Annotated in this window: 54 protein-coding genes (2 of these 54 running past the window's edge); 30 read left to right on the plus strand and 24 right to left on the minus strand. The window is 61.0% G+C overall.

From position 1 onward, the window contains the following. From A4A58_RS17860 to A4A58_RS17895, 8 genes are all read right to left on the minus strand, one after another. Window positions 1-428 carry the 5' end (the start) of an alpha/beta hydrolase gene (locus A4A58_RS17860; protein ID WP_068735315.1) on the minus strand. Its footprint begins 727 nt before the window's first position, so the window shows 428 of its 1,155 coding nt (coding positions 1-428); it begins with the start codon at window positions 426-428; the stop codon falls past the left edge of the window. Window positions 429-504: 76 nt separating this feature from the next. Further along, window positions 505-1,743, minus strand: a complete 1,239-nt coding sequence (locus tag A4A58_RS17865; protein WP_068735317.1) for a class I SAM-dependent RNA methyltransferase — start codon at window positions 1,741-1,743, stop codon at window positions 505-507. Then, window positions 1,736-2,491, minus strand: a complete 756-nt coding sequence (locus A4A58_RS17870; RefSeq protein WP_068734535.1) for a TlyA family RNA methyltransferase — start codon at window positions 2,489-2,491, stop codon at window positions 1,736-1,738. The genes A4A58_RS17865 and A4A58_RS17870 overlap by 8 nt, the downstream gene beginning before the upstream one ends. A 2-nt stretch (window positions 2,492-2,493) precedes the next feature. Beyond that, window positions 2,494-3,036 carry a nucleoside 2-deoxyribosyltransferase gene (locus tag A4A58_RS17875; protein ID WP_068734537.1) on the minus strand — a complete coding sequence of 181 codons (543 nt, stop codon included), beginning with the start codon at window positions 3,034-3,036 and terminating at the stop codon, window positions 2,494-2,496. Between the two features lie 141 nt (window positions 3,037-3,177). Beyond that, window positions 3,178-5,103 (minus strand): 1-deoxy-D-xylulose-5-phosphate synthase, encoded by a 1,926-nt coding sequence (gene dxs / locus A4A58_RS17880; RefSeq protein ID WP_068734539.1) that lies wholly within the window; start codon window positions 5,101-5,103, stop codon window positions 3,178-3,180. Between the two features lie 343 nt (window positions 5,104-5,446). Continuing rightward, entirely contained in the window at window positions 5,447-6,754 is a 1,308-nt protein-coding gene (locus A4A58_RS17885; RefSeq protein WP_139069875.1) for an alpha/beta hydrolase, read from the minus strand. A 101-nt stretch (window positions 6,755-6,855) separates the two neighbouring features. After that, window positions 6,856-7,107 (minus strand): exodeoxyribonuclease VII small subunit, encoded by a 252-nt coding sequence (locus A4A58_RS17890; RefSeq protein WP_068734542.1) that lies wholly within the window; start codon window positions 7,105-7,107, stop codon window positions 6,856-6,858. 92 nt (window positions 7,108-7,199) lie between these two features. Continuing rightward, a complete protein-coding gene (locus A4A58_RS17895; protein ID WP_068734546.1) occupies window positions 7,200-8,135 on the minus strand; it encodes a histone deacetylase family protein in 936 nt (311 codons plus the stop codon). Between the two features lie 88 nt (window positions 8,136-8,223). Between A4A58_RS17895 and A4A58_RS30360 the strand changes: the two genes are divergently transcribed. Further along, entirely contained in the window at window positions 8,224-8,568 is a 345-nt protein-coding gene (locus A4A58_RS30360) for a hypothetical protein (RefSeq protein WP_139069876.1), read from the plus strand. 964 nt (window positions 8,569-9,532) lie between these two features. Here the strand turns inward: A4A58_RS30360 and A4A58_RS17900 are convergent. The 3 genes from A4A58_RS17900 to A4A58_RS17910 form a co-directional block, all read right to left on the minus strand. Further along, window positions 9,533-11,173: a bifunctional metallophosphatase/5'-nucleotidase gene (locus A4A58_RS17900; RefSeq protein WP_068734549.1), complete on the minus strand. Its 1,641-nt coding sequence runs from the start codon at window positions 11,171-11,173 to the stop codon at window positions 9,533-9,535. A 336-nt stretch (window positions 11,174-11,509) separates the two neighbouring features. Continuing rightward, window positions 11,510-12,274, minus strand: coding sequence for a crotonase/enoyl-CoA hydratase family protein (locus tag A4A58_RS17905; RefSeq protein WP_068734551.1), 765 nt, complete (start codon window positions 12,272-12,274; stop codon window positions 11,510-11,512). A 107-nt stretch (window positions 12,275-12,381) separates the two neighbouring features. Then, a complete protein-coding gene (locus A4A58_RS17910) occupies window positions 12,382-14,163 on the minus strand; it encodes an acyl-CoA dehydrogenase (RefSeq protein WP_068734553.1) in 1,782 nt (593 codons plus the stop codon). Between the two features lie 217 nt (window positions 14,164-14,380). On the opposite strand from A4A58_RS17910, the gene A4A58_RS17915 reads away from it, so the two are divergent. Continuing rightward, entirely contained in the window at window positions 14,381-14,764 is a 384-nt protein-coding gene (locus A4A58_RS17915; RefSeq protein WP_068734555.1) for a YkvA family protein, read from the plus strand. 13 nt (window positions 14,765-14,777) lie between these two features. Here the strand turns inward: A4A58_RS17915 and A4A58_RS17920 are convergent, their stop codons facing one another. Both A4A58_RS17920 and A4A58_RS17925 read right to left on the minus strand, forming a co-directional pair. Then, window positions 14,778-17,195, minus strand: coding sequence for a TonB-dependent receptor (locus tag A4A58_RS17920; RefSeq protein ID WP_068734557.1), 2,418 nt, complete (start codon window positions 17,193-17,195; stop codon window positions 14,778-14,780). A 106-nt stretch (window positions 17,196-17,301) separates the two neighbouring features. Continuing rightward, window positions 17,302-18,723 carry a histidine kinase gene (locus A4A58_RS17925; protein WP_081421970.1) on the minus strand — a complete coding sequence of 474 codons (1,422 nt, stop codon included), beginning with the start codon at window positions 18,721-18,723 and terminating at the stop codon, window positions 17,302-17,304. Between the two features lie 206 nt (window positions 18,724-18,929). On the opposite strand from A4A58_RS17925, the gene A4A58_RS17930 reads away from it, so the two are divergent. Both A4A58_RS17930 and fghA read left to right on the plus strand, forming a co-directional pair. Continuing rightward, the gene (locus A4A58_RS17930; protein WP_068734560.1) at window positions 18,930-19,550 is read left to right on the plus strand and encodes a response regulator transcription factor; all 621 of its coding nucleotides are present in this window, start codon (window positions 18,930-18,932) and stop codon (window positions 19,548-19,550) included. A gap of 71 nt (window positions 19,551-19,621) precedes the next feature. Beyond that, window positions 19,622-20,467 carry an S-formylglutathione hydrolase gene (fghA, locus tag A4A58_RS17935; protein WP_068734564.1) on the plus strand — a complete coding sequence of 282 codons (846 nt, stop codon included), beginning with the start codon at window positions 19,622-19,624 and terminating at the stop codon, window positions 20,465-20,467. A 13-nt stretch (window positions 20,468-20,480) separates the two neighbouring features. On the opposite strand, the gene A4A58_RS17940 is transcribed toward fghA, so the two are convergent. Beyond that, entirely contained in the window at window positions 20,481-20,993 is a 513-nt protein-coding gene (locus A4A58_RS17940; RefSeq protein WP_433993635.1) for a DUF3280 domain-containing protein, read from the minus strand. 130 nt (window positions 20,994-21,123) lie between these two features. On the opposite strand from A4A58_RS17940, the gene A4A58_RS17945 reads away from it, so the two are divergent. From A4A58_RS17945 to A4A58_RS17965, 5 genes are read left to right on the plus strand one after another with little or no spacing between them, the layout of a single operon-like run. Then, window positions 21,124-22,305 carry an ABC transporter substrate-binding protein gene (locus A4A58_RS17945; RefSeq protein WP_068734566.1) on the plus strand — a complete coding sequence of 394 codons (1,182 nt, stop codon included), beginning with the start codon at window positions 21,124-21,126 and terminating at the stop codon, window positions 22,303-22,305. Beyond that, a complete protein-coding gene (locus A4A58_RS17950) occupies window positions 22,305-23,294 on the plus strand; it encodes a YVTN family beta-propeller repeat protein (RefSeq protein ID WP_349509578.1) in 990 nt (329 codons plus the stop codon). Before A4A58_RS17945 ends, A4A58_RS17950 begins: the two co-directional genes overlap by 1 nt. Next, window positions 23,291-24,112 carry an ABC transporter ATP-binding protein gene (locus tag A4A58_RS17955; RefSeq protein WP_081421934.1) on the plus strand — a complete coding sequence of 274 codons (822 nt, stop codon included), beginning with the start codon at window positions 23,291-23,293 and terminating at the stop codon, window positions 24,110-24,112. The genes A4A58_RS17950 and A4A58_RS17955 overlap by 4 nt, the downstream gene beginning before the upstream one ends. Then, the gene (locus tag A4A58_RS17960) at window positions 24,109-24,957 is read left to right on the plus strand and encodes an ABC transporter permease (RefSeq protein ID WP_068734568.1); all 849 of its coding nucleotides are present in this window, start codon (window positions 24,109-24,111) and stop codon (window positions 24,955-24,957) included. The genes A4A58_RS17955 and A4A58_RS17960 overlap by 4 nt, the downstream gene beginning before the upstream one ends. Then, the gene (locus A4A58_RS17965) at window positions 24,954-25,562 is read left to right on the plus strand and encodes a hypothetical protein (protein ID WP_068734570.1); all 609 of its coding nucleotides are present in this window, start codon (window positions 24,954-24,956) and stop codon (window positions 25,560-25,562) included. The genes A4A58_RS17960 and A4A58_RS17965 overlap by 4 nt, the downstream gene beginning before the upstream one ends. 39 nt (window positions 25,563-25,601) lie before the next feature. Here the strand turns inward: A4A58_RS17965 and A4A58_RS17970 are convergent, their stop codons facing one another. The 3 genes from A4A58_RS17970 to A4A58_RS17980 form a co-directional block, all read right to left on the minus strand. Beyond that, complete coding sequence (locus A4A58_RS17970) at window positions 25,602-26,957, minus strand: serine hydrolase domain-containing protein (protein ID WP_068734572.1); 1,356 nt, start codon at window positions 26,955-26,957, stop codon at window positions 25,602-25,604. Between the two features lie 64 nt (window positions 26,958-27,021). Continuing rightward, window positions 27,022-27,576 (minus strand): PQQ-dependent catabolism-associated CXXCW motif protein, encoded by a 555-nt coding sequence (locus A4A58_RS17975; RefSeq protein WP_068734574.1) that lies wholly within the window; start codon window positions 27,574-27,576, stop codon window positions 27,022-27,024. Between the two features lie 2 nt (window positions 27,577-27,578). Then, a complete protein-coding gene (locus tag A4A58_RS17980; protein WP_081421935.1) occupies window positions 27,579-28,475 on the minus strand; it encodes a substrate-binding domain-containing protein in 897 nt (298 codons plus the stop codon). A 156-nt stretch (window positions 28,476-28,631) separates the two neighbouring features. Here A4A58_RS17980 and A4A58_RS17985 point away from each other — a divergent pair, with 156 nt between their 5' ends. After that, the gene (locus A4A58_RS17985) at window positions 28,632-29,558 is read left to right on the plus strand and encodes a quinoprotein relay system zinc metallohydrolase 2 (protein ID WP_068735327.1); all 927 of its coding nucleotides are present in this window, start codon (window positions 28,632-28,634) and stop codon (window positions 29,556-29,558) included. Between the two features lie 55 nt (window positions 29,559-29,613). Then, window positions 29,614-30,444: a quinoprotein dehydrogenase-associated SoxYZ-like carrier gene (locus tag A4A58_RS17990; RefSeq protein WP_081421936.1), complete on the plus strand. Its 831-nt coding sequence runs from the start codon at window positions 29,614-29,616 to the stop codon at window positions 30,442-30,444. 32 nt (window positions 30,445-30,476) lie between these two features. On the opposite strand, the gene A4A58_RS17995 is transcribed toward A4A58_RS17990, so the two are convergent. Next, on the minus strand, window positions 30,477-30,818 hold the full coding sequence (locus A4A58_RS17995) for a hypothetical protein (RefSeq protein ID WP_068734576.1): 342 nt from the start codon (window positions 30,816-30,818) through the stop codon (window positions 30,477-30,479). Window positions 30,819-30,921: 103 nt separating this feature from the next. On the opposite strand from A4A58_RS17995, the gene A4A58_RS18000 reads away from it, so the two are divergent. Then, window positions 30,922-31,278, plus strand: coding sequence for a hypothetical protein (locus A4A58_RS18000; RefSeq protein WP_068734578.1), 357 nt, complete (start codon window positions 30,922-30,924; stop codon window positions 31,276-31,278). 3 nt (window positions 31,279-31,281) lie between these two features. Here the strand turns inward: A4A58_RS18000 and A4A58_RS18005 are convergent, their stop codons facing one another. After that, window positions 31,282-31,491 carry a hypothetical protein gene (locus tag A4A58_RS18005; protein ID WP_068734580.1) on the minus strand — a complete coding sequence of 70 codons (210 nt, stop codon included), beginning with the start codon at window positions 31,489-31,491 and terminating at the stop codon, window positions 31,282-31,284. Window positions 31,492-31,570: 79 nt separating this feature from the next. Then, entirely contained in the window at window positions 31,571-32,443 is an 873-nt protein-coding gene (locus A4A58_RS18010) for a hypothetical protein (protein WP_068734585.1), read from the minus strand. 174 nt (window positions 32,444-32,617) lie between these two features. Here A4A58_RS18010 and A4A58_RS18015 point away from each other — a divergent pair, with 174 nt between their 5' ends. Continuing rightward, entirely contained in the window at window positions 32,618-32,926 is a 309-nt protein-coding gene (locus A4A58_RS18015; protein ID WP_068734587.1) for an EthD family reductase, read from the plus strand. An 87-nt stretch (window positions 32,927-33,013) separates the two neighbouring features. Here A4A58_RS18015 and pqqA read toward each other — a convergent pair whose 3' ends face one another. Next, complete coding sequence (pqqA, locus tag A4A58_RS29705) at window positions 33,014-33,094, minus strand: pyrroloquinoline quinone precursor peptide PqqA (RefSeq protein ID WP_081421972.1); 81 nt, start codon at window positions 33,092-33,094, stop codon at window positions 33,014-33,016. 120 nt (window positions 33,095-33,214) lie between these two features. Further along, the gene (locus A4A58_RS18020) at window positions 33,215-34,192 is read right to left on the minus strand and encodes a helix-turn-helix domain-containing protein (protein WP_068734589.1); all 978 of its coding nucleotides are present in this window, start codon (window positions 34,190-34,192) and stop codon (window positions 33,215-33,217) included. A gap of 445 nt (window positions 34,193-34,637) precedes the next feature. Between A4A58_RS18020 and xoxF5 the strand changes: the two genes are divergently transcribed. From xoxF5 to A4A58_RS18075, 11 genes are all read left to right on the plus strand, one after another. Next, on the plus strand, window positions 34,638-36,443 hold the full coding sequence (gene xoxF5 / locus A4A58_RS18025) for a lanthanide-dependent methanol dehydrogenase XoxF5 (RefSeq protein ID WP_068734592.1): 1,806 nt from the start codon (window positions 34,638-34,640) through the stop codon (window positions 36,441-36,443). A gap of 107 nt (window positions 36,444-36,550) precedes the next feature. Beyond that, a complete protein-coding gene (locus A4A58_RS18030; protein WP_068735332.1) occupies window positions 36,551-37,042 on the plus strand; it encodes a c-type cytochrome, methanol metabolism-related in 492 nt (163 codons plus the stop codon). Window positions 37,043-37,143: 101 nt separating this feature from the next. Further along, window positions 37,144-38,253, plus strand: coding sequence for an S-(hydroxymethyl)glutathione dehydrogenase/class III alcohol dehydrogenase (locus tag A4A58_RS18035; protein ID WP_068734594.1), 1,110 nt, complete (start codon window positions 37,144-37,146; stop codon window positions 38,251-38,253). A gap of 76 nt (window positions 38,254-38,329) precedes the next feature. Then, complete coding sequence (gene gfa / locus A4A58_RS18040) at window positions 38,330-38,893, plus strand: S-(hydroxymethyl)glutathione synthase (RefSeq protein ID WP_068734596.1); 564 nt, start codon at window positions 38,330-38,332, stop codon at window positions 38,891-38,893. A gap of 802 nt (window positions 38,894-39,695) precedes the next feature. After that, complete coding sequence (locus A4A58_RS18045) at window positions 39,696-40,778, plus strand: ABC transporter ATP-binding protein (protein WP_068734597.1); 1,083 nt, start codon at window positions 39,696-39,698, stop codon at window positions 40,776-40,778. Window positions 40,779-40,832: 54 nt separating this feature from the next. Beyond that, entirely contained in the window at window positions 40,833-41,897 is a 1,065-nt protein-coding gene (locus A4A58_RS18050) for an ABC transporter substrate-binding protein (RefSeq protein ID WP_068734598.1), read from the plus strand. Between the two features lie 56 nt (window positions 41,898-41,953). Continuing rightward, window positions 41,954-43,288, plus strand: coding sequence for an LLM class flavin-dependent oxidoreductase (locus A4A58_RS18055; RefSeq protein WP_086937078.1), 1,335 nt, complete (start codon window positions 41,954-41,956; stop codon window positions 43,286-43,288). Window positions 43,289-43,576: 288 nt separating this feature from the next. Then, window positions 43,577-45,076: an ABC transporter permease subunit gene (locus tag A4A58_RS18060; RefSeq protein WP_204378184.1), complete on the plus strand. Its 1,500-nt coding sequence runs from the start codon at window positions 43,577-43,579 to the stop codon at window positions 45,074-45,076. A gap of 137 nt (window positions 45,077-45,213) precedes the next feature. Continuing rightward, window positions 45,214-46,167 carry a LysR family transcriptional regulator gene (locus tag A4A58_RS18065; protein ID WP_068734601.1) on the plus strand — a complete coding sequence of 318 codons (954 nt, stop codon included), beginning with the start codon at window positions 45,214-45,216 and terminating at the stop codon, window positions 46,165-46,167. 340 nt (window positions 46,168-46,507) lie between these two features. Then, a complete protein-coding gene (locus A4A58_RS18070; RefSeq protein WP_068734603.1) occupies window positions 46,508-47,254 on the plus strand; it encodes a class II aldolase and adducin N-terminal domain-containing protein in 747 nt (248 codons plus the stop codon). A gap of 165 nt (window positions 47,255-47,419) precedes the next feature. After that, entirely contained in the window at window positions 47,420-48,697 is a 1,278-nt protein-coding gene (locus A4A58_RS18075) for a flavin-containing monooxygenase (protein ID WP_068734605.1), read from the plus strand. 218 nt (window positions 48,698-48,915) lie between these two features. Here A4A58_RS18075 and A4A58_RS18080 read toward each other — a convergent pair whose 3' ends face one another. Then, a complete protein-coding gene (locus tag A4A58_RS18080) occupies window positions 48,916-49,449 on the minus strand; it encodes a flavin reductase family protein (RefSeq protein ID WP_244499797.1) in 534 nt (177 codons plus the stop codon). A gap of 612 nt (window positions 49,450-50,061) precedes the next feature. Here A4A58_RS18080 and A4A58_RS18085 point away from each other — a divergent pair. From A4A58_RS18085 to A4A58_RS18105, 5 genes are all read left to right on the plus strand, one after another. Then, window positions 50,062-50,928: an ABC transporter substrate-binding protein gene (locus A4A58_RS18085; protein ID WP_068735336.1), complete on the plus strand. Its 867-nt coding sequence runs from the start codon at window positions 50,062-50,064 to the stop codon at window positions 50,926-50,928. A gap of 51 nt (window positions 50,929-50,979) precedes the next feature. After that, complete coding sequence (locus A4A58_RS18090) at window positions 50,980-52,590, plus strand: amino acid ABC transporter permease/ATP-binding protein (protein ID WP_068734608.1); 1,611 nt, start codon at window positions 50,980-50,982, stop codon at window positions 52,588-52,590. A 45-nt stretch (window positions 52,591-52,635) separates the two neighbouring features. Then, the gene (locus A4A58_RS18095; RefSeq protein WP_068735338.1) at window positions 52,636-53,877 is read left to right on the plus strand and encodes an acetamidase/formamidase family protein; all 1,242 of its coding nucleotides are present in this window, start codon (window positions 52,636-52,638) and stop codon (window positions 53,875-53,877) included. Window positions 53,878-54,005: 128 nt separating this feature from the next. Then, on the plus strand, window positions 54,006-56,366 hold the full coding sequence (locus tag A4A58_RS18100) for an acetamidase/formamidase family protein (RefSeq protein WP_068734610.1): 2,361 nt from the start codon (window positions 54,006-54,008) through the stop codon (window positions 56,364-56,366). A gap of 18 nt (window positions 56,367-56,384) precedes the next feature. Further along, on the plus strand, window positions 56,385-56,771 hold the full coding sequence (locus A4A58_RS18105; protein ID WP_068734612.1) for a RidA family protein: 387 nt from the start codon (window positions 56,385-56,387) through the stop codon (window positions 56,769-56,771). Between the two features lie 25 nt (window positions 56,772-56,796). Here the strand turns inward: A4A58_RS18105 and A4A58_RS18110 are convergent, their stop codons facing one another. Further along, window positions 56,797-57,291 (minus strand): MarR family winged helix-turn-helix transcriptional regulator, encoded by a 495-nt coding sequence (locus tag A4A58_RS18110; RefSeq protein WP_081421939.1) that lies wholly within the window; start codon window positions 57,289-57,291, stop codon window positions 56,797-56,799. A 116-nt stretch (window positions 57,292-57,407) separates the two neighbouring features. On the opposite strand from A4A58_RS18110, the gene A4A58_RS18115 reads away from it, so the two are divergent. Next, window positions 57,408-57,477: the beginning of a substrate-binding domain-containing protein gene (locus tag A4A58_RS18115; RefSeq protein ID WP_068734615.1), read on the plus strand. 1,112 nt of this gene lie beyond the right edge of the window; 70 of the gene's 1,182 nt are visible here — the first part of the coding sequence; its start codon is at window positions 57,408-57,410; the stop codon falls past the right edge of the window.

Below are 57,477 nucleotides of genomic sequence, written 5' to 3' on the forward strand. Positions count from 1 at the left end.
GCGCTCATCAGCACGATGGATTTGAAGACATCCGGCCGCACCAGCGCGCACCAGGCCGCAACCGAGCTGCCGTAGTCATGTCCGACCACCGCATCGACATGGCGATAGCCGAAGGCTGCGACCAGCCCGACCGCATCACGCACGAGGTTGAGCAGATTGAAGGGACGCAGATCGCCATCATAATCGGCGCTCCATCCGGTAGTGCGGCCATAGCCGCGCTGATCGGGCGCAATGACGTGATAGCCGGCCGCGGCCAGCTGCGGCATCACCTTGCGCCAGCTAAAGGCCAGTTCGGGGAAGCCGTGCACGAGGAGGACGCAGGGCCGGCCCTTGGTTTCGAAGCCGGCCTCCAGCACATGAACGCGCAAACCGTTGACGTCCTCGACAAAGCGCGAGCGAATTCCAGCCGGCAGAATGTTGGGGTCGATGGGTGTCACGTCGCCTCCATGCTGCACTTGTGCGGCAGCGTGAGTGCACTCCAGCGCAAGCACCGTGAAAAGACAACTAGCGTTTGAAGCGGGCCACCAATTCGATATGGGGCGTATGCCGGAATTGGTCCACGGGTGTGACGCTGTCGAGCTTGTAGCCGCCATCGATCAGGATTTTTGCATCGCGTGCGAAGGTCTGGACGTTGCACGACACGGCGACGACGACGGGAATCTTGCTTGCCGCGAGCCGTTCGACTTGTGCCTGCGCGCCCTGGCGCGGCGGATCGAACACGACAGCGTCGAAGTCGCGCAATTCCTGCGGCACCAGTGGACGGCGAAACAGGTCGCGCATCTCCGCCTTGATTGGTTTCAGGCCCTTGGTGTCCTTGATGGCCTGCTGCAGCGATGTGATCGCGCCACTGTCGCTGTCGAGCGCGGTGACCTTGGATTTGGTTGCAAGCCGGAGCGCGAAGGGGCCGATGCCGCAGAAAAGATCAGCGATGTTTTTCGCGCCTTTGCAGAGCTGGAGCACAAGCGCCGCCAATGTCTCTTCACCGGCCGCGGTGGCCTGCAGGAATGAGCCTGGCGGTAACGTGACCTGTGCGCTGCCCATCGTCACGACCGGCGGCACGCGCATCAGCACGAGTTCGCCATGGCGTGTCAGCCGCGCGAGTTTGTGCGCTTCAGCGATGCGCGACAGCGCCGTGATGATCGCGGTCGGCAATGGCCCGGTGCCGCGGACGTCGATATCTAGTCCGTTACTGGCCGCTGTCACCTGAATGTCCAGCGGCTTGCTGACCGGCTTCAACACCTCGGCCAGCGCGCGCGCTGCATCGAGCGCGCCATCCAGTGCAGGATCCAGGATCGGGCACGCGTCGATGGCGATGATCGCGTGGCTCGCCGATGCCGCGAAGCCGACACGCAGTCCGCCATCGCTGCCACGCCGGGCATGCAGCGTCACGCGGCGGCGGCCGGCACCATGAGCATCGACGATCGGATCGACCGGGCAGGTGATCTTCGCCTGCGCCAGCGTGTCGATCACGATCTGGCGCTTCCAGGTCTGATAGGGATCGGGCTGCCAGTGCTGGATGGCGCAGCCGCCACAGCGCGTGAAGTAGGTGCAGAACGGATCAATTCGTTCCGGGCTGCCGGTGTCGATCTGCAGCAGTCGTCGACGCTCCGGATGCTCGTCGTCGCGTTCCGTGTCGACGACCTCATGCGCCAGCGTGTAGGGCACGAACAGCGACGCGCCGTCTGCAAAGCTGACGCCGTCGCCGCGTTGGCCGACATGATCGATGGTCAGGCGTTCAGCCACGCCGGGCACCCATGAAGAATTCGATATTGCCGTCACCGCCGGTAATCGACGACGGGAAGACCTCGATATCGGTGCAGCCGAGCGTCCTGGCAAAATCCGTGATGTCGTCGCAGATGGCCTGATGCACGGCGGCGTTCTTGATGATGCCGCGCTTGGATTGCTTCCGGTCGGCTTCGAATTGCGGCTTGATCAGCGCCAGCAGACTCATCGGCGCCGCAGCGAGTGACAGGGCGACAGGCAGCACGGCCTTCAGCGAAATGAAGCTGACATCGATCACGACCACATCCGGGCGGGCCGGCAGACGCTTGTTCTCATAGCTGCGGATATCCGTCTCTTCCATGGAGATGATTTTCGGATGGCCATGCAGTGATGGATGGAGCTGGCTGTGCCCGACATCGATGGAGAAGACCATGCTGGCGCCGTTGGCGAGCAGCACTTCTGTAAAACCGCCGGTGGAAGCGCCGACGTCGAGGCAGACGTGGTCCTCGATCTCGATCGGATATAGCTCGAGCGCACCTGCGAGCTTGACGCCGCCGCGTGAGACCCAGGGATGCGCCGGTTCAGCCTCGATCGCGGCGTCGAGAGGCAACGGCTCGGACACTTTGGCGACCGCTTTGCCGTTGGCCTTCACAAGCCCTGCTTCGATGGCGGCTTGCGCACGTGCGCGGCTTTCGAAAATGCCGCGTTCGACGAGAAGCGTATCGGCGCGTTTGCGCGGCGCAGTTGCAATGTTCTGAGTTTTTGTCATGGTCAGTACGATGCAGCAAGTTTCAAACAGGCTTCGAAGCTCGTCAGATCCTGCCAGAGATCTTGGGGTGCTTCGCGGGGGAAGATCATGGGCGCGCCATAGAGATCGAGCGCGTGGATCATCATCAGATTGTCGGCGAGGCCGAAATTCTCAACGGTGAGCCCATCCGCATCCACCAGATGTCCGTCCCGATCGGTGACCTCGGTCATGCGGCGGACGCGGTCGAGATAAAGCGCAGGGTCGTTGCAATAGCCGAAGCAGAGCTTGCCGTGGCCCGCCATATAGCCGAGCTCGAACACCGTACCAGCGTCGGCGCTGGGACCGCGGAACGGCGTGAGATTAGCGATGATGATGTCGCAATGATTCATCATCGCTTCGTTGCCGTGGAAAATCTGGCGCGAGGCGTCGCCGGCATTGATGTCGATGGCGTTATCGAGCGGGAAGAAACCGCGGGCGCCGTGGCGCTTGCAGAGCGCGACCTTCTGCCGGCCGATCTCGGTGGCATTGGGCAGGAACACGTCGGGGCCTGCGAGATAGATATTCATGAAGTCCCCGTCGTCATGGTGAGCTGCGCCGACATTGACGAGCCAATTCAGACGAGAACGAGGCAATCCGGCTGTTCCCGCCGAATTGCCTCGTCGTATTCTCTTCGCAATTGCAAACGCGATGTCGCGTTCAACGACAGATCAAGCGAGCTTGACCGTCTCGGCCTTGAAATCTTTGCCGAGGGTCTCGAACACCTTCTTGACGATGCCCTTGGAGTCCAGACCCGCCTGGGCATACATCGCCGCCGGCGTGTCGTGGTCCTGGAACATGTCGGGCAGCACCAGCGAGCGCATGCGCAGACCGCCGTCGAGCATGCCGTTGTCGGAGAGCAGCTGCATCACATGCGAGCCGAATCCGCCAATCGAACCTTCTTCGACGGTCAGAAGGATCTCGTGATCGCGGGCGAGCTTCATGATCATGTCGGTGTCGAGCGGCTTCATGAAGCGCGCGTCGGCAATCGTGGTCGACAGGCCGTGGGCGGCGAGTTCGTCGGCGGCCTTCTCACACTCGGCAAGGCGCGTGCCGAACGACAGAAGAGCAACCTTGCTGCCTTCGCGGACGATACGGCCCTTGCCGATTTCCAGGGGAATGCCGACTTCCGGCATCTCGACGCCGCGGCCTTCGCCGCGGGGATAACGCAGGGCGCTCGGTGAATCGTTGATGGCGACCTGGGTTGCGACCATGTGCACCAGTTCGGCCTCGTCGGAGGCGGCCATGATGACCATGTTCGGCAGACAGCCGAGATAGGCATTGTCGAATGAGCCCGCATGGGTCGCACCATCCGCACCGACCAGTCCGGCGCGATCGATGGCGAAACGCACGGGCAGGTTCTGGATCGCCACGTCGTGGACGATCTGGTCGTAGCCGCGCTGCAGGAAGGTCGAGTAGATCGCGCAGAACGGCTTGTAGCCTTCGGTCGCAAGACCGGCGGCAAAGGTCACTGCGTGCTGCTCCGCGATGCCGACGTCGAAGGTGCGGTTCGGGAACGCCTTGTTGAAGATGTCGACGCCTGTACCCGACGGCATGGCCGCGGTGATGGCGACGATCTTGTCGTCCTTCTCGGCTTCCTTGACGAGGCTCTGGCCGAACACGTTCTGATAGGCTGGGGCGTTGGGCTTGGACTTCGACTGGGTGCCGGTGGCGACGTCGAATTTGACGACCGCATGATATTTGTCAGCGGCGGCTTCGGCCGGACCGTAGCCCTTGCCCTTCTGGGTCACGACGTGAAGCAGGATCGGGCCGGTCTCCATGTCGCGGACGTTCTGCAGCACGGGCAGCAGGTGATCGAGGTTATGACCGTCGATCGGGCCGACATAATAGAAGCCGAGTTCTTCGAACAGCGTGCCGCCGTTGACCATGAAGCCGCGCGAATATTCTTCGACGCGCTCGGCACGGTCGGCGATCAGCTTCGGCAGATGCTTGCCGAGCTGCTTGGCGGCATCGCGCAGCGAGCGGTAGGTCTTGCCCGAATACATGCGCGACAGATAGGCCGACATGGCGCCGACCGGCGGCGCGATCGACATGTCATTGTCGTTGAGGATGACGATGAGGCGGGAATTCATCGCGCCGGCGTTGTTCATGGCTTCATAAGCCATGCCGGCCGACATCGAACCGTCACCGATCACGGCGATAACGTTGTTCTTGCCGCCGGAGAGGTCGCGGGCAACCGCCATGCCGAGGCCGGCGGAGATCGAGGTCGAGGAATGTGCGGCGCCGAACGGATCGTATTCGCTCTCGCTGCGCTTGGTGAAGCCGGACAGGCCACCGGCGGTGCGGAGCGTACGGATGCGGTCGCGGCGACCGGTGAGGATCTTGTGCGGATAGGCCTGATGGCCGACGTCCCAGATGATGCGGTCGCGCGGCGTATCGAAGACGTAGTGGAGGGCGGTGGTCAGTTCGACAACGCCGAGACCGGCGCCGAAGTGGCCGCCGGTGACGGACACCGCATCGATGGTCTCCTGACGAAGCTCGTCGGCAACCTGACGAACCCGCTCGATCTTCAGCTTCCGGAGATCTGCCGGAGTCTTGATGGTATCGAGCAGCGGTGTCTTACTAAAATCGGTCACGGCACTATTCCAATTTTACATGTCCGGGACTGCGTCTGGCATCGGAGCCGTCGCGTTTCCGCGCGCCCACCGGACAACCGCAGCCTCCAGAACCGGGAAGCCTGTTTCGAGGCCTTATAATGGGCTTCGATTTTTCAGTGTGATATCTAACATGCTTGGCGGCGACTTCATCTGATCATTTTTGCCAGATGAATGAAGCGCTTATCTACGTTAACGGCCGGCGTTTCAGCCTGCTCGTCAGCGCATAGTCCTAGTCCCTTTACACCAAAGCGATGGCCAAAGCCAACCGCCGTGCCTGCGGGGGTGGCAGCACAATGGCGCTATGGACATTCGCGCGGTGTGCCTAGCCGATGCGCCGGGCGACCGGTTCCGTCTCATGGGAACCCGTGTGGGTGGGGCTCTTGGCGCCCAAATCGAGCTTTTTCCATGCGTTTTCGCGGGTGGTGGGGGGGCCATCGACCAACGCCAAAGTTGTAGCCGGCTGACTGACACGCCCCCTGAGAGGCACAGGTCCGCAAACGATCATGAAGAAATCGTAGGCATGCGGCCGCTCATTGGCCATGACGAACTGGAAGTGCACCCGGAAGAACTTCCAGCGGAACCGGTTGTAATGTTCCGGGCGGATGATTTCGCGGAACCGGACGGGGACGATGGTTGGATTCCGCCGGGCCGGGCCAGCGTCGATCCCGTGACCGGCGATTGGATCGAACGGGAAGAAGTTCATGACGTCCTTGCGGGATTGGCAGTCGATCCAGTCGATGGAAGGCTCCACGGCCAGCAGCCGCAAATTGTCGCGAAAGCCTTGCGCGACTCTATGGAAGCCGACGATCGGCATATTGCCGCCGAGCGTCAGCAGCACGACACGAGGGCCGTGGCTGCCGAGTTCCGGATCGAGCTTCAGCGCACGGGCGAGGATTTCGGAGCCAAGGAACGACCCGGAGCTGTGACCGACCAGCACGATTTCCTGCGCTTTGGTAGACTTGGCGACCTGGACCAGATGCTGCGCGAAGCGGTCGATCCGGGCGTCCCAGTCCGGCCGGTTGCCGTGGGAAAACTGCCAGGTGAAGATCGTGTCGGCCATCAGATAGAGCAGATAGGTGTGCTTTTCGGTGTATTTCAGCAACGTGCCGAGCACGGCCACAAACACCGCCACAGCGCCGCAGCCCACCAGAAATCCGTGTATTCCAAGCGCCTGCAGCCCTAACACGAACAGCCAGGCGATGCCCGCCGACCAGATCGCTCCGTTGAGCAGCAGGACGTGGGGCCAGCTGATGAAGGTGGCGAAGCGCCAATGCGCCTTCCAGAACCGGCCCATCGTGCCGGAGAAGACGAGGCCCCAATAGATGGCGATGGCGTGGATGAGCGTGCGCCAGATCGGCACGGCCAGATCGCGCTGGATCATATCTTCCCAGCGCAGGAAGTCGTAATCGGTCGTGGTCTGCCAGCCGTCGCCGGAGGTTTCGATGCGCCAGGAGGCCGATTCATGCGCGAATTCGCCGTCCGTATGGCCCTTCGGCCGGCTGACCGAGGTCGTCAGACCATAAAGGCGGCCGAACTTGCGCAGTTCGGTCCGAAACATGCGGTAATACTGCGAGAGTCCCCGCGGATCGTATCCCTGCACATAGATGACATGACGGTGCTGGACGCGCACGCTGGTTCCCCGGACTGACGGCGGACTATAAACAGGCCGCGCCATGCGCCAAGCGCTAATTCGGCCGCGGGGTGGTGCGAGGTCTCAGCCCGCGCGATTTCCTACTGGACGTCCAGCGGTTCGGTGCCGATCGCTTTGCCGTTCGAATCCGTGGTGATTTTGTCCACGCGCGCTTCGGCCTGACGCAGCAATTCGTCGCAGCGCCGTTTCAGCGCCTCGCCACGCTCATAGATGGCGACCGACTCTTCCAGCGGCACCTTGCCGTCTTCGAGGCGCTTCACGATCGATTCCAGTTCTTCGATCGCGGTCTCAAACGTCAGCTTCTTGACGTCAGCATGGGTGTTCTCGGCCATTCGGTTTCCCGTGTGCGCATTTTGGAAGGACGGAGTCAAAGATATGTTTGAGGGCGTATTGTGGCGGGTACGTTTTGCGACCTGCGCCCCTTTCAGCGCGATGCCCCCATCAGCGCAGAAACATGGGCTGCGGCCGATTCTTTCAAGCCCTGCAGATCATAACCACCCTCGAGTACCGAGACAATGCGGCCACCGGCGGTGCTGTCGGCGAGATCCATCAGCTTGCGCGTCACCCAGCCGAAATCCTCGGCGTCCAGATTGAGCGACGCGAGCGGATCGCGGCGATGCGCATCGAAGCCTGCGGAGATGATCAGCAGTTCCGGTGCGAATTTCTGCAATTGCGGGAGGATGAGATTGTCGAAGGCAGAGCGAAATTTTGCACTGCCGTCGCCGTCATGCAGCGGTGCATTGACGACCGTGTCGTGCTCACCGCGCTCCTGGGATGCGCCGGTGCCGGGAAACAGAGGCATCTGATGTGTCGAGCAATACATCACCGTAGGGTCGGCCCAGAAAATGTCCTGCGTGCCATTGCCATGGTGGACGTCGAAATCCACGACGGCCGCACGGGTAATGCCGTAGGTGCGCTGCGCATACCGCGCTGCAATCGCGGCCTGATCGAAAAAGCAGAAGCCCATCGGTTTGTTGTGCTCGGCGTGATGGCCGGGCGGGCGCGTCGCGACAAAGGCATTGCTGTGCTCGCCTTTCATGACTGCGTCGGTCGCCGCGATTGCGCCGCCGACGCCGCGCATCACGGCTTCCCAGGTGCCGGGGGACATCGACGTGTCGCCGTCGAGATAGACGAGGCCGCTACTCGGCGCAACGTGGCGCAATTCGTCGATGTAGTGATTGTCATGGCACAGGCTGACCACTTCGAGATCGCCCTTCGGCGCTTCGCTCCGCACCAGCGCGTTGAAACGGTCTTCGCTGAGTGCCTGCGCCACCGCGCGCATACGGTCGGGGCGTTCGGGATGACCGGGCGGGGTGAGGTGATCGAGCGAGGCCGGATGGCTCAGGAGAAGTGTCGTCATGCAAATGGTCCGCAAGCGTGGGGTGCGCTGGTATGATGGGACGATAACCTAGCTGGTCGGGTCAGGTTCCGATAGAGGGACATCGCCGGTGCAGTTCTCGCGCACGACCGATTCACGGCGATTCATCGATGCGGCGCGACTGCGCAGAATTGAAACGCGCATGAAGCGTCGGCGGCTATCAATAGGGACAACAGCATTCTTCAGAGATGGTACACGTATCAATGCCGTCCGAATTCTGCAGCTGCGCGCGCATATGTGCAGGCGACGGTTGAAAGTGGAGGCCGTTGAATTTCATGACGATCATGGACGGATCGGCAAGTGCATGTTGAATATGGCGGCGCTCTTTCTTTCCCTCCCTCAAGCGGCGGAGCCGCGCCGTGGGGAGGGTGGATCGACCGCATCAGCGGTCGAGACGGGTGGGGTGTTGCAATAGGCGACGCTCTCACGTGGGGCACCCCACCCCGGCCTCCACTTCAGCGACGCTGCGCATCGCCTCGTTCGGCCGACCCTCCCCACTGCGCGGCTTCGCCGCTTGAGGGAGGGATATCGCGAACGCCTGCGCGTCTCAGCGTCTTCAACCGTCAAACAGCCACTGCTCTTCAGACATGCGTCATCGCCCCCATTGTTTGCGGCGCGGGGGCGCCGTCGTCTCTTGCATTCCTAGCCCCTTGTGAGAGGGCGTGCGGAACGCCAGGTGCCCGTTGCACCCTTGGGCCTGATGCCGACGCGGTCTTCCGCAAGAGTAATGCATCAGGACTTTCGGAGGCGCCGAGCGATTGCCCGACGTTCCGCATACGGTGTTTTTTCGGTTGCTTGCGCTTCGCCATGGCGAACGATCCGATCACCAAAATTACAGTCCCAAGGCGAAGGGACAGGGTGCCTCAAGCGAGTAAGCCGAACGCGTTTTGACTTGGTCGTCCGTCGCGTGATCTGCAGGTTTCTTCCACCCGAAGGCAAACCGTGCCGCCTGTCCCAGTGGTATCCTGACCACAGACGATCCGGCCTGCCCGAAGACAGCCGTCACCCATGAACCGCGTAACGCCGCATCTTCGGCGTCCACCGCATCCCACCCCGCGAACGTGACGATCGCGATCGCCCCTCTCGGTGGGTCAGGACAAAGAGGAATATAAACCTGATGGGGATGTTGTCAACGAGAGATAGGAAAAAATGTTCGGGCGCTGTCTTGCCGCCCCAAACTGTCATTCCGGGGCGCGGCCGGCACTTGCCGGACGCGAACCTCAGCCACTCCACTTGGAGTGGCAGGGAATCCCGACCTGTTCAGTGCAGAACACTTCGAGATTCCGGGCTCATGCCGGCCCGCTGCGCGGTCCGTCCCGCCCCGGAATGACGAGCCATGATGATTCCGGAATGACAGCTTAGGGCAGACAGTCGTTCCGCTAATCCACCCGCGCAATCCGCCCCAGCGGCATCGGCGACACCGGGCTGTTGGCCTTCATGTAAGCGTTCAGCGCATCGACATCATAGACGCCGACCAGCGGCTGCTGGCCCTCTTTCAATACCGTGAAGCCATCGCCGCCGACGGCCAGAAAGCCGTTCACGGTGACGCGATAGTTGGCCGTGAGATCGATCACCTTGCCATCCAGCATCATGCGCCCGGGTGGAACGCGCTGGCCGGCGGCTGCGCTGTTATCCCAGGCGTAGCTGAAGCCTTTCGAGACCTGCAGGATGCGCGGCCGGCTCGGGGTGTTCCATTGCTGCTCGAGCATCGCCTTGATCTGCGCACCTGTGAGCGTCAGCGTCACCAGCTGGTTGCGGAACGGCTGTGCTGCGAAAACGTCGCCATAGGTCACGCTGCCGTCAGCGGACCTCACGATGTCGGCGCGGATGCCGCCGGGATTGGTGAAGGCGATCACGGCGGCGCCGAGATTGCCGGCCGATGTCGCAGCGAGATGTGCGTCGGCGATGATATCGCCAAGTGGGCTTTCGCCGGTCGTCATGTCGGGCATGCGCGACAGCGTTGCGGTGACCGATCCGGCGGGGCGACGGGCAATCGGCGCGGCTACCTTGTCATAGGCGGCGAGCAAGGCGGTCTGCGCGGGATCGGCGGGATAGGTCGCCGTGCGCACGATGACATTGTCGGCCTTGGCGCTGATGACATCGCGCGTTGTACGGTCGAGCTTGAGGTCGATGGTGGTGACCAGCGTGCCATATTTGTCGCCCGAGGTGACGAGCCGTCCGTCGATCTGGCACGTATAGGCGCGGTGGGTGTGACCACTGACCACGACATCGACCGCCTTATCGAACTTCTTCACAATATCGACGATTGGTCCGGAAATGCCCGGGCATTCATTGTAGTCGCCGGTGGGGAAGCCACCTTCATGGATCAGCACCACGATGGCCTCGACGCCTTTGGCCTTCAGTTCGGGCACCAGTGCGTTGACGGTGTCTGCCTCGTCCCTGAATTCGAGACCGGCAATGCCGGGCGGCGCGACGAGGCCGGGCGTACCTTTCAGCGTCAGCCCGATGAAGGCGACGGGAATGCCGTCGAATGTCTTGATCTGATAGGACGGCAGCAGCGGTTTGCCGGTCTTGGTATCGATGGTCGAGGCGGCGAGATAGTTGAACGTCGCGCCAGCAAACGGATGCGGGCCCTGACAGCCGTCGACGGGATGGCAGCCGCCGGTCTGCATGCGTAGCAGCTCCTCGCGGCCTTCATCGAATTCGTGATTGCCGACCGAGGCGATCTCAAGGCCCATCATCGACAGTGCTTCGATGGTCGGTTCGTCATGAAACAGCGCGGAGAGAAACGGGCTGGCGCCGATCAGGTCGCCGGCGGCCACGAACACGCTGTTCGTCTTGTCGGCGCGGAGCTGCTTCACCAGCGTCGCCATATGCTCGGCACCGCCGGCGGGCACGGTGATCTTCTTCGTCCTGTCGGCGGGATCGTCGATGGTGATGCCGCCGGGGGCAGGGCGCAGATTGCCGTGGAAGTCGTTGATGGCGAGGACGGTGACGTCGACCGAAGGGGGGGATTGAGCGTAAACACTCGTTGAGCCCAGTAAGCAGGCTGCGATCATTGCACGTGCGGCTGTCCTAACCTCTCCCCGCCCTTTGCGGGGAGAGGTCGACGGGCGAAGCGCAGCGAAGCCGGTCGGGTGAGGGGCAGGGCACGATGTCAGCAATTCCGGAAGATCCCTCGGGTCGGATGTCCGCAACTTTCGCTGCGATAAGTAGTCATTCATGCCGTTGTCGTTTGACGTGACAGCGACACGATAGCTCACAATTGCGTTGACGACAGTGCCATGCCCCTCACCCGACCTTCATGCGCTGCGCGCCTGAACGTCGACCTCTCCCCGCCTAGCGAAGCTGCGCTTCGCACGGGAACGGGGAGAGGTTAAGAAAGCGCAGAATCATCACCCCTTCTTGCGCGCGAAGAACGCCTTGAAAGCCGCAATCGCCTCCTGCGACTTCATGCGTTCGCCGAACAGATGGCTTTCCTGATCGATGCGCCGCGTGAGATCCTCGGGCGGGAGTTTCAGCAGCCGGCGCGAGATCGCCACGGCTTCGGCGGGCAGGGCGCAGATTTCGCGGGCGACCTTGCGCGCCTCGACTTCGGTATGGCCGGGCGCAACGACTTCATTGACGAAGCCGGCGGCCTTGCCGTCCTCCGCATCCATGGCGCGGCCCATCACCAGCGCCGCGAAGGCGCGCTGATGGCCCATGGTGCGCGGAAACAGCAGGCTGGATGCGCCTTCCGGCACCAGGCCGAGATGGATGAAGGGCGTCTTGAAGGTTGCCGTGGTCGAGGCCAGCACATAATCGCAGTGAAACAGCATCGTGGTGCCGATGCCGATGGCGATGCCGTCGACAGCCGCGATGATCGGCTTGGTATTTTGGGCCAGCGAATAGAGAAACTTGATGGCATTGGAGGAACGGAATTCGGGGGCTTTCGGTTCGGTGCCGTCTTTCAGAAAATCCTGCAGGTCATTGCCCGCGGTGAAGGCGCCGGAGCCGCCGGTGATGATCATGCAGCGGATATCGGGATTGTTCTGCGCGGTGTCGATCGCATCCGACATGGCGCGATACATGTCCTGCGTCAGCGCGTTCTTCTTTTCCGGCCGGCGCAGCGTGATCACGCGCGTGGCCTCTTCGTCGGTCACGATCAGATGTTCGGTCATGTCAATTCCCTGGCATAGCCCATAGCGCCCCGCAAAAAGCGCGGTTGGCGCGTTTCCTCCGCCGGATATTACATCAATCCGCTGCGGCCGATATGGTGGGCGATGGCTTATGCCAGCAAAACGGCATCGGCCGACATCACGGATTCACTGGAGTCCATCACGGTGCGCTCAAGAGAACCCGCCTGCACCGCAACATTCTCGGCGAAGAACCGCGCCACCGTGACATAACGCGTCGCATCGCTGCCGCCGTCGATGTCGCGCGCTGCAAGCGCCTCGTTGGCCAGCATGCAGCCGCCGAGCGCGGAGCCGAACAGCCGCAGATAGGGCGTGGCGCCGGACAGTGCGTCGTTCGGCGCCGAGGCCAGCTTCTCCAGCAGCCACTTGCTCGAACGCTCCAGCGAGCCGAGTGCGTCGCGGAGTTTTGCGCCGGTGGTGCCGAAGGCGGGATCGTTGGATGCCTCGACGCGCGACACGATGCCGCCAAGTTCGTCAAGCAGCGCCCACACGGCTTCGCCGCCTGATGCCGCGAGTTTTCGCGTGACGAGATCGATCGACTGGATACCGTTGGTGCCTTCATAGATCGCCGTGATGCGCGCATCGCGGTAGTGCTGCGCCGCGCCGGTCTCCTCGATAAAGCCCATACCGCCATGGATCTGCACACCCAATGACGTCACTTCATTGCCGATATCGGTCGAGAAGGCCTTGGCGATCGGCGTCAGCAATGCGCCGCGCGCGGCCGCTTCGGTGCGCACCTTGGCGTCGGGCGAACGCGCGGAGATATCGAGCGCCACGGCGGTGGCGTAGCAGATCGTGCGCGCAGCCGCGGTCATGACGCGCATTTGCATCAGCATGCGCTTGACGTCGGGATGCACGATGATCGGATCCATGCCGGCCGTCTTGCTGCCGATGCCGCGGCCCTGCTTGCGTTCCTGCGCGAAGGCCAGTGCCTGCTGATAGGCGCGGTCGGCGATGCCGACGCCTTCAAGGCCGACGCCGAGCCGGGCCTGGTTCATCATCGTGAACATGCACAGCATGCCGCGGTTCTCTTCGCCGATCAGGTAGCCGATCGCGCCGCCCTTGTCGCCCATGGTCATGGTGCAGGTGGGGGAGGCGTGCATGCCGAGCTTGTGCTCGACGCCGGAGGCATGGATGTCGTTACGCTCGCCGAGCGAGCCATCGGCATTGACCAGAAATTTCGGAATCAGGAACAGCGAGATGCCCTTGGTGCCAGCGGGTGCATCGGGCAATCGCGCAAGCACGAAATGCACGATGTTGTCGGTCATGTCGTGATCGCCATAGGTGATGAAGATCTTGGTGCCGGAGATGCGATAGCTGCCATCGGCCTGGCGCTCGGCGCGCGAGCGCAGCGCGCCGACATCGGAGCCGGCCTGCGGCTCGGTGAGCTGCATGGTGCCGGTCCATTCGCCGGTGACCAGCTTCTCCAGATAGATCTTTTTCAGCTCGTCGCTGCCATGGGCATCGAGTGCTTCGATGGCGGAGAGTGTCAGTAGCGGGCAGAGGCCGAAAGCGATGTTCGACGCGCTCCAGATCTCGGTGCAGGCGGCATTGATCGCCAGCGGCAGGCCCTGGCCGCCGAAGGCCTCGGGGCCGGAGACGCCGTTCCAGCCGGCGGCGGTCCAGCGCGCGTAGGCATCGGGCCAGCCGGGGGCGGTGGTGACCTTGTTGTCGGCAAGCTTGATACCGTTCTTGTCGCCTACGGTATTGAGCGGCGCCAACACGTCACTGGCAAAGCGGCCGGCTTCTTCGAGCACGGCAGCGGTCATGTCGGCGTCGAAATCGCCGTAATGGCCGGCTTTCAGGGCCGCCTGCAGGCCGGCGCCATGATTCAGGGCCAGCAGCATGTCGTTGATCGGTGCTCGGTAGGTCATGGCATCTCGCTCCCAGAAATTCTTTGGGTACACTTTTCAGCTTTCCGCCGTCTTCCCACGAAACGGGCGGCCCCTCAACACGCCAAAGGGCGCATCCGGGGCCCGCTGTGGCTGGGGTGGGAAGCTTCGAACCTTCGTATGAGGAAGCGAAATCCGCCAACTTCTCCAGCATTATCAATGGCTATCCTGAAGGTGACTTGTGCGATACGAGACATTCATGTTGACGCGGATCAAAGGCTGGGCACGACACATCAAGACGGACACGCATGCCGTCTATCTCGCCGCGCGCGATCCGCGGGTGCCATGGTTTGCGAAAGTTCTCGCTATCGCTGTCGCCGCCTATGCGCTGTCGCCGATCGATCTCATTCCGGACTTCGTCCCGATCCTCGGCTATCTCGACGACCTGATCATCGTGCCGCTGGGTATCTGGCTCGTGGTGGCGCTGGTCCCGGGCGAGGTGATGGCCGAGTACCGGATCAAGGCGCGGGAGGCTGCAGAACGCCCGACCAGCAGGTCGGGCATGATCGCCATCATCGTATTGTGGCTCGCTAGCGCACTCCTGATCGGGTGGCTCGGCTATCGCTACTGGATGCGGACCTGATCGCCCACACCCGTCAGAACCTGACTTTCACACCCGCATAGAAGGCACGCGGCCGCGCCGGGCTGACCGAACGTGCGTCTGTGAACTGAGCGCCGCCATTGGCAAAATTCGGCACCGAGTCGGTCTCGAAGAACGTCCCGTATGTCGAATAGCGTCGGTCGAGGATGTTGTCGACGCGGGCGAAGACCTGCACGGATTTGTCGATCTGATACGACGCGTGGGCATTGAACACGGTATAGGCTTCAAGTTTCGGCGCCTGGTTGGAATCGTCGCCGACGAAATACTGGCTGCTGACGAACAGCGCATCAGCCCCGACCTTGAAGGCATCAGTCAGCGCATAATCGAACCCGGCCTTGACGCGGTGACGCGGGATCGCCGGGATCTGGTTGCCAGGCAGGATCTGGACGTTGCCGTCGTCATCCTTGAACGGGCTGTTCGATCCGATCGCGAGCGGATCGAGGAAGCGCGCATCGACGAAGGCATAGCTGGCGTAGAGCTGCAGGGTCGGCGCGCGCAGTGTGATTTCTGCCTCGATGCCCTGCCGGCGCGTCGAGCCGACGTTCTGGAAATAGCCGTAGCCTTGCAGCACCGGGCTCGGGATCGCGAGAATGTCATCGGTGTTGGTGGCGCGGAAGGCGCCGAGCTTCCAGCCCAGCGTGCCGACATTCAGCTCTTTGGTGCCACGCAGGCCAGCTTCTATCGTATGCGAAACCACCTGCTTGAGCGGCGGGTCGGAAATCAGGAAGGCACCGACGATGCAGGGATTGGCGGGGTCGGCACAGCCGAGTTCCAGCGGGGTCGGCGCGCGGTTTGCTTCCGAATAGCCGGCATAGGCGGTCAGTTCGGGCGTGATCTTGTAGGTACCGCCGATGATCGGATTGAAACGGTTGAAAGTGTGGTCACCGTTGAGCGCGGTGCCGATCTGATCCTCGAGCACGATCTGCGCCGTGTTGAAGCGACCGCCGCCGGTGATCGAAAATGCATTGGTCACATCGAACGTATCGAGCGCGTAAATGCCGCCATAGCGATTGGTGGTACGCAACGACACCGGGCCGATCGCGATCGGATCGCCGGACTGACCGAGGGAAATCCCGCTGCCGGTGACGACGTAATCCGGGCCGATCGTGCCGAGTTCGGCGCTGGCCGTGAAGTGACTGGCGCTGGACGAATAGCTGGCGCCCACGACAAAGCGGTTGTTATGGCCGAACAGCTGATCGGTATTGGTCGCCTGCAGGGAGCCGCCCACCGTGGTCGAGCGCGTCGAGGTACGATCATTCTCGCCAAGAACGGCGCCGGGCGCGAAGGGATTGGCAATTTGCGCGCCGTTGAGGCCGTTGGCCGGCGTGTCGTCATTGCCGAAGCACAAGAGGGTCGGATCTTCGCAGGGCTGGGTGCCGGTCGGATTGCCATCCTGGGTCTTGTTCCGGAAGAATCTCAGATGCGCCGCCGCCTCCACCGTCCAGGTCGGCGTCGCCTCGACCTTTCCAGTGAAATTGAGATAGCCGACCCGGTTATTCGAGGTTTGCGGCGTCGTATAGGTGGCGCCATAATTCTGCTGCAGCAGTTCGACCGGAACGGTCGCCGAGGCGCCAAACTTGTTGTTGGCGACGCCCATATTGAGGTGAAGCTCGCTGCTATCGCTGCGATAGCCAACATCGCCATAGAAGCGTCGGACGTCCGATGTCGCGAAGTTGCGGAAGCCCTTGTCATGCAGGCCTTCGAGCGCGCCATAGACGGCGAAGCCCTCGACCTGCTTGCCCCATTGCGCCGACCCCTGGATGCGGCCGAACGAGCCGCCCATCGTGCTGAGCTCGGCTCCCTGATAGTTGAAACCGTCCTTCATCTGGATGTTGACCGCGCCGCCCAGCGCGTTGAGGCCGAAAGCGGGATTATTGGTGACCACGCTGACCGAGCGGATCGCCGCGGTCGGGATCAGGTCCCAATTGACGGTGTCGCCGAATGCCTCGTTGATACGCACGCCATTCTGATAGACCGCGAGCCCCTGCGGCGTACCAGCCACCGGCGACGCCACGAAGCCGCGAAATTGCAGATCGGGCTGGAAGGGATTGCCCGCGACTTCGTTGATCAGAATGCCGGGCACTTGCTGCTGCAGCGCATCAGTGACGTTCAGGGAATTGGCACGTTCGATCGCGCGGGCATCGACATAATTGATACTCGCCGTGACCTTGTCGACGTCGATGCCGGAACGCGACGTCGGCGTGGTCGGATAGACGTAGACCGTACGCGGCCGCTCGGCGACCCGCTGGGTGGCCTGACGCCGGGGGCCGCGTTTGCTGGCGGTGGCAGGGGCGGACACCACCACCGGAGGCAGCACCTGCGGCTCTCCAGGCGGACTTTGTGCAAAAACCGTTTCGGAAACCGGTAGAAGACCCGTCGACAGCGAAGCTACGACCAGCACTCTTACGCGCATCTGTTTCACCCCATTCCGCGTCGGCGCTCTGATGGCACCGTTCGGTAGCGTGATACTAGCGAGTATGAGAGGCTGCGCTATCTGCAAATGTCGAAATCCGTCTCAGTTATTTTCCCGATAAAGTCGGGACAAATTCCCGATCGCGCGTAACAGGCGCATTTGGCAGCGGCTCCGTCACGGGAATGATGGCCTCGACAGTCACACCGTCCACATCAGATCTGACCGTGAGCGTCCCGCCCAGGGCCCAGACCCGCTCTCTCATGCCGACCAGACCAAAGCCGCCATTGCGATCAGGATCGAGGCCGCGGCCATTGTCACGCACGCGGACCAGTACATTGTCATATTCAGGCTTCGTCGCCGTTCCCATCACCGGTTCGATCACCACGCTCACGGCAGAGGCTTGCGCGTGGCGGAACACATTGGTGAGTGCCTCCTGAACGACACGATAGGCGGTGAGCTCGGCGACCTCACCAAGGGGAGCAAGCGTCGGCGATATCAGGCTCTCGATCATGACCTCGGGATGGGATTCGCGCCAGAGACGCAGCAAGACCGCAACGGCACCGGACAAGCCGAGATCCGTCAGCCCGACCGGTCGCAATCGCTCAAGAATGCGGCGATTGAACTGCTGCAGGACATCGACCTGCGCCAGAATGGCAGTGCCATGCTTCGACAAGGCACCTGTGCCCGACGGATCGTGATCGGCGAGACGCATCACCGCGCCTGCATGAGCGCGCAGGGCGAACAGATACGGCCCGAACTCATCATGCAGTTCGCGTGCGATATCCTTGCGCTCGATATCCTGCAGCGAGACGGCCCGTTGGGCCAGACGCCGCCGGTCCTCGAGCACATCGCCCAATGTCGCAGCGAGATGATTGAGCCGAATGCAGAGGGCGGCGAGTTCCGGTGCTCCCGTCGGGGCGACGCGTGCCTGATAGTTCCCCGCTTCGATATCGACCATGGCCTGCGACAATGCATCGAGCGGCGCCAGCGCCCGCCTGACGACCAGGCTCGTGACGACGAACAGCACCATTGCAACGATCAGACTGAGTGTCAGCTGGGTGACGATGCCATCCCATATCTCCCGCATCTCGTCATCGGGATGCGAGGTGATCAGCAGCGTCAGCTGTTTCCCGCCAATCGTCACCGACACCGACTCCGATATCCTCTCGGGATGGATCAATGACACGAACCACGATGGTGGAGAACCTGCACCTTCGCCTCGATCCTGACCGTCACTCTTCGGGGACGGCATGTTCCCATCGCTTTGCCTGACAATACTGACATGTCGCAATCGATTCAGATCGGCGACAATTTTATCAAGCCGCGCATTCGGATCCTGCGCTTCGCTCAGGCCGGTTCCGATACTTTCGATGACTTCGCGTGTCAGCCGGATAACGCTCTGGTCTTCGGCCTGGACGCGCGGGCCAGCTTCCAGCGCGAGCCGCGCGACATTGGCGACCAGGCCAAGAGCGAGCACGAGCGCTACCAGGAGATTGATCCGCGCGCGCAGCGAAAGATTCTGCCACATGACCATGCTTTCACTCGCATCTCGCCTGCATGCCGCGACTATGAACTTGACAGCGAAATTCGACGGCGATCATATCGGATCGAGGCGACCTTCGATTGTCAATCATGTCACTCCAAAGGCGCGGGGCTGATGCAGCGCAGCAATCGAGGAGCAGGTCGAGACCTGCTGACAGAGTTTCTTGCCGACAGAGTTTACGGGGTTAACCCATGCGTGTTCTGATCGTCGATGATCACCCCATCGTCACATCGGGCTGCCGCGCTGTGTTCGCGGACGATCCGGAGATCGAACTGCTGGAAGCGTCCGATGCAGCCAGTGGGGAGCAGGTTTTCCTGACCGGAGATCCCGATATCTGCATCATCGACATCAATCTGCCGACGGTTTCCGGATACGAACTGGCGCGGCGCATCCTGCTGCGCGACGACACGATGCGCATCATCATGTTCAGCATGAATGACGACCCGATCTTCGCGGCCCGTGCGATCGAGAGTGGCGCCAAGGGCTATGTCTCCAAGACCGGCGACCCACACGATCTCCTGGAGGCAGTCTATGAGGTTGCGCGCGGCGGCGTGTATCTCCCACCGGCAATGGCGCGAAGCCTCGCTTTTGCCGGTCCTGCGCTGACGCAAAGCCCGCTGTCGAAGCTGAATTCGCGCGAGATGGAGATCCTGCGACTGCTCGGTGCCGGCAAGAGCCTCGCCGAGATTGCATGGATGGTTCACGCCTCCTACAAGACGGTCGCCAATACATCGTCACTCATGCGGCAAAAGCTCGGCGTCCGCAGCTCGGTCGAACTGGTGCGCTTCGCCATCGAGCGTGGCATCGCCTGACCGGGCGTCCCTGACCAGACATCACCCGTTTCGGCGATGTCGCATCGCTGCCGCACCCAACCTGTAAAGTCATGACCATGCAGACAGTTTCGCTCAACCGATCATATGGCGGCACACAGGGTGTCTACAAACACGCCAGTCGCGCGACCGGAACTGACATGACGTTCTCGGTCTATGTGCCGCCGCATCAGGACGGCGTCAGGCTGCCCGTGGTCTGGTATCTCTCGGGCCTCACCTGCACCCACGCCAATGTCACCGAAAAAGGCGACTTTCGCGCCGCATGTGCCGAATTGGGGCTGATCTTCATTGCGCCGGACACCAGCCCGCGCGGCGCCGATGTTCCCGGTGACGCCAACAATGCCTATGACTTCGGGCTGGGCGCCGGCTTTTATGTCGATGCCACCCAGGAGCCGTATGCGCGCAACTATCGCATGTGGAGTTATGTGACCGAGGAGCTGCCGCAGCTCGTGGCCGATCAATTCCCGATCGATAGCAATCGTCAGTCGATTCTCGGCCATTCCATGGGCGGGCATGGCGCGCTGACCATTGCGCTGCGTCATCCCGATCGCTACCGCGCGGCCAGCGCTTTCGCTCCGATCGTGGCGCCGTCGCAGGTGCCGTGGGGGATCAAGGCGCTGCGCGGCTATCTCGGCGACGACAAAGCGGCGTGGCGAAAGCACGATGCGGTTGCCCTGATCGAGGACGGCGCGCGATTCCCCGAATTACTGGTTGATCAGGGCGACGCCGACAATTTTCTGGCCGAACAATTGCGGCCTGAACTGCTGCAGAGCGCTTGTACAAAGGCCGGCATTCCGCTGACGCTACGCCACCAGCCCGGCTACGATCACAGCTACTATTTCATCTCGACCTTCATGGCCGATCATCTGCGCTGGCACGCGGCGCGGCTCAAAGGGTGAGTTGCGGCTCGCACTACTGCGGCTGCGGGGCACCGTAATTCGGTGCGAGCAGGCGGTTGCGCACCAGATAGCTCGTCGCGCGCGACCAGCTTTCATCGGTATTGCCGCGCAGGTCAGCGCTCATTGTGGCGACCAGCCGCCCGGTGTGAACATTTCGCAGGGTGATGTTCATATTGAGGATCAGGTTCGAGACCTTCTGTACGAGCCCCGTAATGACGAGGTCGGCACCGATCTGCTGCGCGAGCTGTACGTCACAGCCGCCGCATGCCTGCAAGTTCCGGCCTTGCGCCGCAACATTGAGGGATGACATGTCCAGCAGCTCGAAACGGCCGGACTGCTTCATCTCCTCGCGAAGCTGGTCGGCAGCATGGAGCAGTCTTGCCTGCTCGTCGCTGCGGCGTCCCTTCACCTCGCCTTCGAGGCTCGTATCCACCCATTCGAAATTGAACACCGCCACTTTGGGCGCTGCGGCCTGAGCCGTCGCTGTCATCATCAGTAACAGCACGGTGATCGATAGGGCTCTCATCGCGGACCTCGCATCATTAAAATGCAACGCGTCGGCAGAATCCGAGGTTGCAAGCTACGATAATTGGTTCATGTTTCAAGCACGAGACCCTTCACCGGCGCCAAGCCGGGAAGGAGTAGCCGGAGGGAACATGATACGGTGGTTGATCGGCGCGATCAGTCTCTGCGCCGTGACGTCGTCTGCGCTGGCGGCCGAACCGCTGATGATTAGCATCGGTTATCTCGGTCAGGCCGGCATCAAGGCAACTCTTTCGCTGGTCGAATTACCGTCCGAGAACGATGGCATCGCCGGCGCGCGGCTCGCCATCGAGGACAACAACACCACGGGCAGGTTCCTGAAGCAGCAGTTCGGGCTGGAAGAGGTCCGTGTGAAGGGGGGCGACGATGTCGCCGGAGCCGCGCGCAATCTCGCTGGCCGCAATACCTTCATCATTGCCGACCTGCCACCCGATGCATTGCTGCAGGCGGCCGACGCGGTGCGTGATCGCGGCGGCATCCTGTTCAATGTGGGGGCCGCGGACGATCGGCTGCGCGAAGCCGACTGCCGTGCCAATGTGATCCATATTGCGCCGACGCGATCGATGCTGGCGGATGCACTGGCGCAGTATCTGGTGTGGAAGCAGTGGAAACGCTGGCTGCTCGTGGTCGGCTCGCATGACGACGATCGGCTTGAAGCCGACGCCTATCGCCGGGCCGCCGCCCGGTTCGGCGCAAAGATCGTGCAGGAACGTGTCTTCGAGGATACTGGCGGCGCACGGCGTACCGATAGCGGCGTCACACTGATCCAGCGCCAGATCCCGGTCTTCACACAACAGGCTCCGGCCTATGATGTCATGATCGCCGCCGACGAGAGCGAGGTCTTCGCCTCCTATTTGCCGTATCGCACCTGGGATCCGCGGCCGGTCGCGGGATCGGCGGGTCTGGTGCCGACCAGTTGGCATGCTGCACAGGATCAATGGGGCGCCGTGCAGATCCAGAACCGCTTCACCAAACTGAATGCGCGCCGCATGACAGCCCGCGACATGCAGGCCTGGCTCGCGACCCGCATGATCGGCGAAGCCGCGTCCCGCACGAATTCGGGCGATGGCAAAGCCATTCTGGCGTTTCTGAAGTCGCCCGATTTCTCCATCGCGGGCTTCAAGGGTCAGCGGCTCACGATCCGCGACTGGAACCTGCAGCTACGCCAGCCGATCCTGCTGGTCGACGGGCGCATGGTGGTTTCGGTCTCGCCGCAGGACGGCTTCCTGCATCAGGTCTCGGAGCTCGACACGCTCGGTATAGATCGTCCGGAAAGCAAATGCAGGCTGCAATGATGATGAACAGATCGAAGATGCTGTGTCGTGTCTGGCTGTGTGGAGCGGCGACGTGGCTTGTAACAGCAGCGCCTGCATCGGCCTTTCTCGCTTATGTGTCGAACGAGAAGAGCAACACGGTTTCGGTGATCGACACTGATAGCTGGACCGTCACCGCGACCATCAAGGTCGGTCAGCGTCCGCGCGGTATCGAACTGACGCGCGATGGCAAATCGGTACTTGTCGCGGTCGGCGACGACGACACCATTCAGATCATCGACGTTGCCAGTCAGAAGGTGGTCGACTCGCTGCCATCCGGTCCCGACCCCGAGCTTTTCACCCAGGATGCCGCCGGCAAGATTCTCTATGTCGCCAATGAGAACGACAACACGGTGACCGTGATCGATCTCGAAAAACGCGTGCGCATTGGCGACGTGCAGGTCGGTGTCGAGCCCGAAGGCATGGCGATCAGCCCCGATGGTAAGATCCTGATCAACACGTCCGAAACTACCAATATGGCGCATTTCATCGACACCGCGACGCGCGAGATCGTGGCCAATGTCCTGGTCGACGCGCGCCCGCGCTTCGCCGAATTCAAGCGCGACGGTTCGGAACTGTGGGTGTCGTCCGAGATCGGCGGCACCGTGTCCGTAATCGATCCCGCCAAGCGGGTCGTGACCGACAAGATCGAGTTCAATATTCCCGGTCTGCGGCGCGAAGCCATTCAGCCGGTCGGCATCGGCATGACCCGGGATGCCAAAACCGCCTTCATCGCGCTCGGCCCCGCCAACCGGATCGCGATCGTCGATGCGGCGACCCATAAAGTGATCAAGTATCTTCTGGTGGGCCAGCGGGTCTGGCACATGGCGTTTACTCCCGACGAGAAATATCTGCTGGTCACCAACGGCGTCTCCAACGATGTCTCGGTCATCGACGTCGCGGCGCAGAAAGTCATCAAGACCATTCAGGTCGGCGAATTGCCCTGGGGCGTCGCGATGGCACGGCCATGACCACAATCGACACATCGCGCCCTGAACAGCTCGCGCACGACGCGCCGGAGCCAATTGACGCGCCGGCGATCACACCCGCTCTGTCGGTCGCAGGCATCAGCCATTGCTATGGTCGTCGGCAGGCGCTCTCGGACGTCTCCTTCAATGTCGCGCCGGCGAGTTTCACGGCTCTGCTCGGCCTCAATGGCGCGGGCAAGAGTACGCTGATTGCGCTGATCACCCGGCTGTTCGGCATTCAAACCGGACGGATCAGCGTATTCGGCCACGACATCAGCGATGCGCCGAGCGATGCCTTGCGGCTGCTTGGCGTGGTGTTTCAGCCACGTACGCTCGATCTCGATCTGTCTGTCATGCAGAACCTGCTCTATCATGCCGCGCTGCAGGGCATCGCGCGGCGCGAGGCCCGGCTGCGCGGCGAAGAGGTGATTGCACGCATCGGTCTTGCCGACCGGGTGAACAGCCGGGTGCGCGATCTCTCCGGCGGACAGATGCGACGTCTCGAGATCGCCCGCGCACTGCTGCACCGGCCGCGGCTGCTGTTGCTGGATGAAGCGACCGTTGGCCTCGATGTGCAGGCGCGCGCCGATATTCTTGCGCATGTTCGAATGCTGGTCGCGGAACAAGGCATCGGCGTGCTGTGGGCAACACATCTGTTTGACGAGATCACCGCCAGCGACGATCTCGTCGTGTTGCATCACGGCCATGTGCTTGCACGCGGTTCCGTGACGCAGATTCTGAAAGAAACCGGCGCGCCCAATTTCGACATGGCTTTCCGGGGCATGACCGAGGCGGCCGACCGGCGCGGGAGGTCATCGTGAGTACGACATTCCTCACGGATGAACATCGCAAGCTGGGTTTCGGCAACTATGTCACCTGCCTCAACGGCATCCTGTGGCGGGAGGCGTTGCGCTTCCTGCATCAGCGCGAACGTTTCGTTTCGGCGCTGGTGCGTCCGCTGGTCTGGCTGTTTATTTTCGCCGCCGGCTTTCGGCAGGTGCTGGGTATCTCGATCATCCCGCCTTACGAGACCTATATTCTCTATGAGGTCTATATCGCGCCCGGTCTGATCGCGATGATCCAACTGTTCAATGGCATGCAGTCCTCGTTGTCGATGGTCTATGACCGCGAGATGGGGAATATGCGGACGCTTCTGGTCAGCCCGCTGCCGCGCTGGTTCCTGTTGATATGCAAATTGCTGGCCGGGACCGTCGTCTCCCTGCTGCAGGTCTATGCGTTTCTCCTGATCGCGTGGTTCTGGGACATCGCTCCGCCGCTCATTGGCTATCTCACTGTTCTGCCGGCACTGATCCTGTCCGGATTGATGCTGGGATCGCTGGGCATGCTGATCTCGTCGCGCATCAAGCAACTGGAGAATTTTGCGGGGGTCATGAACTTCGTGATCTTCCCGATGTTCTTTGCGTCGTCCGCGCTCTATCCTTTGTGGCGCGTGCAGGAGGGCAGCCCGATGCTCTATTATCTCTGCCTGTTCAATCCCTTCACCCATGCGGTCGAACTGATCCGCTTCGCGCTCTATGACAAGGTCAATTGGGTCTCCCTTGCCGTTGTCGCAGGCTGTACCGCCGTCTTCACGATCGGTGCAATCATTGCTTACGATCCCGGCCGCGGCTTCGCCCGCCGGGCACCAGCCGGGGGTGAGACATGAACGGATCGATCGGCATCATCACAGCACTCTTGTTGATCTGGTCGGGCACTGCGCAGGCCGCCGATCCGCGTTATCCCGACTGGCCGTGCATTCAGGCCAAGGTGCCGGAAATCTCCCTGGCTGCCGTCTGGGCCGGACCGTCGATCGACGATGTCTCCAGCGCCTGGAAGGACGACGCCCAGGTCAGCGCGCTTGTAGAACGTCTGGCGACACGGCGCGTACCTGTTGAGGAAGCACAGAAGGCGATCACGGACTTTCTCTCGCAATCGCCGGACAAGGCCAGGGCAGGAAAACTGATCTTCGCCGGGCTGTTCGACAGCTTGAACGCGCAGCGCGCGACGGTGCTGGCCGGTCTCGAACGCGTCACGCGCAAGCAGCGCGAAGCGGCCGATCGGGTCCGCGCCGACACGGCCATGCTGCAGACACTGCAGAACGCGTCGCCACCCGATCAGGCGAAGATCGACGAACTCAATAACAAGCTGCTATGGGAAGCCCGCATCTTCGACGACCGGCGCCGCGTCGTCACCTTCGTCTGCGAGGTGCCGACGCTGATCGACCAGCGTCTGTTCGCGCTCAGCCGCACCATCCAGCAGGAGATGGAATAATATCGCGTGCAGGGCGTGTGCTCATATGTCCAGCAAGCTTCAAAAGCCTGCGGCGACGATGGCGTGCAGCAGCTTCGCGTTGCTATAGCCAATATCTTCGCGCGTTAATCCCATGCGCAAGATCACCAATTTGCGCGAGGGAATGATCGCGATCACCTGACGGAGGTGACCCTGCAACATAAACGTGTCGGCGGGGAGATCGAATCCTTGGCCCCGGGCCAACCAAAGCTGTCCACGACCATAGACGGGGCCTTGGCCCTCATCGGACGCTGGCACAGGTGAGCGCATATAGTCGACAAAGCCCGCCGGCAAAAGCTGTTGGCCGTTCCATTTCCCGCCCAATCGCAAAAACTCGCCGAAGCGCGCCCAATCGTGCGCGTTGGCGTAGAGGAAGCCTTCGCCGAGAAACGTGCCGGCCTCATCGGCTTCGATAACGGCGCTATTCATGCCCAAAGGGTTGAACAGCCGCTCGCGCGGATAAGACAGAGCCCCCTCGCCAATCGCGTTCTGCCACAGTCGCGTCAGCAGGACGGACTCGCCGGACGAATAGTGGAATTTGGTTCCCGGTGAGGCGACGAGCCTTCGATCCCTCGCGAAAGCCGCCGCATCCCGCACGAGATACTCCATGCGCCCCGGGTCGGTGACAATTCCTCGGTCTTCGTTCCATTCCAATCCGCCGGACATGGCCATCAGATCAGCGACCGAGATCTCCGCACGCAAGTCCCCTGCCCATTGCAGAAACAACTTCTTCTGATCGAGCGAAAGTGTGCCGTCCTTGATGGCCATGCCAACCAGAGCGGCCGTGACGCTCTTGGTCATCGACCAACCCAGCAAGGGCGTCGACGCGGTGAAGCCCTGGCCATAGGTTTCGGCGACGATGCGCCCGTCGTGAACGACAACGATGGCGCGCATGCCCGGTCCCTGCAGAACCGGATCGTTCAGCGCCGCCTGCAAACGTGCATTGTCGGATAATTGCGCCTTCTCGCCGGCCGGCCAAAGCGCGTTGGCCTCTGTCGTAGGTGAGGGTTGCAGCGCGGCAGGATGGTCCCAAGATTCGCCATTCGAGACGTTGGTGCAGCCCCGTCCCTCGACATATTGGGCGTGACGTTTGGCGAAAAGACCGAAAAGACTGGAGTCGACGCTGTGGTCGATGGCGCTGACGTCGATTTTCATGAGGCGGAAGATCGGATGTCCGAGGGCCAGCAGGTCGGTGCGCAAGATCGCATCCGCTTCGCGTTTGGCCATGAATACGTTCGAGCAGATGGTCTTCGCCGCAGCAGCGGAGGCGAGCTGTAGTTCGTCTTGATGGGCGATGACGATCCAACCGCCGAGCCCCAGTATCGCCAAGGCCAAAACACCGACGACGAAACCGAAAAGCCTGAGCGCCCAATGCATGATTGCCTATCTCAGCCAAGGGGATTCTTTTTACCATGGCGCGGAAGATGGTTCTGAGCACGGCCTAATTCGCCGGCGGCCGCGGTTCAGGTTGCGCATCCGCCAGCGGTAGATCCTCCAGCTCCCAACCATCGCTGCCTTCCGGATACCAAACGATGTTGCTGTAGCCGTAGGACAGCGCACGCTTTGCGGCATTCCAGGACATCCAGCAATTAGCCTGACAATAAATCACCAGAAGCGCAGCACGGTTGCCGGCCGATGCGCGCGCGAGACCCTCCTGCAGATAGGCCTCGGTCTCGGCGGCCAGCCTACCGTAGCCGGTGTCGGGCAGCCACAGGCTGCCTGGAATGTTGTGCCGCGGCTTGTCGCGCCAGACTGTTTCCGGCGGCAGATTGGCCGGCTTCGGCGGACGCGGCATGACATCAATGAAAGTGCCACGTTTGTCGCGCCAGATCGCCTCCGCGTCTTTCGTCGTGATGACGCGTCCGCCTTTCAGCGTTGCCGGCACCGGCGCGCGATAGTTGTCGGTGCGATAGTCATCGGACTCGGGGACGATATCCTGGGCCCGGGCCGTCGTGACCATCACTAATGCCATCGTGAGAAGGATGGCGTAACGCATGGTCACGGCGACTTGGCTGCCGCCTCCGGCCCGATCGGACGATTGTTCTCATCGAGAATGGGAACGCCGAAATCGAGCAGGACCTTGTTGATGGCCGGCTGGTTTTCCTGAATCAGCCGGTTGAGCTGCCGCTTCCAATTCTGATCCGCGGAGCGCACGCCCATGCCGATGCGATAGACGAGGCGGGGGCCCGTGGTTTCCTTGACCAGCGGCGTGACATGAAGCGGAGGATTAGCGTTCTTGGCGTAGAAGCCCGCCATGGGCCCCCACAGAATCGCAGCGTCGATATCGCCGGATGTGAGGTCCTTGATCATGGCCAGTGCCGATGAATCAATGCGGGTATCGATCACCAACGGATAGGGCTTCGCATTCACCATCAGGCCGTTGACCGCCATATTGGTGGCCGGCGGCGTCCCTGCCACGATGCCGATATGCTTGCTCTTCAACCTGGCGTCATCCAGCGTCGTGACGTCATCGAGACCGGCGCCGGTCTTCGACACCAGGGCATAGGCCGTCCGGTAATACGGATTGGTGCCCTGGACGAGGTCGTCGCCCTGCGGGAAGCCCATGATGACATCGCAACGATGCGCGCCGAGAGTCATGCGAACGAAGCCCGTCGCCTGCGGGAAATAGACGTAATCGAGCTTCTTCTGCAGTTTGGCTGCGAACAGCTCGGCGAGCTTGTTCTCCAACCCCTCGCCCTTCTCATTCGAGAACGGCATGTTACGCGGATCGGCGCAAACACGCAGCGACTGCGGATCGACCAGCTCGATCGAGAGATCGTCGGTCGCAGCAGTCTGGCCAAGCGCGGTGCATATGCCCTCAAGCAACAGCGCACTCGCAAAGAGCGACGTGAGTAGCGCGCGACGTGTTCCGGATCGTTCCGCTCGGTGCTGCATGCGCTACCTGCCGTTCACATTTGATGGGTGACACGACAAAAACCTAGGCCTCTCGTTTTAAGCGTGCAAGATGCAATGGGGCGCTTCCGATGTTGCGCCGCACTTTCCGGGTGATTGCAGAATCGCTGCTTGCCCCGGAGTGATATGGAGATGCAAATGACATCTCGCTTTGCGATGCATGTAGCGCTCATCATGCTGGCAATGCTCGCATCTGCTCGCGCGCAACAACAGACTTTGGCGATCAGTGAAATCGCGCCGGGCGTCTTCATGCATCAGGGGCGCATCGCCTTGATGTCGTCGGACAATGACGGCGCCATCGCCAATATCGGCTTCGTGATCGGCGATCGGGCGGTTGCCGTGATCGACACCGGGGGCAGCGTGCGGGAAGGGCGACAATTGCTGGCTTCCATTCGCGCGCATACAGACAAGCCCATTCGTTACGTCATCAACACCCATGGTCACCCCGATCATATGTTCGGCAACGCCGCCTTCGTCGCTGACGGAACCGAGTTCGTCGGCCATATGAGGCTGCCGCAGGCATTGGCCGTACGCGGGCAGTATTATCTCGACGCATTCAGGCGCAGCATGGGCGACGCACTGATCGATGACGTCCGTATCGTACCGCCAACCCGGCTCGTCGATGGAGAACTCGTCCTCGATCTTGGCGGGCGCACACTTGTCGTGAAGGCGTGGCCTACCGCCCATAGCGATAGTGATGTCACGGTATTCGACGCGGTGACGAAGACGTTGTTCGCTGGAGATCTGGTCTTTCTCCGCCATATTCCGGTGCTCGATGGCAGCATCCAGGCGTGGCTCAAGCTGCTGGACGATCTCGCAGCGCTGCCGGCCGAACGCGTCGTTCCCGGCCATGGTCCAGTGAGCATTTGGCCGCAAGCCCTCGCCGCTGAACGCCGGTATCTCGAAACACTCGCGTCCGGTATCCGGAAGGACGTCATCGATGGCAAACCGATCGCGGTAGCCACGAAACACGCGGCAGAAGCCGAACGCGGCAAATGGGAGCTTTTTGACGACTATAACGTCCGCAACGCAACTGCAGCATACTCACAATTTGAATGGGAATGACCGCCGGTTGGGTTAGTATCAAGCGCGTCGCTTCTTCCCTTGCGAGGGCCGTGCCATGCCGGAATTTGCAATCCGCAGCGTCTGTGCCGCCATCCTGCTGAGCGCCGTACTCAGTCCGCATTCTGTGTCCGCGGCCGGTCCGGAGCCTTACGATCCATGGCCGGGGCTGGTGCAGGATATTTTCGACAGCCGACCGATGGAAGACGGCAGCAACCTGATCGCACTCGAGATGCCGACGCGCGCGGAGGATGCTGCCATCGTGCCGGTGACGTTGCGCCTCAAGCCGACATTTGACGCGCGCCCGCGGGTGGTGACGATCACGCTGGTGATCGACCAGAACCCGGCGCCCATGGCCGCGAAATTCAAGCTCGGGGCCGACGCAAACGTCTCGGAGATTTCCACCCGTGTTCGAATCAACAATTACACCAACGTCCATGCCGTCGCGGAGACCAGTGACGGCAAACTCCATGTGGTGCAAACCTATGTGAAGGCATCCGGTGGCTGCTCTGCGCCTGCGGCGAAGAATGCCGAAGAGGCCAAGGGCCGGTTGGGCCAGATGCGCTATAGGGAGTTTGCTGGAGCGCAAAACGAGGAAAAAAGCGGTACGCGCGAGGCGCAGGTCATGATCGGCCACCCCAATAATTCCGGCCTGCAGATGGATCAGGTCTCGCAACTCTATATTCCGGCCCTCTATGTCGATCGGCTTCAGCTATGGCAGGACAACAGCCCGGTCCTGTCGGTGGAGGGCGGCATCTCGATCTCCGAAGACCCGAATATTCGATTCACTTACGTCTCAAATGGCGCAAAGACGTTCCGCGCCGAGGCCAAGGACACCGATGGGCATCAATTCAGGCATGAGTGGAAGGTCGACGGTTCCGGCATGTAATGCAGCGCATCGTGCAACTGGCAGACTAACCGCTAGAAGCAGCGCACTTCAGCCTCGGCCTGGGCGCGCCTGACGTCATTGATGGCGCTGGTGGCCTGTTCCGAGGTTCGGAACTGGGCGCTCAGATTGCCGCGCACCTGCGACATGCTCAGCGCCGTTTCCGCCGTGATGTAGCGGGTATAGGGCACCAGCGACGCCACGACATCGATCGAGCATGAGCATTGTTCGATCGATTGTCGGGTCTCGCCATTCGCTTTCATGCAGCCAAACACATATTCGGCGCGGGCGGAGGTTGGATAGTCGTTGACCTCCGCCGCCCTTGCCGACCCCGACAAAACGGTAACGGCCGCAAACGCGACGAGATATCCTGTCATTCGATCGGGTCCCACGAGAGCCTCGCAAAGCTGGCGAAGACGACTGGCAAACTATACTAAGAAAACGAAACGGCTCAATAAGCCGAACAGATATGGAGAGGACATGTCACGCGCATCTCTATCGATGGCTGTCATACTGCTGCTCATCGCAGGCCATACTCATGCCCAGGGCAAAGCCGGCAAGGGCATCCGGCTCTGGAACCTGACGACATCGACCATGACCGGGTTCCAGCTATCCCCGGCTGGAAAGCAGCAATGGAGCGCCAATCTGACATTGGCGGACAAGGATAAGGAAGTCGATCACGACGAGCGGCTGCGCATCACGGGGATAGAGCCCGGCAGTTACGACGCCAAGGTCAGCTATTCCGAGGCGCGCCAGTGCGTGGTCAGGAATATCGAGATCAAGGCCGATGCGGTATTCTCGATTGCGGACAAGGACCTGCAGGACTGCAACAAGTAACGATCATGCCTTGTCATGGCTATGCGGATATTCGCAGCGCCACTTCACCGCGGTCCATTTCGGGTGTTCGCCGATCCACTGGGCGATGTAGGGCGGCGCTGCCATGGCGCATTGATGCAGCGAGAAGTCTGCCGTGAACGACAGGTTCCGCTCTTCGCAGGTGTTCGGCGACATTACCGCGCAGACTGTCAGGACCAGATTGATCATATTCATGTCGGCATCCCAGATCGTTCACCGGACGATAACATCTGAAATACGCGCCCGTCAGCGCGAAGTTTCGGCGATTTCCAGGCTAAAAATTGATCCCGTAAACCAGACGGGCCTGGTGACGTTCGAAATTGACCAGATCCAGCGTCGATCCCGGCACCTCGGAGCGGCCCCACACTTGCGTGCTCCAGCTTGCAGTCAGCCGTGATCGGTCCGAAAGCTGGACATAGGCGGTTGGCCCGACGAACAGCGCCTGACCGGCCAGTTCGCCAAGGCCGATCCCTTCATATCGGCGCATATAGCGCGCTTCGCCGCCGAGAAGGATGCCGGGGCGCACCTGCATCATGACGCCGAGCGCCGCTCCGATGCTCGCCTCGCGTTCCCGCGTTCCGGTATCGACATAGCGCGTCCATTCCGGCTGATAGATCAGATTGAGTGCCGCAACAGCGACGTCAGGGACGATTTCTCGATCGAAGGCCAGCGTCAGCCCTGTGCCGTAGCTCCTGATCCGCGCTGCGCTCGTTTCGTCGATCCCGTTGAACTGCGTCTCGATCGCGAGCGTCATGCCGACGGGGGTCGTCTCGCGATCAAGAAATCTGTAGCGAAAATCCAGCGATGCCCCCTGCCAGGCGAGCGTGCGCTGATCGGCGAGCCCGGGAACACCAACGATCCGATGGGCTGCGAAACTGCTCCCGATCTCGATGCGAATGTCCTTGGCGGGAACGAACTCCAGTTCGAATTCCTGCTCGCCCGCGCGATAGCGACCGCTGGATTTCCCGAACCGCCCGGTCGTCTCGTTCTGGAATTCCCGCTCGCCCACCCGGCCGATGTCGCTGCCGATCATGAATCCGAAAATATGCTCGGTATCGATGTCACCGGCCTGTGCGCGCGGCACGGCCAGCATGCAGAATGCAAGAACCGCCGCGTAGACTATCCTGACGCCGCGCTGCACCTGCATCCAATCCTGTCATCGAAGAGAGACGTATATAGAGATAATGCACCGCGCGAGCCTAGCCGAAATTGGCTCAGCCGCGAAGACGTCCTGCGATTGACTTGAACATCGCACCAGGATCGGTTGCTATACGCACGCGGGGCGCGCCGTTAGTGCCAATAGTCAGGGAAGGATACGTCCATGGCGAGACTCCTGGTCCTCTACAAAACACCGAAGAATCCCGAAGCCTTCGACAAATATTATCGATCCGTACATATCCCGCTGGCGAAGAAGGTTCCGGGGCTGAAACACTATGGCGTCAGCACAGGGGCCGTCACAACGCCGACGGGAGACAGCGACATTCATCTGGTCGCCGCGCTGGATTTCGAAACGGTTGCGGCGCTCAAGCTGGGCCTCGCCTCGCCGGAGGGGCAGGCTGCAGCAGGCGACCTCGCGAATTTTGCGGATGGCGGCGTAGATCTCCTGATTTTCGATACGAAGGACGCCTGACAGCGGCAACGCGCGTTCAGCGGCCTCTGCCCGGCTCACAAACCGTAGTCTGCGAGCCGGGAGAGATCGATCAAGACGATCAATCTGTCACTTACGGGCCGCGCAGGCGTACATGTTGATTTCCATGCCGACCTGCACTTCCACGATCTTCGGAGTTTTCCAACTCATCTTGGTCTCCTCAGAGTTTGCGCGATGATTGCGCCGTCCGACGATAAGCAGTGAGGCGACGTCTTTCAACTTAACTCCTCAGGTTGCAGCGCGAAATGTGCACGTGCAACCGAAGTGAAACTACACTTCCTCGGCGAGAGCGGGGCGCTGATGGCCGTGATGCGCTTTGTGAATCGCGGATGGAGCCACGCCAAAATATTTCCGGAACACGCGACTGAAGTGCGAGGAACTTGAGAAGCCCCAGGAAAACGCGACGTCCGTGATCGTCTTTCCGTTCTGCGCTTCCAGTTCCTGCCGGCAATTCTGCAGCCGCGCCTGCCAGATATAGTCGCTGACAGTTATCCCTCGGTCGCTGAACAGCATATGCAGATAACGTTTGGTGCAATGCAGTGCGGTCGAAATCTGATCGATGCTGAGCTCGGGGTCACGCAAATGTTCCCGAATGAAACCCTGCGCACGGACATACATGGCTTCCGGCCCGACACGATCAAGCGTCATGTCGACTTCTCGCAGCGGCAACAGCAACAGATCAATCAGTGAATCCGCGACACCGATGGCACTGTTTGGCGATAGTCTGGCGGCTTCGCTGAAGGCGGCCTGTACAAATTCGTGCGCAATGCGCCCGGTACCGGCGCGGGCCGACAGCTTACAGGCGGTCAGATTTCCCGCACCGAGGCCGCGCTCATGTAGCAACTCCTTGGGCACGATCACGACGTCATGGCGTGTAAAGGCCGGGCTGACGATGGTATGTGGACACGACACGTCATAGACGAGGCAATCCCCGGGCCCGATATCGATCCGACGACTGTCCTGTTCGAAATGCGAGACGCCATAAGTTTGAAACACAATCTTCACGTATGGATGGTCGCTTTGCCTAATTCGCGGGGCAGCGTGGCCAATTCGGTGTTGACTCGCCTCGATCTGACACAATTTCAGCCGCGAAACCGATGTGCAGTTGATCAGCCCATCGAATGTGGATGCTTCCAGCGGATCGATGTCAAATCGCCCGCACAGATCGGTCAGGGCATCTGACCAAACCTGGATCTGCCTCGTCGGCGTCAATCCGGATGTGCTGAGAGAACTAAGCGTATCGGACATGAACAGTTCACCGATGAAAGACCGTCACGCAACAATTGGTCACGAGACGAAACTATACTTACAGAACGAAGCACATATCGAACGAAGCGCATATGGAATAATGTGCGATACAATATGTAAAGGCACGGCCCGCAGCTCGTGAATCGTGGTCGGAGTAACTGGATTCTCCTTGTTAATCCTCTAACTCGATACCAGCCCCGTCAAGTGAAACATCACCCTTGGCGCGGTGCGGCGATCCGTGTGCAGTGCGAAAGGCGCTGGCTTTCCAGATCCCGTTCAGATCTCTCGTTCCCGCACGAGAAAATTATCTTGCACAGGTTCTCTGTCGAGCAAGCCTGCTTCGCTCTTGGGCAAGTATGCAGCAGCGGATCTTGCTACTCATAGATACCAAAATGAAGCTGGGCCGCTTGACGAGACCCGGCATTATGTCTGGGAGGACATCACGATGCGTAAGGTGCTGCTTGCGACCTGTCTTGGCACAATGGCGGCCTCTGCCGCAGGCGTTGCCATCGCCAATGATGAACTGACCAAGATGTCGGCAAACCCGAAAGACTGGGTGATGCCGGCAGGCGACTACGCCAATACGCGCTATTCGAAGCTGAACCAGATCACGGCGGCTAATGTCGGCAAGCTGCAGGTGGCGTGGACCTTCTCTACCGGTGTTCTGCGCGGCCACGAAGGCGGCCCGCTGATCATCGGCAACATGATGTATGTACATACGCCGTTCCCGAACAAGGTCTACGCAATGGACCTGTCGCAGGAGAACAAGATCGTCTGGAAGTATGAACCGAAGCAGGATCCGAACGTCATTCCGGTGATGTGCTGCGACACTGTCAATCGCGGCGTTGCCTATGCCGATGGCAAGATCTTCCTGCACCAGGCCGATACCACGCTGGTCGCGCTCGACGCCAAGACCGGCAAGGAAGTTTGGACCGTCAAGAACGGCGACCCTGGCAAGGGTGCAACGGGCACGTCGTCCCCGCTCGTGGTCAAGGACAAGGTCCTGATCGGCATCTCGGGCGGCGAATTCGGCGTTCAATGCCACATGACCGCCTATGACCTGAAGACAGGCAAGCTGGCATGGCGAGCCTTCTCAGAAGGACCGGACGACCAGATCATGGTCGATCCGGAAAAGACCATGGCGCTGGGCAAGCCGGTCGGCAAGGATTCCAGCCTGAAGACTTGGCAGGGCGATCAGTGGAAAATCGGCGGCGGCTGCACCTGGGGCTGGACCTCCTACGATCCGGAACTGAATCTCGTCTATTACGGCTCGGGCAATCCCTCGACCTGGAATCCGAAGCAACGGCCGGGCGACAACAAGTGGTCGATGACCGTCTTTGCGCGCGATGCCGACACAGGCATGGCCAAGTGGGTCTATCAGATGACGCCGCATGACGAATGGGACTATGACGGCGTCAACGAAATGATCCTTAGTGATCAGCAGATGAACGGCCAAAATCGTAAGCTGCTGACGCATTTCGATCGTAACGGTCTCGCTTACACCATGGACCGTGTCACCGGTGAATTGCTGGTTGCCGAAAAATACGATCCGAAGGTGAACTGGACCACCGGTGTCGACATGAATAAGTCGTCGCCGACCTATGGCCGCCCGAAAGTGGTCGATCAGTACTCGACCGAGAAGCAAGGTGAAGACGTCAACACCAAGGGCGTCTGTCCGGCGGCACTCGGCACCAAGGATCAGCAACCCGCGGCCTATTCGCCGGATACCCAGCTGTTCTATGTGCCGACCAACCATGTCTGCATGGACTATGAGCCGTTCAAGGTGAACTACACCGCCGGCCAGCCTTATGTGGGTGCAACGCTGTCGATGTACCCGCCTCCGGGCGAAACCCATATGGGCAACTTCATTGCCTGGGACAACAAGACCGGCAAGATCGTCTGGTCGAACAAGGAACAGTTCTCGGTCTGGTCGGGAGCGCTCGCCACCGCCGGCGGCGTGGTGTTCTACGGGACGCTGGAAGGCTACCTGAAGGCGGTCGACGCCAAGACGGGTAAGGAACTCTACAAGTTCAAGACTCCGTCCGGCATCATCGGCAACGTCACCACCTACGAAAACAATGGCCGGCAGTATATCGCCGTCCTGTCAGGCGTCGGCGGTTGGGCCGGCATCGGTCTCGCAGCGGGTCTGACGGATCCGACTGCCGGTCTCGGTGCCGTCGGTGGTTACGCAGCCCTGACCAACTATACCGCACTCGGCGGCGCGCTGACGGTCTTTGCACTCCCACAGTGAACTGACGCATCAGTCACCGGCGCATGGCTTCGTCCATGCGCCGGTCTTTTCTGAAATCGCATGCCGAGGACAAGCTATTGCGTCACATCTGGTCTGTCATTGCCACGATCGTTGTCGTGGCCTCTGGGAATACAAGCTTCGCCGAGAGTGCCGGCGATCCGAAAGCCGTCAAATCCGAAGACGGCAAGTATCTGGACAAGGAGGGCAATCCGACCTTCAACGTTGCCGCCGATGGCACCATCGACTGGTACACATATTCGGGTTACCGGCGCTATCACTCGGAATGTCACGTTTGTCATGGCCCCGATGGGATGGGATCGACCTACGCGCCGGCGCTGAAGGACTCGCTGAAAACGATGAGCTATGGCGACTTCCTCGGCGTTGTCGCCAGCGGTCGCAAGAATGTCAGCACGTCGCAGGAAAGCGTCATGCCGGCCTTTGGCGATAATACCAATGTCGCCTGCTACATGGACGATCTCTACGTCTATCTGCGAGCGCGCGCCAATGATGCAGTCGGCCGCGTCCGCCCGGGCAAGCGCGAGGAAAAGCCCGCAGCCTATACCGAAGCCGAGAGCGCCTGCATGGGGAAACCGAACTGATGCGGATCACGAGCGAGCCGCTGACCTGCAATCCCGGATGACGCAGGCTCGGACGACACAGGGCCAGATGACGCAAGATCAAATGACCGAGGGAGTTGAGAATGAAGACCCGCGCCGCAGTCGCCTTCGAAGCAAAGAAGCCGCTTGAGATCGTCGACGTTGATCTCGAGGGGCCGAAGGCCGGCGAAGTTCTGGTCGAGATCAAGGCGACCGGCATTTGCCACACCGATGCCTATACGCTCGATGGTTTCGACAGCGAAGGCATATTTCCTTCCATCCTCGGCCATGAAGGGGCCGGCATCGTGCGGGAGGTCGGTCCCGGTGTCACTTCAGTCAAGCCGGGCGATCATGTCATCCCGCTCTACACGCCGGAATGCCGGCAATGCAAAAGCTGCCTGAGCCAGAAGACCAATCTCTGCACGGCGATCCGCGCCACCCAAGGCAAGGGCGTGATGCCGGACGGGACCTCGCGCTTCAGCTATCAGGGCAAGCCGATCTACCACTACATGGGCTGCTCGACTTTTTCGAACTTCACGGTGCTGCCGGAGATCGCGGTGGCGAAGATCCGCGACGATGCGCCGTTTGACAAGAGCTGCTATATCGGCTGCGGCGTCACCACGGGTGTCGGCGCCGTGGTCAATACGGCGAAGGTCACGCCGGGCTCCAATGTCGTCGTATTCGGCCTCGGCGGCATCGGCCTCAACGTCATTCAGGGCGCACGGATGGTCGGAGCCGACAAGATCGTCGGCGTCGACATCAATGACGACAAGGAAGAATGGGGCCGCCGCTTCGGCATGACCCATTTCGTCAATCCGAAGAAGGTCGATGGCGACATTGTTCAGCATCTGGTGGGGCTGACCGATGGCGGCGCCGATTACACCTTCGACTGCACCGGCAATACTACGGTTATGCGTCAGGCGCTCGAAGCCTGCCACCGCGGCTGGGGTGTCTCCGTTGTCATTGGCGTCGCGGAGTCCGGAAAAGAGATCGCGACCCGGCCATTTCAGCTCGTCACAGGTCGCGTCTGGAAAGGCACAGCCTTCGGCGGCGCGCGCGGTCGTACCGACGTGCCCAAGATCGTCGACTGGTACATGAACGGAAAGATCGAGATCGATCCGATGATTACGCATGTGCTCAAGCTGGAAGAGATCAACAGGGGATTCGATCTGATGCACGAAGGAAAATCGATCCGATCGGTCGTCGTGTTCTGAATGCAAGCTGCAACACCAGAGTGCCAATGCAACAATGCTTCACACAAGTGACGCATCATACCAGGAGGATAGACTGATGACTGTTCATATCCACCCGTCCGTTGACGGCGGTATCAAACAAGGTTCAGGCCATTTTGCCGGCGGAACGCTGGTCTGCAAATGCAGCGACAAACCGGTCAAGGTCGGCGTCAAGGGCGACGTCGCTCATAATCACGCCTGCGGCTGCACCAAGTGCTGGAAGCCGAGCGGCGCGACGTTCTCTGTCGTCGCGGTGGTTCCGCGCGAAAACGTCACCGTACTGCAAAACGGCGACAAGCTGCGCATCGTCGATCAGGCCGCAACCATTCAGCGCCATGCTTGCACCGGATGCGGCACCCACATGTTCGGCCGCATCGAGAACAAGGGACATGCGTTCTATGGCCTCGACTTCATTCATCCCGAATTGTTCGAAGAATCCGGCTCGGCCGCACCGGGCTTTGCCGCCTTCGTCTCGTCGGTGATTGAATCCGGCGTGAAGCCGAGCGACATGACCGCCATACGGTCGCGCCTCAAGGAACTGGGACTCGAGCCTTATGATTGCCTTTCGCCTGCGCTGATGGATGTCCTCGCCAATCACGTGGCAACGGCCAAAGCGGCCTGAGTCAACACGGCATATGAGCATCCGCCGGTGGCGACATGTCGCCACCGGCGTTGCTATTAGTAGATTTGCTCCGGCATGGGGCTTCGACTTGGTGGGTCACCCCGTATAATCGCGCTTCGGCCTCGCTGCGATCGGCCCGCTGCTTTGTGCGACAATACTCACAGCATTGACTGCACGAAGAAGGATAGCCCGTAAGGGCTCGCCCCTTCGCTTTCACTGGGCACAGTGTGCGGACGTCCCACCGATCATGCCACGTGACACGCTGCAGAACCCGCCTTCGAGGTCGCAATTGGCGAGATCGCGTTGGCCACTTCGTCTCAGCCGAAGCGACCGCGGGTACGGAGGCGGTTCGCAGGAACCTCTTCGGAAAGGCAGCGACCTCATGGGAGGTACCCATGCACTGAGCCGCTCGTACAATCCCGTCAGGATCTGTTCGACGGCCCACGGCTTATTGTTGTCGTGCGAGGACATCTTGCGACGGTTCGGCTGTAACGAAGGTCATCCCTCACCAACTCTGCCAACTGGCCTGCAGAATGTCAGGATTGAGCGACAGCAAGGTCCCTACCTCGCGATTAAATTGACGCCACGATTGTCCAACAAGGTCGCCGGTATATGAGCTTCAGGCTCAAAGAGTGAGCATTTGTCGAACGCTTCGGCTTCCTAATTGAGCAAAAAAACGCGTTTCGGCAAATCCAAAGAACAGCGGCGGTTTTTCCTAATTTACCCGAAGATGAGGCACGGCTAGCTTTCGTTCAGAGCGGCAGAGAAGAGGTTTGACTTAGTGCATGGAAGCCTGGTCCCGATGGCATCGACATCATCCTCTGCGAGCGATGCAGTAAAGCTGCATGCTCAGGGTATCTGCAAATTTTACGATGCCACGGCAGCGCTGAATCCGATCGAACTTAAAATCTTCACCGGCGAACTGCTCACACTTCTTGGACCGTCGGGCTCCGGCAAGACGACGCTACTGCAGCTCATCTCGGGCCTTGTTAAGCCGAGCAGCGGTCGGCTGATCATCGACGGCCGCGATCAGACCGATCTAGAGCCCTATAAGCGCGATATCGGCGTCGTGTTTCAGAACTACTCGCTCTTCCCGCATCTGACGGTGCAGGAGAACATCGCATTTCCGCTGCAGATGCGCGGGCAATCGGACCGGGCGTCCGCAACGCAGGTTGCCGGTGCGCTCGACATGGTCGGGCTTGAAAAGTTCGGCAAGCGCTTTCCGCACGAATTGTCAGGCGGCCAGCAGCAGCGCGTCGCGCTGGCTCGATGCCTTGTCTATAAGCCGTCGCTGATCTTGATGGATGAATCGCTCTCGGCGCTCGACCGCAAGCTCCGCGAGGCCATGCAAGTCGAGATCAAGCGGATCCATCGGGAGACTGGCTCGACGATCGTTTTCGTGACTCACGATCAGGAGGAGGCGCTCGCGCTGTCCGATCGCATCTGTCTGATGAATGATGGCGCGATCGAGCAGCTCGGAACGCCGCTCGAACTGTATGACAAGCCGAAGAGTATTTTCGCGGCGACATTCATCGGGACGTCGAATGTCATCAGTGGCGAAATGGTAAATGCGACGCAGATCCGGTCGGACATCAGCGACGGGCTGATCGATATCGGAGGCACGCCCAAGAATGCGACTCCCGGTCGAGCCTGCAGCGTTGCGATCCGGCCCGAATATGTCCGCATCGGTGACAGCGGGACGGGCCTTCTGGACGGCACGATCATCGAGCAGATTTATGCCGGCTCCGAGACGCGCATGATGGTCGAGCTGCCGCATGGCTCGGTCTTCACGGTCCGTGTTCCCGGCGGGGCACAGCGCGGTCGGTTGGGCGAGCGCGTCTCGTTAGTGTGGGATTCCCAGCATATTCGCATCCTCGAGAGCTAGCCTACCAGGACGCCGCCCATCTTTTCATCCGAGTCGATCATCAAGGAACACCTCATGAAGCGCACCACGTTGAACCGACGCACGCTCATTAAGGCCACCGTCCTCGGAGGTAGCGCGCTGGCGATGCCGTCAATCCTGACAAAGTCAGGATTTGCGGCCGAGTCTCTCACCGTCGCGGATGTCGGAGGCGCGGCCGGCGACGCGATTCGTGTGGCCTTCTGTGAGCCGTTCAAGAAGGAAACCGGCGTTCAGGTCGTCAATGTCGCGCATGACCCGGATCCCGTCACGCAGTTCAAGCTGATGGTCGATACGAAGACCTATCTCTGGGACGCCTGCATGATGATCCCGGATTACATCTTCCGCCTTCAGGAGGGAAAGAACTATATCGCACCGCTTGATCTGAAGGACGAAACCGGAGACATGGTCCCAGGCATGCTGACCGAGAACTGGCTCGGCTTCTCCGTGTTCGGCATTCTCATGGCCTACAATACCGAGAAGTTCGGCGACAACGGTCCGAAGAGCTGGCCCGATTTCTTCAACTCCGAAAAATTCGTCGGCCGGCGTGGCTTCTATCGCGCGGGCTGGGGCTCGCTGGAAATGGCGTTGCTGGCAGATGGCGTCGCGCCTGACAAGCTCTACCCGATCGACGTCGATCGCGCGTTCAGGTCGCTCGAGAAGATTAAGAAGAACGTGTCGGTCTGGTGGACCAGCGGCGCGCATAATACCCAGATACTGCAGAGCGGGGAGGTCGACATGGCCGATACCTGGTCGGCGCGCGTGTATAGTGCGATCCAGGGCGGCGCGAAGCTCACACCCGTCTGGCAGGGACTGTATTCGGTGGATGGCTGGGCCATGCCGATCAATGGCCCCAAACAGTCGCTGGCCAAGGAATTCATCCGCTTCTGCATGCGTCCGGACCGGCAAGCCGCCTATTCGAATCTGGTGGCGAATGGCCCGACCAACAAAAAGGCGTTCGACTCGATCGCGCCGGAGCGCGCGAAGATTCTTGCGACCAATCCGGCGAACTTCGCCGGTCTCGTGCCCCTGGATCCGCGCTGGTGGTCGCAATCCAATAGGCAGATGGTCAAGAAGCGCATGGACGAATGGCTGCTCACCTGAGCCGAGCTCGCCGCAACGTCCAACCTCGCTAGTGTGAATTCGAACTGGTACTGACGATGACATCAAAAAAGCAGATCGTTCTATCGGCGCTTGTCCATCCGCATGGGATCTACAAGGGCGCCTGGCGGCATCCAGACGCCGAGGCCGATCGCGTCAATGATGTCGAATACTACAAGAAGGTCGCGCAACTCTGCGAGCGTGGTTTGCTCGACCTCTTTTTTATCGCCGATACACCTGCGGCGCGCACCGACAATCTCGACATCTGGACACGATCGCCGCTGTTCCAGAACGTGATGGAGCCAGTGACACTGCTTGCAGCGCTGGCCGGCGCGACGTCACGGATCGGCCTCGGGGCGACGGTCTCGACCAGCTTCTTCGAACCCTACAATATCGCTCGGCAGTTCGCGTCGCTCGATCACATCACAGGCGGACGCGCCGCCTGGAACGTGGTGACGTCGGCCAATGACTATGCGGCCCGCAATTTCGGCCTCGACCGGTTACCGCCGCATGGCGAGCGCTATGCTAAAGCGCGCGAATGCCTCGAACTCGTGAAGTCCTATTGGGACACCTGGGATCAGGATGCGTTTGTCTTCGACAAGGAGAAGGCGATCTATTTCGATCCCAAGAAGTTTCACACCGTCGATCACAAGGGCGCATATTTCACGGTGCATGGCGGCCTCAATATCGCGCGACCGCCGCAGGGGCATCCTGTGATCATCCAGGCTGGCGCATCGGAGAGCGGCAAGGAGCTCGCCGCGCAGACCGCCGAAATCGTATTCGGGACAGGCGCCGAGCCTGAGGCTGCCAAGGCGTTCTACAGCGATCTCAAGGGCCGGATGCCGAAATTCGGCCGAGATGAATCGCAGCTCTTCATTCTGTCCGGATTGAGCACGGTGATTGGCCGGACCCGCGAAGAAGCGAAGGAAAAATTTGAATATCTGCAGTCGCTGGTTCCGGTCGAAGTGAAGGTCATGGCGCTCAGCAACGATCTGGAGGTCAATCTGCTCGATCTGCCGCTGGACGAGCCGGTGCCCGTCGATCGCATTCCGGCCTCGTCCAATCTGCACCAGGCCTATTTCAATCAGATCGCGGACATGATCCGCGGCCAGAAGCTCACGCTGCGCGAGATGGCCAATAAATATACCAGGGGATCGAAGGCCATGTGCGCCACGGCCAACGAAGTAGCTGACTTCATGGAGAGCTGGATCGAGCAGCGCTGCTGCGATGGCTTCATGCTGTCGCCTGCAGTTGTTCCGGGCTCGCTGAAGGAGTTCATTGATGAGGTCGTGCCGGTCCTTCAGGAGCGCGGCATCTACAAGACGGCTTACAAGGGGAAGACTCTGAGAGAGAATCTCGGGCTCTATCCCGTCGCCAACAAGAATTCGCTGTAGCAGACAGCGATCGGGGGGGACGTGACGTCGTTAGACCTATCTTCAGCAGTCCTTCCGGTGAAGGGGAAGCCGAGCTTTCGTTTCGGACCTATTTGGCTCGCCTTGCCAGGCGTGGCATTCCTGCTGATCTTCTTCCTGTGGCCAACGCTGCACATACTCGTGTCGGCCATATGGGGAGGCGACAGCGGCTTCTCGTTGAAGGCGCTGCTGGCGGTCTTCACATCGCCGTCCTACAGCCGCGTGATGACGACCACGTTCACCGTCGCCATCCAGGTGACGGCGCTTTGCGTGCTGATCAGCTATCCGTTGGCCTACTGGCTAAGCCGGCATTCGGCGAGGCGCCAGCGATTGATGATGATGCTGATCCTGCTGCCATTCTGGACCAGCGCTCTGGTCAAGAACTTTGCGTGGCTCGTCTTGTTCGGCCGGAACAGCAGTTTTGCGCAGCTCATCATGTCGATGGGCGGAGCCGGCGATCGGCTGCTGTTCAACAAGACGGTCGTGCTGTTCGGCATCGTACACACGCTGGTGCCGCTTTGCGTTATCGCAATGATGCCGACGCTGAACCAAGTCAACAAATCGCTGCTCTCGGCTGCGACGACGCTGGGCGCGAGTCCGACGCAGGCATTCTGGCAGATCTTTCTTCCGCTTTCGATGCGCGGTGTAGCGACCGCCGGCCTGATGATTTTCATCACGTCGCTCGGCTTTTTCATCACCCCGTCGCTGCTCGGCAGCCCGCGCGAGACGATGGTGGGGCAGCTGATCATCGAGCAGATTAACGAATTGCAGAATCTTCAGCAAGGGAGCGCGTTCGGTGTGATCCTGCTCGCCGGAGCGATCATCGCAGTGGTGCTGTTTGACCGCGTATTCGGTCTTTCGGGCATGGCGGGCGGCAGTGGGCAATCGCAGCCGGACAGCCCTGTCCGTCGCTTTGGCCTCTGGCTCGCCGGCCGCATCGGCGACATCTTCGACCCGGTGGCGCGCAGCTATCGTAATACGTTTCGTGGACTGCCGGGATCCCGCCTGCTGGGATTGTACAGTGTGCTCGTGATCGCCATCCTGCTCGTCCCCGTGATTGCGATCATCCCGATGGCGTTTACGAGCGGGAGCTTCCTTGCCTTTCCGCCGCCTGGCTTTAGTCTTCGCTGGTTCGACACTTATTTCGCGTCGCCGATCTGGATGGCTGCCACCGCCCGGTCGTTCGGAATCGGCGTGGCTTGCGCGGCGCTGACGATCGTGGTGGCGGGGACCGTTGCCTTTGCGGTTGTCCGCTCGGGAAGCAGACTGGCGGGCGCCATCTTTATCTTCTTCATGTCGCCGATGATCGTGCCGCATCTCGTCATCTCGATAGGCCTGTTCTACCTGTTCGCGCAGATGTCGCTGATCGCGACGGATGTCGGCCTCGTGCTCGGCCACAGCGTGATCGCGACGCCCGTCGTCTTCATCATCGTCCTGTCGACCCTGCGTGGGCATGACTGGCGGCTGGATGACGCGGCGCTCACGCTCGGGGCCTCACCTCACAAAGCATTTTTCAGGATCACTCTGCCACTGATCAGCGGTGGCATCGTTGGGGGGCTGATCACGGCATTCCTCATCTCCTTCGAGGAGTTGACGATCGCGCTCTTCATTGGCGGTGGTCTGATCACGACGCTCCCCAAACAGCTTTGGAGCGACATCTTCCTCCAGATCACCCCGACCTTGGCAGCTGCGTCAGTTGTCGTGCTGGGCGTTGTGACGGTGCTGTTCCTGCTGATGGAGGTCATCAGCTATTGGCGAAAGCCGGCTTGACCGCGCCCATCGGGACAGGTGTATAAAAAGCGAGCATCGGATCGCGGAAGCCCGGATGCGAGCGTCCGGGCTTGCTTGGAAAACACTCGCATCGACATGGCGGCCCGTAACGCCGACGGCAAGATCGCGGGTCCGCAATGCGTTTTACGTTGAGACAGCTGGAGTATTTCGTGGCTGCCGGGGAGACGGGCAGCATTACGCTGGCGTCCGAACGCATCAGCATATCGCAGCCGTCGATCTCGACCGCCATCTCACACCTTGAGAAAGAGCTGGGCGTCCAACTGTTCGTCCGGCATCACGCGCTCGGTCTGTCGCTGACGCCGGCCGGGCGGAGTCTGCTCCGGGAAGCGAAGAACGTGCTCAATCAGGCCGAGCAACTCTATTCGGTCGCCTCCGATGTCGACGGGCAGGTTCGTGGCCAGATCACGGTTGGCTGTCTGGTGACACTGGCGCCGATGGTCATGCCGGAACTGGCGCATTCGTTCACCACCGCATTTCCGGATACCCAGATCAGGCATATCGAGCTCAACCAGGAGCAACTTCTCGAAGGGCTGCGCTGTGCCGAGATCGATGTCGTCATCACTTACGACCTGCAGTTGCCATCGGGGATCGCATTCACGCCGCTGGCCCAGCTGCCAGTGCATGTCGTGGTCAGCGAAAACCACAGATTTGCAGCCAGATCGGCCGTATCGCTTGCCGAGCTCATCGACGAGCCGTTGCTGCTGCTGGATCTCCCGCTAAGCCGCGAATATTTCCTCGCTTTATTCATGGGCGAGGGGTTCGAGCCGCGCATCGGCGGACGTTCAGCATATCAGGATGTCATTCGCACGATGGTTGCGAATGGCTATGGCTATACGCTGGCCAATGTGAGGCCGAGGTCCGATACGGCGCTCGACGGCAGGAAGGTCGTTCGGGTGAAGCTCGTCGGTGAATACCGCCCGATGGTGATCGGCGTCGCGACACTGGCGCAACTGACCAAGTCGCGCCTGATCGAAACGTTTCAGGCGCATTGCCAGGCGCTGATTTCCGAGGACTACATACCCGGTATGGTGGCCCCCGGCGTCGATCATCCGGTATCCGGAAAGAAGTGAGCAGGGCGCGCCGGTTTGCGCCGACCCTGCCTGGTTCAGGATCAATGCTGCCGACTATGCAGGCATGCCTCGGAAAAGTGGAAGGCGCCCTTCGCGAAAGCGAATTAGGCCGAAACCGGCAGGTTCAGTAAGCTCAATCACAAGTCCAGCGTATCCGCCGAGCAGCGTTCGAACCGCATCATTCAGATGTGACGACGAACGTCCGGTCTTCGGTGCGTGCCGTTGGGTCGCGTCTTCACAGCGTCGATCAACTTTGGCGCGTCGAAGCCAGAGCCTCGACAGACGATCGTCGCAGCCCGCGGCGGTGCGCAGCATATGTTTCGCAAATCGGAGACAGTCATTGACCACCGAACCGAATGATTCCAACGAACGCCAGCTGAGAATTGACCTCGCGGCTGCCTTCCGCCTGTTTGCAAGGCTGGGCATGCACGAGGCCGTCGCCAATCATTTCAGCGCGGCGGTGTCGAGCGATGGTCGCAAATTCCTGATGAATCCGAAGTGGCGACACTTCTCGCGGATCAAGGCCAGCGATCTCGTGTTGTTCGATCTCGATGCAGATGGCTCGTTCGGAGGTCAGGCATCCGTAGATCCGACCGCGTGGTCGATCCACAGCCAGATGCACAGCCTGCTTCCGCAGGCGCGCGTCGTGCTGCATCTGCATCCGCCCTTCGTCACGACCATTGCCACTCTGGCCAATCCTGACATCAAACCGATTGACCAGAACACGGCGCGCTATTTCAATCGTGTCGCTTTGGATGCCGCATATTCCGGAATGGCCGACAGCGAACAGGAGGGCGCGCGTCTGGCAAAGCTGCTAGGCAACCGCTCGCGCCTGATGATGGGAAATCATGGCGTGATGATTGCTGCGAGAACGGTCGGCGAGGCGTTTGACGACATGTACACCATCGAGCGTGCGTGCCAGACCCTGGTGCAGGCCTATGCCACCGGTCAGCCATTGAACGTGCTGCCCGACGATATCGCCGAACGCACCGCGCACGACTGGGAAGGTCTCACCGATTTTTCCGAAGCGCACTTCGCCGAAATGAAAAAGCTGCTCGATGCGGAAGACCCGTCCTACGCGCATTGAGTGTTCGTCGTCATGCGTCGATCGGCGCGCGGATCTTTCACATCGGCCGAGCCTAAGCACTGGGAAGCCAAATGATAATGTTCGCGTGCTGGTGCGTTGCTTCAACATCGATGCGGGGATGATCCGGCCGTGGAGCGTTTCGGACGGTCAGAAGTGGATACAGGGATGTCGATCGAGCGCGTAGACACGATTGTGGTGGGCGGAGGCCAGGCTGGTCTCGCCATGAGCGAACATCTGGGCATGGCGGGCGTGCCGCATTTGGTGCTCGAACGACATCGGATTGCCGACCGCTGGCGGACCGCCAGATGGGATTCGCTGGTAGCCAACGGCCCCGCATGGCACGATCGCTTTCCGGGGATGGAATTTCCCGGTGCGCATCCCGACTCGTTTCCCGGCAAGGAAAGCGTCGCGGATTATTTCGTGTCCTATGCCGAAATGATCGCTGCGCCAGTACGCTGCGGCGTCGATGTGACATCGGTCGAACGAATGGCCGGTCAGCCGGGGTTCATGGTCAGGACCTCCGCGGGCAATTTCGAAGCGATGAACGTGGTCGCGGCGACCGGGCCGTTTCAGGTGCCCGTCATTCCGCAGATCGTTCCGCAACGCGCAGGAATCATCCAGCTGCATTCCAACGACTATCGCAATCCCGGCCAGTTGCCGGAAGGCGCCGTCCTGGTCGTTGGCGCAGGCTCGTCCGGCGGCCAGATTGCCGACGAATTGCTGCGTGCGGGCAGGCGCGTCCATCTGTCGGTCGGGCCGCACGAACGTCCGCCGCGGGCCTATCGCGGCCGCGACTTCTGCTGGTGGCTCGGCGTGCTCGGAAAATGGGACCTGGAAACGAAGCAGCCGGGCACCGAGCACGTCACGATTGCGGTGAGCGGCGCGCGTGGCGGCCAAACCGTCGATTTCCGGCGACTGGCGGCCGAAGGCATGCATCTCGTCGGTTCGACGGTAACGTATGATCAGGGCAAGGTGCTGTTCGCGAACGACCTCGCCGACAACATCGCCCTGGGCGATGCATCCTACAGAAGCTTGCTGGACGAGGCCGATGCCTATATCGCGCGGTTCGGGCTTGACTTGCCGCCTGAACCGGACGCGCGCATCGTCAGGCCCGATCCCAACTGTGTGACCGATCCGGTGCGCGAACTGGATCTTGCAGCAACCGGCATCACATCGATTGTCTGGGCCACGGGTTTTGCCACCGACTATAGCTGGCTGAAAGTCGATGCATTCGACACGATGGGCAAGCCGAGGCACCAGCGCGGCGTGTCTTCCGAACCCGGGATCTATTTTCTGGGACTTCCCTGGCAGTCGCGCCGGGGGTCTGCATTCATCTGGGGCGTCTGGCATGATGCGAAGCATCTGGCGGACCGCATCTCCACACAGCGGCGCTACACCGATTACGATACGTCGGCGCGACGCGCGGTCAGGCATGCAAGCTAGTCCGTACTGGCAGGTTCCGGAGCAGGTTCGTCCCAGTGTCGACAGGGCTCGCGGTTCAGGCCCTGGCGGGGCCAGAATGGCTCATGGAGATCGTCGGTACGGCAGTGATTCCGGAATAGGCGAGGAGCCGGGCGCCGTCCACGCGCGCTTCTCGACATGATCGATTAGCGAGTAGTCCGGTCACGGCACGCATTTGTCTTACGCGCTGACGACCAACGTCAGCTTGCGTTGCAACCGGATGCCGGGGCCGATCGCGGGGCGATGGGCACGGCAGACCGATAGGCGCGGTTCGCGTAGATCAGAGGCGATCCTTCTGTGGCGAGCGCAACGTCCTGGACTTCGCCGAAGAAAACGTAGTGGGTACCGATCTTCTTCCACGAGGACAGGGTGCAGCTGAAGGCGACCAGTCCATCGACGACACGGGGAGAGCCATTGACGTCGGGAACCCATGTCGCGCACGAGAATTTGTCGCCGTCTCCGGTGGTCCATCGCTTCGCAAAACAGTCCGAAATGCCGGATTGATCGTCCCGCAGCAGGTTGACGCAGAACACGCCATTCACCTTGATCGCCTGGGCGGTCGCACTGGTCTCGTTGATGCAGACGAGCAAGGTCGGCTGCGGCGTGTCGGCCGAGACGGACGACATTGCCGATACCGTCGCGCCCTGGCGGCCAGCTGTGCCATCCGTCGTTACGATACTGACAGTGCAGGCCGCAGTGCTCATGCCGGCCAAGAACTGATCGCGCAGTGCCATGGTCATGGACCTCTAAGGAGCTGACCGCTCGGAGCGAGCGGTATCCCTTCACGAGCACCCTTGAGCGGGCTCGCCGCCGATCCGCGGATGCGTATCTTGCTCTCCAGCTTTGCCCAACCCATGACTGCGATAAATTATCGGTTTTGAGAACGATGCTTCTGATTTTCAAAAGTGCCAAGTTGCGCGGCAGCCAAAGGGCGTTTTTGCCGGTGCATTTCTCATCGTGAATTGCAGAAGCCAATGCAACCACACAGTGGTCGCTGGTCGTTTTTGTGCGCGCGAGTGCCACCGATCATCTTTACATCTGACCTATCGATGTACACGGCGGAGCCGATGGCTCGACGCCGCTTCTGGCGCGCAGCCGACATTCGGCAAATAAGATCTGTTTGGTAAGAGCCCTGCCGTCGCCCATTAATGTGGCAGCTCTGCCTAAACCGTGGGAGCGGACGATCCAAATTATTGTACGTCCCGGGACAAGCTTTCTGCGCGCAGGGGGGCATAGGCTTCTTCGAGGTTAGGAACATGGTTAGGCCATGACAACGTCGAAGGAGCGATCGAATGGTCAAGTTGCATTTTGCTGACATCCGTAGGCTTTGGCCTGAAACGGGCGCGATGATTGGATGGCGCGCGGCGGCAGTGGGCGCGCTATTGGCGGTTGGTACCTTTGTTCCGATGTCCGCGCAGGCTGCCGTGCCGGTGGCTTGCGCCGAGTTGCAGGCGAAATATCCGGACTGGAAAGGCAAGACACTCGTCAACGCCATTAATCCGCATACACCGGGCTATGAATCGATCGATCCCAAGGATCCCAACAAATATATCGGTTTCGATATCGATCTCGGTGAGCAGATCGGCGAATGCCTTGGCTTCAAGCTGACCTACAAGGCTGTGACCTTCGCGGCCTTGCTGACCACGCTGGCATCGGGCCAGGCCGACATCGTGATTTCCGACATCTATGCCACCGAGGAGCGCGCCAAGGCGGCCGACTTCATCACCTATTCCAAGGTGTTCGACGGCGTGCTGGTCGCCAAGGGTAATCCCAAGAAGATCACCGGTATCAACACCTCGCTGTGCGGCACGGCTGCGGCGGAAAACACCGGCTATGTCGAAGTGCCGCTGATTCAGGCGTTGGGGCCGGAATGCAAGAAGGAAGGCAAGGCGGAGCCGACCATCCAGCTCTATGACAACAATGCCAACTGCATCCAGGCGATCCTTGCCGGCCGCGCTGATACCTATATCAACGACGTCAACACCGTCGACAACGCGGTGAAGGCCTATCCGGACAAGCTCGAGAAGGCGGTTGCGGTGACGATCCCCTATCAGGTCGGCATCGCCGTGCCGAAGGACAAGTCCAAGTTCCGCGATGCGGTGAAGGCCGCACTCACCGAGATCTACAAGTCCGGTGATCAGCTCGCACTGCTGAAGAAGTGGAAACTCGATCCGGAAAACCTGATGGAGCCCGGCCTGCTAACGGTGAAGTAACGCCCCCGCCCGCAAGCAAGGATCACTCTTACGTAAGGGCTTTCTGCCTCCATGGAGCTGTTCCTCCACTATCTCAGCATGCCGTATATGATCGAGGGCATCCAGGCGACCTTGCAGGTCACCGCCCTCGGTCTGTGCGGCGGGCTGATCCTCGGCCTGATCCTGGCATGGATGCAACTCAGCAGGTTCAAGCCGCTGGCATCCTTCGCCCGGGTCTATGCCGTGATCTTTCGCGGCACCCCGCTGATCCTGCAGATGGTGTTTGCCTATAACGCCCTGCCGCAGATCGGCATCAAGCTTCCCGCCATTCTCGCCGCCGGTCTGGCGCTGGCTTGCAACGAAGCGCCGTTCATCGCCGAGATGCTGCGCTCCGGCGTACTGGGTGTCGATCGCGGTCAGGTGGTGGCCGGCCAGGCGCTCGGCATGACCCCGGGCGTCCTGATGCGCCGGATCATCGCGCCGCAGGCGATCCGGTCGATGATCCCCGCTTTCGGCAACGAAGCGGTCAGCGCGCTGAAGAACTCGTCGCTGGCCTCCGTCATCGCCGTGCAGGAGCTGACGCTGCGCTCGACCCAGCTGGCGTCCTCGACCTTCGATTTCTTCTCGATCTTCTTCGCGTCGGGTCTGATCTATCTGCTGCTCACAGCGGCGATCGCCGGCATCCAACTGCTTCTGGAATGGAAGTTCGACCTCGATCGCACGACCAGGCAGAACCAGTTCATGCGCTTCATGCCGTGGTATCGCGCGCCTGGCAGCGACGATCCGCTGGCGCCGCAGGTCGACATGCCGCCGGAAATCCTGCCCGACGGCGGCATTGCGGAATTACCGCCGCCGCGGATGCGGCCAGAACGCGGCGATCCCATCAAACGCGCCGAGATGCTGGCGCGCAACAATGTCGCCGTCGAGGTCTCCGATCTCCGCAAGAGCTACGACAGGAACGTGGTGCTTGACGGCGTCGACATCACAGTCAGGATCGGTGAAGTGATCGCGCTGCTCGGACCAAGTGGCTCCGGCAAGAGCACGCTGCTCCGCTGTATCAACAATCTCGAACTGTGGAACGGCGGCGCTATCAAGGTCGCCGGCCGCCAGCTCGGCTTCAACGCGCATGGCAAGCCGCTGTCGCCGCGTTTGCTCGCGAATGCCCGCGCCGAGGTCGGCGTTGGCATGGTGTTCCAGCAGTTCAACCTGTTCGGCCACCTCACGGCCAAGGAGAACATCGCTGGCCCGCTGCGCTGGGTGCACGGCGTGGCGCGCGCCGATGCCGAGCGCCGTGCCGATGAACTCCTGGCGCGCGTCGGTCTCAGCCACCGCGCCGATGCGCTGCCGCGGCATCTGTCCGGCGGCCAGCAACAGCGCGTTGCCATCGCCCGGGCCATCGCGCCCAATCCAAGCGTGCTGTTGCTGGACGAGCCGACTTCAGCGCTCGATCCCGAACTGGTCAATGAAGTGCTCGAAGTGATCCGCAGGCTCGCCGTCGAGGACGGTCTGACCATGATCATCTCGACGCATCAGCTCCGCTTTGCCAGCGAAGTGGCCGACCGTGTGGTGCTGCTCGCCGGAGGCGCGATCATCGAGGAAGGCCCAGCCAGTGAAGTCCTGACCAATCCGCGCAATCCCGTCGCGCAGCGTTTCCTCAATGCGATGGAGGCGGAAGTCTCGTGATCGTTACGCGTCGCAAGTTTGTTCAATGTCTATGAGGGCCTCAGCATGAAGCATCATCTTCTTCCGGTGTCGCCGAAGACCGTTCACTGGGGCTATTTCAGCAAAGTGGTCACGCCCGCGCTGACGCTGAAGTCGGGCGACCGTGCTACCATCGAAACGCTGACGCATCATGCCAATGACGATTACGAGCGCATGATCGAAGGCGATCCCGGCGCCGAGAGCGTGTTCAAATGGACCCGCGAGCACAAGGCCGTCGTCCGCCGCGGCTCTGGCCCGACGGAAGGTCCGTTCATCCGCGGCTCAGGCGAAGGCGTCGGCGTGCATCTGCTCACCGGGCCGGTGGCGATCGAAGGCGCGGAGCCGGGCGATGTACTGGAAGTGCGTATTCTTGACGTGCGCCCGCGGCCGGCCTGCAAGGCCTGTTATGCCGGCAAGTGCTTCGGCTCCAACGTCGCCGCGAATTGGGGCTTCCACTATCACGACCTGATCGAGGAACCGAAGCCGCGCGAGGTCGTGACGATCTTCGAGCTCGATACATCGGGCGAGCCGTTTGCCAAGGCAGTCTATAATTATGTCTGGATGCCGCAGACCGATCCCGATGGCATCCTGCATCCGACCATCGATTATCCCGGCGTGTGCGTCGATCACGCGACCATCAGGAAACGCGAAAACATTCTTCCCAACGTCAGGGTGCCGGCACGGCTGCATTTCGGCACCATGGGCCTCGCGCCATCCGAGGAGGATTTCGTGTCGTCGATCCCGCCGAGCTACACCGGCGGCAATATCGACGACTGGCGGGTCGGCAAGGGCGCCAAGATGTTCTATCCCGTGGCGGTGCCCGGCGCGTTCTTCTCGGTCGGCGATCCTCATGCCGCGCAGGGCGACAGCGAGCTCGGCGGCACGGCCATCGAGACCTCGCTGACCGGCGATTTCGAGTTCATCCTGCACAAGCATCGCGACCTCGGCGGTACGCCCCTCGAAGGCCTGACGCATCCGATGCTGGAAACCGCCGATGCCTGGTCGGTCTACGGCTTCACCTTCCCGAATTATCTCGCCGAACTCGGCGCCAATGCGCAGCTCGACGTCGCCAATCATTCCAGCCTCGATCGGGCTATGCGCGATGCGTTCCGCAAGCTCAGGCGTTTCCTGATGACGGTGCACAAGATGAGTGAAGATGAGGCGATCTCGCTGATGTCGGTCGGTGCGGATTTCGGGGTGACGCAAGTGGTCGATGCCAATTGGGGCGTCCATGGCACAATCCGCAAGAACGTCTTCCGCTGCGACTAAGCGGATGAAATTGCACTGAATTCGGCTATGAGGATGGTGGCGCGGTGATTGGGGAGGTTGCAGGGCAGGGCGCTGCGTCCTTCGGGATGGCACGGAGGTTGCTTCGCTTCGGCTATGAAGGTCGATGCATGAGCCTCCGTCCGTTCACCAGTGAATCCTACTCTGAAGACGACCGCCCCGAAGCATGGCGCGACGTCCTGAGTTCGATTGGCCTGCAGCCGACGGCTGCGACGACCACGCATCACGGCCACGCCACCGCAGTTCGTCGCACCTTCGAAGGTATTGCACTGGCCAAATTATCTGCCGGCGCACAGGCGATCTCGCCGCTGTCGGATCTGGCCAGCGACCATCCCCTGGTGTTGCTGCCGCTAGAGGACGGTGTCGGCCTGAAGACAGTCGCCGGACATCAGATCGTCGCCGTCGGGCATCTGCTGTTGCTGCCGCGCAAAGGGGACTGGAGCGTCGCATTCCAGCGCGACATGCGCGCGGTGGTGCTCTCGGTGACGTCCGATCCGCTGCACAGCCGCCGCGCCAGTGCACCTGCCATCGCCGATGTCCAGATCGTAGGCCCCGGCGGCTTCGGCGATGTGTTCGCGCGTATGATGGAACAGGCAGCCCGCAACCTCGAAACATTGTCCGATGCCGAATGGTTGGCGATCGCACAAAGTCTTGCCGATCTGTTGCCGACCTTTACACGCCAATTGGCCGAGCCGACGGCTGATCTCAACAGCGGCACGGCGACCAAGGCTGCGACCTTGCATCGGCTGTGCCAGACCATCGAGCGACGCCTCGACGATGCGGATCTGACGCCGGCCAAGGTGGCGCAGGCCGAGGGCATCTCCGAACGTTATCTGCAGAAACTGTTCGAAGGCACCGGCAGCAGCTTTACGCATTACCTGCGCGAACGCCGGCTGCAGCGCACCTGGGCCGATCTGTCGAATCCGTCCGAGGCGCATCACTCGATTTCCGAGATTGCCTTTCGTGCTGGCTTCAATGACTCCGCGCATTTCAGTCGCACGTTCCGTCACCGCTTCGGCCTGTCGCCGCGCGAATTCCGCCAGAATGAAGCTGAGCGCTTGACGGCGTCGGCGATGGCGGCGGGACAACGCGGCTGGCCGCAGGAAGCGCTGGCGCAGTTGCGCAGCCAGCACGGGCCGTCGACCGCGGGGAAGATTGCGAAGCCGGAGCCGGCCGAGACGATCACGCACGGCATCGCGGATGCTTCGAAGAATCAGCGGCACCATCATCTCGCCGCCGATGCATCTCGCGTGCACTGGGGCTATTTCAGCCGCTCGTTGCCGCCGCAGATCGAGATCAATTCCGGCGACACGATCACCATCGAAACACTGACGCAGCACGCATCCGACGATCCCGAGCGGATGATCAAGGGCGATATCGGCGCTGAGAGCGTGTTCCGCTGGACGCGCGATCAGAAGAATGTCGATCGCCGCGGGGCCGGTCCGATGGACGCCTCGATCTATGGCCGCGGTGCGGGCGAGGGCTTTGGCGTTCACATTTGCACCGGGCCGGTGGCGATCAGGGACGCGCAGCCCGGCGACGTGCTTGAAATCCGCATCCTCGACATCGTGCCGCGCGCCAGTCGAAATCCGGATTTCGACGGTCAGGTTTTCGGCAGTAGCGTCGCGGCGTGGTGGGGCTATCACTACAAGGAATTTCTCGCCGAGCAGAATGCGCGCGAGGCGGTGACGATCTACGAAATTCTCGATCACGACGACGTGCCGTATGCGCGCGCGCTCTATTCGTATCGCTGGGAGCCGCAGACCGATCCGTTCGGCACCGTGCACAATACCTACGACTATCCTGGCATTCCGATTACGCCGGCCTCGGTGCGGCGTCGGCATGACGTGCTCGACGGCATTCGCATTCCGCTGCGCCCGCATTTCGGTGTCATTGCCGTAGCGCCGCGCGAGGCCGATCTCGTCGATTCAGTGCCGCCAGCCTATTTTGGCGGTAATCTCGACAATTGGCGGCTCGGCAAGGGATCGACGGTCTATCTACCGGTGTCGGTGCCCGGCGCATTGCTGTCGGTCGGCGATCCCCATGCCGCGCAGGGCGACGGCGAACTCGGCGGCACGGCGATCGAATGTTCGATGACCGGAACCTTCGAGGTGATCTTGCACAAGAAGGGCAATCTCGCCGGCCAGGCGTTCGCCGATCTCACTTATCCGCTGATCGAGACCGAGAGTGACTGGGTGTTGATGGGCTTCAGCCATCCGAACTATCTCGCTGAATTCGGCGCCAAGGGGCAGAGCGAGGTCTACGCGACCTCGTCGCTCGATCTCGCGATGAAGGACGCCTTTCGCAAGATGCGGCGTTTCCTGATGAACATCAAAGGTCTCACCGAAGACGAAGCGATCGCGTTGATGTCAGTCGCGGTCGACTTTGGCGTGACGCAGGTCGTCGATGGCAATTGGGGCGTCCATGCCATTCTGAGCAAGCGGGTGTTCGACCACACGTCAAAATCATAAGGTCCAGGAGACGCGCTGTTGCAATTTCACATGATCTCCGGCGGGCCGAAGCCGGTCGCGCCGTTCAGCCATGCTGTGGAGACCGATGGCTTCGTGTTCGTCACCGGGCAGATGCCAGACACGCCGGCAATGCCGGGCGTGCTGCCCGATGGCATCGTGGCACAGACCGAAGCGGTGATGGAAAATCTGCGCGTGGTGCTCAAGGGGCTCGAGCTGGGCTTCGAGCACATCACCATGACCCGGATCTATCTCACCGAGTTCAAGCGCGACTACGTGGCGATGAACGAAACCTATCGCAGCTATTTTCCGCCGGATCGCCTGCCGGCGCGGACCTGTGTCGGCGTCACGGGCCTCGCTTATGACGCTCTGATCGAAATCGACCTGGTTTGTCGACGGCCCACATAATGGTCGGTGCAAAGAGATGGAAAACCTAGTTCGCCTTTTCGATCAGGCTTTCCAGCAGGCGCTTCAGGTCGGCCGTTGCCTTGTTGCCGTAGTTCTCGGCGATATGGGCTTCCTGGCTCAGCGCCAGCGAGTTCAGCCGCTGGGTCAGTGTCTTGCCGCGGTCGGAAATGAACATCACCACCTTGCGGCGGTCGTCGGGGTCCTGCACCCGGTAGACCAGCGCATCAGACACCATGCGATCGACCATCTTGGTAAGGGTCGGATGATTCAGCAGAACCGCATCGGCGAGGTCGCCCATGGAGTGGCCCTTGCCGTCGGACAGCACTTTCAGAATGCGCCACTGCTCGACCGGCACGCCTTCCTTCTTGAAGCGCGCATCGAGCTGGCGATTAATCTCCCGGTTCGCCTGCGCCAGCAGATAAGCGAGGTGTTCGGTGATGGGCGTGCTCGGCGTTCTGGCCACGGTTGGGAAACTTTGCTGGAAGAGGTGATGAATATTAGGCGACTTTGCCTGATCCATATGCACGGGAATTGTTGAATATTCAATATTTTCCTCTACGATATTTTCTTTCGCACGATTTTACTGTCGATAAATTGATGCCGCACCGCCGCTGACAACGTCGAAAGGAGAGCGACATGCTCTCATCACTGCAGATTGCAACGACCGGTGCGCTGCCGATGCCGGCGCCTTGGTTGCTGAAGGGCT

It is taken from the genome of Tardiphaga robiniae, assembly GCF_001618955.1.
GTDB classification, from domain to species: Bacteria; Pseudomonadota; Alphaproteobacteria; order Rhizobiales; family Xanthobacteraceae; genus Tardiphaga; species Tardiphaga robiniae_A.

Bases quoted from the DNA above. Each gene is read 5' to 3' on its own strand.
- A4A58_RS17870 (WP_068734535.1), bottom strand. From the start codon at position 2,491: ATGACAAAAACTCAGAACATTGCAACTGCGCCGCGCAAACGCGCCGAT.
- A4A58_RS17875 (WP_068734537.1), bottom strand. From the start codon at position 3,036: ATGAATATCTATCTCGCAGGCCCCGACGTGTTCCTGCCCAATGCCACC.
- A4A58_RS17890 (WP_068734542.1), bottom strand. From the start codon at position 7,107: ATGGCCGAGAACACCCATGCTGACGTCAAGAAGCTGACGTTTGAGACC.
- A4A58_RS17895 (WP_068734546.1), bottom strand. From the start codon at position 8,135: ATGACGACACTTCTCCTGAGCCATCCGGCCTCGCTCGATCACCTCACC.
- A4A58_RS17900 (WP_068734549.1), bottom strand. From the start codon at position 11,173: ATGATCGCAGCCTGCTTACTGGGCTCAACGAGTGTTTACGCTCAATCC.
- A4A58_RS17905 (WP_068734551.1), bottom strand. From the start codon at position 12,274: ATGACCGAACATCTGATCGTGACCGACGAAGAGGCCACGCGCGTGATC.
- A4A58_RS17910 (WP_068734553.1), bottom strand. From the start codon at position 14,163: ATGACCTACCGAGCACCGATCAACGACATGCTGCTGGCCCTGAATCAT.
- A4A58_RS17915 (WP_068734555.1), top strand. From the start codon at position 14,381: ATGTTGACGCGGATCAAAGGCTGGGCACGACACATCAAGACGGACACG.
- A4A58_RS17920 (WP_068734557.1), bottom strand. From the start codon at position 17,195: ATGCGCGTAAGAGTGCTGGTCGTAGCTTCGCTGTCGACGGGTCTTCTA.
- A4A58_RS17925 (WP_081421970.1), bottom strand. From the start codon at position 18,723: ATGTGGCAGAATCTTTCGCTGCGCGCGCGGATCAATCTCCTGGTAGCG.
- A4A58_RS17930 (WP_068734560.1), top strand. From the start codon at position 18,930: ATGCGTGTTCTGATCGTCGATGATCACCCCATCGTCACATCGGGCTGC.
- fghA (WP_068734564.1), top strand. From the start codon at position 19,622: ATGACCATGCAGACAGTTTCGCTCAACCGATCATATGGCGGCACACAG.
- A4A58_RS17940 (WP_433993635.1), bottom strand. From the start codon at position 20,993: ATGAGAGCCCTATCGATCACCGTGCTGTTACTGATGATGACAGCGACG.
- A4A58_RS17945 (WP_068734566.1), top strand. From the start codon at position 21,124: ATGATACGGTGGTTGATCGGCGCGATCAGTCTCTGCGCCGTGACGTCG.
- A4A58_RS17950 (WP_349509578.1), top strand. From the start codon at position 22,305: ATGATGAACAGATCGAAGATGCTGTGTCGTGTCTGGCTGTGTGGAGCG.
- A4A58_RS17955 (WP_081421934.1), top strand. From the start codon at position 23,291: ATGACCACAATCGACACATCGCGCCCTGAACAGCTCGCGCACGACGCG.
- A4A58_RS17965 (WP_068734570.1), top strand. From the start codon at position 24,954: ATGAACGGATCGATCGGCATCATCACAGCACTCTTGTTGATCTGGTCG.
- A4A58_RS17970 (WP_068734572.1), bottom strand. From the start codon at position 26,957: ATGCATTGGGCGCTCAGGCTTTTCGGTTTCGTCGTCGGTGTTTTGGCC.
- A4A58_RS17975 (WP_068734574.1), bottom strand. From the start codon at position 27,576: ATGCGTTACGCCATCCTTCTCACGATGGCATTAGTGATGGTCACGACG.
- A4A58_RS17980 (WP_081421935.1), bottom strand. From the start codon at position 28,475: ATGCAGCACCGAGCGGAACGATCCGGAACACGTCGCGCGCTACTCACG.
- A4A58_RS17985 (WP_068735327.1), top strand. From the start codon at position 28,632: ATGACATCTCGCTTTGCGATGCATGTAGCGCTCATCATGCTGGCAATG.
- A4A58_RS17990 (WP_081421936.1), top strand. From the start codon at position 29,614: ATGCCGGAATTTGCAATCCGCAGCGTCTGTGCCGCCATCCTGCTGAGC.
- A4A58_RS17995 (WP_068734576.1), bottom strand. From the start codon at position 30,818: ATGACAGGATATCTCGTCGCGTTTGCGGCCGTTACCGTTTTGTCGGGG.
- A4A58_RS18000 (WP_068734578.1), top strand. From the start codon at position 30,922: ATGTCACGCGCATCTCTATCGATGGCTGTCATACTGCTGCTCATCGCA.
- A4A58_RS18005 (WP_068734580.1), bottom strand. From the start codon at position 31,491: ATGAATATGATCAATCTGGTCCTGACAGTCTGCGCGGTAATGTCGCCG.
- A4A58_RS18010 (WP_068734585.1), bottom strand. From the start codon at position 32,443: ATGCAGGTGCAGCGCGGCGTCAGGATAGTCTACGCGGCGGTTCTTGCA.
- A4A58_RS18015 (WP_068734587.1), top strand. From the start codon at position 32,618: ATGGCGAGACTCCTGGTCCTCTACAAAACACCGAAGAATCCCGAAGCC.
- pqqA (WP_081421972.1), bottom strand. From the start codon at position 33,094: ATGAGTTGGAAAACTCCGAAGATCGTGGAAGTGCAGGTCGGCATGGAA.
- A4A58_RS18020 (WP_068734589.1), bottom strand. From the start codon at position 34,192: ATGTCCGATACGCTTAGTTCTCTCAGCACATCCGGATTGACGCCGACG.
- xoxF5 (WP_068734592.1), top strand. From the start codon at position 34,638: ATGCGTAAGGTGCTGCTTGCGACCTGTCTTGGCACAATGGCGGCCTCT.
- A4A58_RS18035 (WP_068734594.1), top strand. From the start codon at position 37,144: ATGAAGACCCGCGCCGCAGTCGCCTTCGAAGCAAAGAAGCCGCTTGAG.
- gfa (WP_068734596.1), top strand. From the start codon at position 38,330: ATGACTGTTCATATCCACCCGTCCGTTGACGGCGGTATCAAACAAGGT.
- A4A58_RS18045 (WP_068734597.1), top strand. From the start codon at position 39,696: ATGGCATCGACATCATCCTCTGCGAGCGATGCAGTAAAGCTGCATGCT.
- A4A58_RS18050 (WP_068734598.1), top strand. From the start codon at position 40,833: ATGAAGCGCACCACGTTGAACCGACGCACGCTCATTAAGGCCACCGTC.
- A4A58_RS18055 (WP_086937078.1), top strand. From the start codon at position 41,954: ATGACATCAAAAAAGCAGATCGTTCTATCGGCGCTTGTCCATCCGCAT.
- A4A58_RS18065 (WP_068734601.1), top strand. From the start codon at position 45,214: ATGCGTTTTACGTTGAGACAGCTGGAGTATTTCGTGGCTGCCGGGGAG.
- A4A58_RS18075 (WP_068734605.1), top strand. From the start codon at position 47,420: ATGTCGATCGAGCGCGTAGACACGATTGTGGTGGGCGGAGGCCAGGCT.
- A4A58_RS18080 (WP_244499797.1), bottom strand. From the start codon at position 49,449: ATGGCACTGCGCGATCAGTTCTTGGCCGGCATGAGCACTGCGGCCTGC.
- A4A58_RS18085 (WP_068735336.1), top strand. From the start codon at position 50,062: ATGATTGGATGGCGCGCGGCGGCAGTGGGCGCGCTATTGGCGGTTGGT.
- A4A58_RS18090 (WP_068734608.1), top strand. From the start codon at position 50,980: ATGGAGCTGTTCCTCCACTATCTCAGCATGCCGTATATGATCGAGGGC.
- A4A58_RS18095 (WP_068735338.1), top strand. From the start codon at position 52,636: ATGAAGCATCATCTTCTTCCGGTGTCGCCGAAGACCGTTCACTGGGGC.
- A4A58_RS18100 (WP_068734610.1), top strand. From the start codon at position 54,006: ATGAGCCTCCGTCCGTTCACCAGTGAATCCTACTCTGAAGACGACCGC.
- A4A58_RS18110 (WP_081421939.1), bottom strand. From the start codon at position 57,291: ATGGATCAGGCAAAGTCGCCTAATATTCATCACCTCTTCCAGCAAAGT.